This window comes from Rhodopseudomonas palustris (assembly GCF_013415845.1).
Lineage (GTDB): Bacteria > Pseudomonadota > Alphaproteobacteria > Rhizobiales > Xanthobacteraceae > Rhodopseudomonas > Rhodopseudomonas palustris_F.
The window spans coordinates 5,112,501-5,170,171 of the sequence record NZ_CP058907.1; the positions used below are offsets into that span (position 1 = coordinate 5,112,501).

Consider the following 57,671-nt stretch of genomic DNA (forward strand, 5'->3'; position numbering starts at 1 on the left):
TGGCATGCTGATCCACGATTACTAGCGATTCCAACTTCATGGGCTCGAGTTGCAGAGCCCAATCCGAACTGAGACGGCTTTTTGAGATTTGCGAAGGGTCGCCCCTTAGCTTCCCATTGTCACCGCCATTGTAGCACGTGTGTAGCCCAGCCCGTAAGGGCCATGAGGACTTGACGTCATCCCCACCTTCCTCGCGGCTTATCACCGGCAGTCTCCTTAGAGTGCTCAACTAAATGGTAGCAACTAAGGACGGGGGTTGCGCTCGTTGCGGGACTTAACCCAACATCTCACGACACGAGCTGACGACAGCCATGCAGCACCTGTGCTCCAGGCTCCGAAGAGAAGGTCGCGTCTCTGCGACCGGTCCTGGACATGTCAAGGGCTGGTAAGGTTCTGCGCGTTGCGTCGAATTAAACCACATGCTCCACCGCTTGTGCGGGCCCCCGTCAATTCCTTTGAGTTTTAATCTTGCGACCGTACTCCCCAGGCGGAATGCTTAAAGCGTTAGCTGCGCCACTAGTGAGTAAACCCACTAACGGCTGGCATTCATCGTTTACGGCGTGGACTACCAGGGTATCTAATCCTGTTTGCTCCCCACGCTTTCGTGCCTCAGCGTCAGTAATGGCCCAGTGAGCCGCCTTCGCCACTGGTGTTCTTGCGAATATCTACGAATTTCACCTCTACACTCGCAGTTCCACTCACCTCTGCCATACTCAAGACTTCCAGTATCAAAGGCAGTTCTGGAGTTGAGCTCCAGGCTTTCACCTCTGACTTAGAAACCCGCCTACGCACCCTTTACGCCCAGTGATTCCGAGCAACGCTAGCCCCCTTCGTATTACCGCGGCTGCTGGCACGAAGTTAGCCGGGGCTTATTCTTGCGGTACCGTCATTATCTTCCCGCACAAAAGAGCTTTACAACCCTAGGGCCTTCATCACTCACGCGGCATGGCTGGATCAGGGTTTCCCCCATTGTCCAATATTCCCCACTGCTGCCTCCCGTAGGAGTTTGGGCCGTGTCTCAGTCCCAATGTGGCTGATCATCCTCTCAGACCAGCTACTGATCGTCGCCTTGGTGAGCCATTACCTCACCAACTAGCTAATCAGACGCGGGCCGATCTTTCGGCGATAAATCTTTCCCCGTAAGGGCTTATCCGGTATTAGCACAAGTTTCCCTGTGTTGTTCCGAACCAAAAGGTACGTTCCCACGCGTTACTCACCCGTCTGCCACTGACGTATTGCTACGCCCGTTCGACTTGCATGTGTTAAGCCTGCCGCCAGCGTTCGCTCTGAGCCAGGATCAAACTCTCAAGTTGGACTTGAACTTTGAACCGGCTGATCACAACGTTTGACGAGGTCCCACCATCACCAACAATCCGAAGATCGCCGGTTCGTCGCAGCGCTTCACAGCGCTCGCGAACATGGTGTTTCCTTGAAAACGTGTACCGCCGAAGTCTTTCGTCCGATCTCAACGCTCGAAAGCCGAAGCCTTCTTACAATCGAGACCCGCAAGGACTTCGCCGTCCACGTTTCTCTTTCTTCATCTTCACTTGTCAAACAGCCCGAGATCCGAAGATCTCAACGAAGCCCGAGGTCACGGAGACCATCAAAACTTCAACTCCTACACTTAAGAGGAGCCTGGAAACCCGGCCCGACGGCGATTGGCAACCGACAACTATCGGCTGCTGATGCACTCATCGAACTCGATGGATGTTCCAGAGGCACGAAAGCTCGCTGGGGCCCGAAGGGCTCAGCGGCGCCGCGCTCAGTGGCCGTCTTATAGGCCGGGCCTTCCGGGACCGCAAGCGAAAAATGAAGGTTTCACGAATTTCGGATTCCGCAGCGCAGAAGGCTCTGAAAATCCAGGAATTTTTAGGATGTTCCGCAAAGCAGGAATTCGGAACTCAGGTCCATTCGCCGGCTTGGTCGGCAAAAAAATGAGGGACGGCCCCCGACATTTCCCCTGTCGCAAGGAGACGCCCTCGCCTCTCGAAGGTTCCTGGGCCGAAGTTAGGGGCGAGAACTTTTCGATACGCGGCACTTGAGCGGGAGCTCTGGCCGCCGACATCCAGCCGCGCAAAGCGGTGACCGTCCATGCGGACGCATCGAGCGCGCCCGGGACAGACCGTCATCAGAACAGTGATGGGGGTGAAAAACGGCACTTGGGCCGAAATGGCGGAGAGAGAGGGATTCGAACCCTCGATACAGTTTCCCGTATACACGCGTTCCAGGCGTGCGCCTTCAACCACTCGGCCACCTCTCCGGGTGCCTTCTCATGACCGCGCCGCGCGGATTTGGCAAGCGATTGCGCCATGCCCCTAGCGGATTTCACGTCAAATATTGCCGGAAACGGCTTGGACGGGGTGGAGCGGCGGCCGCAGGGAGCGGCACAGCGAGTTGGACGCCGGAGGGCGGCGCAGCGCGAGATTGCCGGCCACGCCGGCAAATCCGACAGCCAAACGCCCCCCCTTGCCCGCCTATTGCAGCACTGCGCCACCAGCAGCGCGCGGCGCGAGCCGCGACCGCCCCCCCGCCATCATGATCGAGGGCGGCGGCGCCAGCGGGATCGGGCCGACACTGCGATTGGCGGTGTGGGCTTGGTCCAGTGCGGCGAGGAAGTCCGCGAACCAGCGGCGGATGCTGTTGTCGCGCAGCTTGGCCATCATCGCCTCCCAGCGCAGCCGCCGCTCGGTCAGCGGCATCGCCAGCGCGGTGGCGATCACCCGCGACATTCCCTCGATGTCGTGCGGATTGACCTGCAGAGCGGTGTCGAGCTCATTGGCGGCCCCGGCGAATTTCGACAGCACCAGGACGCCGGGATCGAGCGGGTTCTGCGCCGCAACGTATTCCTTGGCCACCAGGTTCATCCCATCCTGCAGCGGTGTGACCAACCCGACATGAGCCGAGCGGTACAGGCCCGCGAGCACACTCTGGCGATACCCCTTGTTGAGATAGCGGATCGGGGTCCAGTCGACCTCGCCGAGCCGGCCGTTGACGTCGCTGACCAGCTTGGCGAGATCGCCCTGCAGATTGCCGTAAGCCTCGATCGTGCCGCGGGACGGGGTCGCGATTTGTAGCAGCGACACCACCCGCTGCAAGGCTGGCCGGTCGGTCAACATCTTGTCGAACGCCTTGACGCGGTTGATCAGCCCCTTCGAGTAATCGAGACGATCGACGCCAATTACGAGCTTTTCGCCGTTCAGACTCTTGCGGAGGCGGGAGACTTCGGGGTGAGTCATCGCCTTCTGTGCTTGTTGGGCGAATGCGTCGGCGTCGATGCTGATTGCGAACACCTCGCAGCGCGCGGTGCCGTGCGTGGTCGAGACCTCGCTGCCGTCGATCTTCAGGCCGAGTTCCGATTCGACGTAACCGAGGAAATTGCGGCGATCCTCTTCGGTCTGGAACCCGATCAGATCATAGGTCAGCATCGCTTCGATCAGTTCGCGGTGATGGGGCACGCATCCAATCGTCGCCCGCGACGGCCAGGGCGTATGCAGGAAGAACCCGATCGGATGCTGGACGCCGAGCTGGCGCAGTTCCGCGCCCAAAGCGAGGAAGTGATAATCCTGAATCCAGAACGCGGTATCCGGCTTGCGGAACCGCAGCAGCGCCCGCGCCATGAAGGCGTTGACTTCGCGATAGGAGCGATAATCGTCGTGCGACACCCGGATCAGATCCGGGCGGGAATGCAGCGCAGGCCATAGCGCCGAATTGGCGAAGCCCTCGTAGTAACCGCCGTAATGTGCGGCGGGCAGATCCAGCATGGCGAGAGCGCCAGCGCCGAGCGGTTCGATTTCAGCGAACGGCTCGCGGTGAACGCCATCACGGACGCGACCGCTCGAGCCGACCCATATCGCCCCGGATTTTTCCACCACTGGCAGCAACGCGGCTGCCAGCCCTCCCGTCATCGGTTCGTTCCCCGACGCTCGGGCAACTCGGTTCGAAACCACGACCAGGTTCACGTTTCCCTCCGACTCCCCAACTGTCTGGTGCGCCTATGCGACGCTGCGGAGATTAACATCCATTCATCGTGATCGTTCCATGGCAATGCTGGAACTTTTCTGAGAACTAAGCGTTTTGCGTTGTTTTTTTGTCCGGAACCGTACTCAACGCGCGTACTAATTGGCTGGTTCGAGTAAACGTGCGAGCCAGTTGCGCACATCGCGCGGTTCGTCGAAGTGTCCGGAGGTCAGTTCGCTATAGCGCCCAACCGAGAATGCGAGGCCTCGAAGTTCCGGCATGATGGCGAACACCGTTTCGTCAGTAACGTCGTCGCCGATGAAGATCGGACGCCGGCCTTTGAACGGTGCGCGAGTCATCAGTTCCCGCACGCCTGTCGCCTTGGTGAAACCCGAATGCTTGATCTCGCAGACAGACTTCCCGGGCAGGACTTCCAGCGGCGCTTCCGGATTCTCCGCGCGGATCGCCGCAACCGCTTCGTAGATCGCTTTCTCAGTGTGCGGCGCCAGACGATAGTGCAGTGCCAATGAGTAGCCTTTGTCCTCCAACAAAATACCAGGGCTGATGCGAGCGATTGCGGCGAGCCGGCTCTTCAGCTCGGAATCGAGCGGCGGCGCGTGCGTCGCGATCGCTTCGCCCTCGCCCGACAGCCGCATCTCGGCGCCATGACCACCGACGGCGGGCAATCGCATCGGCGCGAAAATCAGATCGATGTCGTTGATCGAACGCCCGCTGACGAGCGCCAGCGCACCGGACGTCCTGACCAGAAGATTGGTCAGCGTTTGTTCCAGCTCCGGCGGCACCCAGACTTCGCGCGGGGTCGGCGCCAGGTCCAACAACGTACCATCGATGTCCAGCAGCAGCGCACACTGATCGAGATGCGGCACCAGCGCGCCGGGGACCGGAACCTGATTTGAGGTCGCCTGATCAGATGGTCGAACGAGTTTGGTCGTCATCGAATATCCTCTGTTGCGGCCAGCGGCCGCGCGACGTGTTCGAGTGAGCGGCGCTCGGCCGCGATACCATAGCGCCAGCCGATGACCGCGGCTGCCATCATCAACACCGAGCCGAACAAATAGCCGGCGAACACGCTGCCGCGTGAGCCCGTGTCGATCAGTGCGCCGAACAGCGCCGGACCGGCGACACCGCCGATGCCCGTGCCGATCGCGTAGAAGATTGCGATCGCCAGCGCACGAACTTCGAGCGGAAAGGTTTCGCTGACGGTGAGATAGGCCGCGCTCGCCGCCGGCGAAGCGAAGAAGAAGATCACCATCCAGGCGATGGTCTGGCTTTGTGCGCTGAGCGCCCCGATCGAGAACAAATAGCCCGACAGCGCCAGCAGAAGTCCCGAGACGCCATAGGTGAAGCCGATCATGGTGCGGCGGCCGAGCGTATCGAACAGCCGACCGAGCAGCAGCGGACCGAGGAAGTTTCCGGCCGCGAACGGCAGTATGTACCAGCCGACGTGATTGGCGGAGATGCCGAAGAAGTCGGTCAGGATCAACGCATAGGTGAAGAAGATCGCGTTGTAGAAGAACGCCTGCGCGGTCATCAGGACCAGCCCGACCAGCGAGCGCTGACGATAGGTCCCAAACAGGGTCTTCGCGACGTCGAGCAGCGGCGTGTGGGTGCGCATTCGCAGCTTGATCTTTGGCAACACGCGCGGGCGATCGGGCGCATGACGCGCGCTTTGTTCGATGTCGGCGACGATCGCTTCCGCGCGCTCGGGCTGGCCGTGGATCATCAACCAGCGCGGACTCTCCGGAATCCACCAGCGCATCGCGAACACCACAAGGCCGATGGCAGCGCCGGTCAGATAAGCCAGCCGCCAGCCATGATCGGGATCGATCACGGCGGGATCGAGCAGCACGATGGCGCACACCGCACCGATCGCCGCACCGATCCAGAAGCTGCCGTTGATCACCAGATCGGTCCAGCCGCGATAGCGTGCCGGCACCAGTTCCTGAATCGTGGAGTTGATCGCGGTGTACTCACCGCCGATGCCTGCGCCGGTGAGAAACCGGAACAGCGCGTAGCTGGTGACGCTCCACGACAGCGCCGTCGCCGCAGTGGCCGTGAGATACAGCGCAAGGGTGATGAAGAACAGTTTCTTCCGGCCGATCCGGTCGGTCAGCCAACCGAACCCGAGCGCGCCGATCACCGCACCAGCCAGATAGGCGCTGTTGGCCAGGCCGACATCGAGATTACTGAATCGCAGACTTGGGCTGTCCTTCAGGGCGCCTGCGAGGGCTCCGGCCAGCGTGACTTCGAGACCGTCCAGAATCCAGGTGATCCCGAGCGCGGCCACCACACGGGTGTGAAAACGGCTCCACAACAGACCGTCGAGCCGTGCCGGAATATCGGTGTCGATGACCCGCCCGGTGGCCGCAGATGGAACCTGCGGCGGCTCGGTGATCGCGGCACTGACGCTGTCGGCCATACACTCCCACTCCGGCTGCGGTGTGCCACGCCGCCAGCGCCGAACGTGGCGATCCATCGGCAAGCGATGGACCGTTTTGCGGAAGATCAACGGGAGAGCGTCTGATCGGTTCCAACGCACGCGCCAAACCTGCGGCTGGGCGCCGCAGGTCGTCTAATTGCGCGGGGTATCCGGCCTGTCAGGCGGCGCGGATATTGGCCATGAAACGATCGAGCTCGGTACGCAGCCGCGCACTCTCGGCCGACAGGCTGCGGGCCGACTGCAGCACCTGAGCCGATGCGGCGCCGGTCTCGGCGGCCCCGCGGTTGACCTCGGCGATGTTGCCGGCGACCCGCTGAGTTCCCTGGGCGACGCCCTGCACACTGCTGGCGATCTCACGCGTCGCGGAGTCCTGCTGCGTGACAGCGCTGGCGATCGAGGCGGAGATCGTCGAGATCTCCGCAATGGTGCTGCCGATCCGCTGAATCGACGTCACCGAGTCCCGGGTCGCTTCCTGCATCTCGGCGACCTGCGAGGAGATTTCGTCGGTCGCCTTCGCAGTCTGGGTCGCCAGCGATTTCACCTCGGCGGCGACCACCGCGAAGCCTCGCCCGGCCTCGCCGGCCCGCGCCGCCTCGATGGTGGCATTGAGCGCCAACAGGTTGGTCTGTTCGGCGATCGTGGTGATCAGCTGCATCACCTCGCCGATCTGCTGCGCCGCCTGGGTCAGCTTGCCGATCCGGTCGTCGGTCTCGTGTGCCTGCTCCACCGCGGCTTCGGCGATGGCGCTGGACTGGTCGACCCGGCGGCCGATTTCGCCGACCGAGGCCGAAAGCTGCTCGGTGGCGGAGGCGACCGCCTGCATGCCGGACGACGCCTGCTGGGAGTCGCCGGCGACCTGCCCCGACAGCGCCTGCGTGGTCTCGGCGGTGCGGGTCAGCGTCGAGGCGGCACTTTCGAGCTGCGACGCGGCGTCGGAGACGTGCGCCACGATCGCGCCGACTGCGCTTTCGAATTCGCTGGCAAAGCCGATCAACTCGGCGCGCCGGGCCTCGCGGCCGGCCTCCGCCTCGCGCTCGCGGGCGATCGCGTCCTGCTCGGCCTTGCGGGCCGCCTGGACTTTGAACTCCTCGACCGCGGCGGCCATCTCGCCGATCTCGTCGCGGCGGCCGAGCCCCGGCAGCACCACGTTGAAATCGCCGCCGGCCAGCCGGCGCATCGCCGCGCACATCGACTGCATCGGGCGTGAAATCCCCCGACCGAGCAGCACTGCGAGCACTGCGCCGAGCAGGAAGCCGCCGATCCCGAGCATCGCCACCATCCGTTCGGTGGATGTGACCGTGGCATCGGATTCGCGCTCGAGCCGCTGCTGATCGGCAAGCAGATCCGCCTTGATCGCTTCGGAGTCGCGGATGATCGCGGCGGCGGAGGCCATCATGGTGGCGACCTTGGCGTCGATCGCCTTGACGTTGTCACTGAGCTTGACCAGCGCCTGCCGGTACTCGCCCAGCATGGTGAAGATCTCGTTCACCGCCGCAGCGATCTCGCCGTCCGCCTTGACGATGTTCAGCGAATTCTCGACGAATTTCAGCCGCGCCAAAGCGTTGTCGGCGACCGGAACGCTGGAGTTGATCGCGAACGTGTTCGCCAGCGTCATCGCGCCGGCATATTGTTCCGCCGCCCGCTTGGCGCCGAGTTCTGCGCTCGAATCTTCGCGGTCGCTGGCCGCGCTCACCAGATCGTCGAACTTGTAACGAAGGTTGAGGCCGCCGCGCGTCAGCCCGTTCTGAACGACGAGCGCGCTATCGGTCTTCAGCGCCACGATGTCGGCGAACAGCTTGGCGAAGGTGGAGAACTCGCCCGACAGCCGGGTCAGCGCCTCACGCTGCGCCGGTCTGGTGGCGCCCTGTAGCGACTCGGCGATCGCGTCCTTGAGCCTGGCTTCGGCCGCGAGCGCTGCCTTGGCGTCCTCGTCCTTGCCGGTGAGTACGTAATAACGCGCCCGCGCCTCGTAGCCGACCATCTCGCGATCGATATTGCGGGCGAGGTCGGACTGCCGGACGCCGTCGCGATACGCGACCACCCCGTCCGAAACTCGTTCGAACCCGAGGTACGCCAGCCCCATACTGATCGCCGTGATGCCGAGCACCACCGCAAAGCCGAGCGTGACCTTGCCACGAAAACGCAGAGCCGGTAGCGCCGCGGACTTATCCCGCGCTCCGGCGGCTGTCGTTACACTCACTTGATATACCCCGTCCAAGCGCCATATCCCGGAACTGAACCGGGTGCTCGAAAGCTACGCGGCATTGTCTAAAGCTGCGTAAACCGCGTAGTCGCAGGATCGTGGCCTCGACTTTAGTTCAGGGCAGGAAGTACTGACTTGGTGATTTTCCGAGGACGCGCCGGAACATCGCCGAAAACGCGCTTGGACTGTCATACCCGCAAGCCAGGGCAACGTTCAGGATCGATTGCCCTTCAGCCAGCAGCGACAAGGCGTGCAAAAGGCGCGCTTGCTGTCGCCAGCGCAAGAAGCTCATTCCCGTTTCATGCTGAAACAGCCGCATGAAGCTCGCCCGGCTCATGTGCAAGGCACGCGCGGCCTGCTCGAGCGAGACGGAAGCGGCGGGTTCGCCGCGGATCCGGTCGCAAAACCGAGCGAGCTGCGGATGCCGAGGCGTCGGCAGACTGAGCGGCTCAACTGGTAAACTTGCGAGTTCCATCAGCAGGAGCTGCGTGACCACGCGGCTGAGTTCCACGCGGCCTGGCGCGTCCGCAATCGCGACAAGGCGCAGGATCAGTTCGCGCAGCAACGGTGTCACCTCCATCGCCATGCAAACGACGGGCAGTCCCATCACCTCGACTGCGTCGATCAGCAGTGAGCGGAACTGCACGGCTGAATGGCTTTTGGTGTCATGCTCGACACCCGCCGGCACCCAGACCGCACGGCTCGGCGGCACGACCCAGGTGCCGTCAGCCGTGGTGACGGAGACCACGCCCGTGATGGCGTAGATGAGCTGCGCCTGCGCATGAGAATGGCGGCGGCTTGCGAAGCGGTGCGCATCCTGGCTGACAACGGCAACATGATCGGTGACAGCCTGCGCCCGCATTGCCCAAGATGATCCTTTCGCGACGATGATTGATCTTTCCGCGCGAGATTATCACAGGCGGCTCGTTCTAGGTAAGGAGACAGTCCCACATAGGTCCGTGGATACCCCCGTGCTCTCGATCGCCCATATCGTCTCCAGCCATGCCCGACCGCTTTGCGCGGTCTCGGCGGCTGTCGAGACGTGCGGTCTGAACGCGCCCGCCCTGCCGGCTCCCCACGACCGACTTCTGTCCGTTGCGCTTCGACTTACTGGCGGTCGCCGGGACTGACGGCAGCCTGGCGGCCGTATCCAGCCCTGCCCGCTTTGACCTTTCCTCCGCGCGCAACGGACATCGATCATGTTGAAGAATCCCGAAACCAAATACCGTCCCTTTGTCACGCCGGTCGACCTGCCGGACCGGCAATGGCCATCCCGTCGTTTGACGTCGGCCCCGCGCTGGCTCTCCACCGACCTGCGCGATGGCAATCAGTCGCTCGCCAATCCCATGGGGGTCGAACGCAAGCAGCGCTTCTACGACATGCTGATCGCGATCGGCTTCAAGGAAATCGAGGTCGCATTTCCGTCGGCTTCGCAGACCGAATTCGATTTCGTTCGCAGCCTGATCACCGACGACCGGATTCCCGACGACGTAACGGTCCAGGTTCTCACGCAATCCAGAACCGAGCTGATCGCCCGTACTTTCGAGTCGTTGGAGGGCGCGCAGCGCGCGATCGTGCATCTCTACAATGCGACGGCGCCGCTATTCCGGCGCGTGGTGTTCGGCATGGAGCGGCGCGACGTCGTCGATCTGGCGATCACGGGCGTCACCGCGATGCTCGACGAGAGCCTGAAGCGCCCCGGCACCGACTGGACCTTCGAATATTCGCCCGAGACCTTCTGCTTCACCGAGCCCGACTTCGCGTTGGAGATCTGCGAGCGCGTGCTCGACGTGTGGCAGCCGACACCCGAGCGCCCCGCGATCTTGAACCTGCCGGCGACGGTCGAAGTCGCGATGCCGAACGTCTATGCCGATCAGATCGAGTGGTTCTGCCGCAACATTTCGCGGCGGGATTCCGTCGTCATCAGCCTGCACCCTCACAACGACCGGGGCACCGGTGTTGCGGCCGCCGAATTGGGCCTGCTCGCCGGTGCGGATCGGGTCGAGGGCTGCCTGTTCGGCAACGGCGAGCGGACCGGCAACGTCGATCTCGTGACCTTGGCGCTGAATCTCTACACCCAAGGGATCGATCCGGGGCTTTCCTTCCCGGCGATGCGCGAGGTGGTGAACACGGTCGAGCACTGCACCGAACTGCCGGTTCATCCGCGGCATCCCTACGCCGGCGAGCTGGTGCATACGGCCTTCTCCGGCTCGCACCAGGACGCCATCCGCAAGGGCTTCGCCGCGCATGCGCAGCGCAACGATAGCCTTTGGGAGATGCCGTATCTGCCGATCGACCCGGCGGACATCGGCGAAACCTACGAAGCCGTCATCCGCGTCAATTCGCAGTCCGGCAAGGGTGGCGTCGCCTGGGTGCTGGAACAGGACAAGGGACTGAAGCTGCCCAAGCGGATGCAGGCCGATTTCAGCACGCACGTCCAGAAACTGGCCGACGATCTCGGCCGCGAGCTCAATACCTCCGACATCTGGCAGTGCTTTGCAGGCTGCTATTTGCAGCGGCCGACCGACCGGTTCGTGCTGGAGGACTACAAGGAGACCGGACCGGTGGGGCAACGGACGTTCATTGGCCGGATCGCGATCGACGGCGAAGTCCGTTCGCTCTCGGGCCGCGGCAACGGCCTGATCTCCGGGGTGGTGGCAGCGCTGCAAGATGCCGGCGGTCCGGCGCTCGATGTTGCGGACTATCAGGAGCACGCGATCGGCTTCGGCGCGACCGCGCAGGCTGCGGCCTATGTCGAATGCCGCACCTCCGACGGCCGCACGGTGTTTGGGACCGGGATCGATCCGGACGTCGCCACAGCTTCGGTCCGTGCGCTTTTGCACGCGGCTAACAACGCCTGATCGATTGCTACCCAAAAAGCAGGGATGCACCGGCTGACGTCGCAGCCGGTGCATCGCACAGTTCCTTTTCGCTGCACCGCAACGTAAGCCCGTGCGGATTTGAAGTTCCTGTTCCAGCTAACAGCGAACTGCGCCGCCGGGATGATCCAGCCTCGCTGGCTGACCGGTTAGTTTGTCGCAGTCACTAAACCGTCATCGAAACTTGACGCTCGTGGCCCTCCGAGCCGCGAAAAATCCCAGTTGCAAAGTCCGACGGCGGCGCTTCTAATTGGAACAATTAAAAATTCATCGGGAGGACTGACGCGTGTCCAAAGTCTCAATGACCGTCAACGGCAAGCTGGTGACGGCGGATGTCGAGGATCGAACGCTCCTCGTCCATCTGCTGCGTGATCACCTCGGCCTGACCGGCACCCATGTCGGCTGCGATACCAGCCAATGCGGCTGCTGCGTGGTGCATATCGACGGCCGTGCGGTGAAGTCGTGCACGACGCTGGTCGGCCAGGTCGACGGCGCCAACATCACCACCATCGAAGGCATCTCCAAGGGCGACGAACTGCACCCGATGCAGGCGGCGTTCCGCGACAATCACGGTTTGCAGTGCGGCTACTGCACGCCCGGAATGATTATGTCGGCGATCGACATCGTGCACCGCTACGGTGGCAACCTCGACGAAGAGACCGTGCGCCACGAGCTCGAAGGCAACATCTGCCGGTGCACCGGCTATCATAACATCGTCAAGTCGGTGCTCGACGCCGCCTCCCGCATGAATGTGGCGCAGGCCGCCGAATAGGCCGCCTGCACGCCTGCCGTTTCGTCGCCGACCACACGTTCGAATGATGGCTGCGACCCGCGACGTTCCGAATCCGCGCGGCTGAAGCAGTCGAAGGGAGAGAATTGCACATGGGCATCGAGGGTATCGGCGCGCGCGTCGCGCGCAAGGAAGACCGCCGCTTCATCACCGGCCGCGGCCGCTATGTCGACGACATCAAGCTGCAGGGCATGACGTATGCGCATTTCGTGCGCAGCCCGCACGCGCACGCCAAGATCACCGGCATCGAGCTCGACGCCGCCAAGGCGATGCCGGGGGTGGTCGACGTGCTCACCGGTCAGCAGATCGTCGACGACAAGGTCGGCAATCTGATCTGCGGCTGGGCGATCCACTCCAAGGACGGTTCGGCGATGAAGATGGGCGCGTGGCCGGCGATGGCGCCGGAGACGGTGCGCTTCGTCGGCCAGGCCGTCGCGGTGGTGATCGCCGAGAGCAAGAACCTCGCCCGCGACGCCGCCGAAGCCGTGGTGGTGCATTACGAGGAACTGCCGGCAGTCGCCAACATCAAGGCGGCGATTGCCGATGGTGCAGCGCAGCTTCACCCCGAAGCGCCCGGCAATATCGTGTACGACTGGGAGATCGGCGACCAGAAGGCGACCGACGAGGCGTTCAGCAAGGCCGCCAACGTCGTCTCGATCGAACTCACCAACAACCGGCTGGTGCCGAACGCGATGGAGCCGCGGGCGGCGCTCGCCGAATACAATCCGGCCGAAGAGCACTTCACGCTCTACACCACCTCGCAGAACCCGCATGTCGCCCGCCTGGTGCTGTCGGCATTCTACAACATCGCCCCCGAGCACAAGCTGCGGGTGGTGGCGCCCGATGTCGGCGGCGGCTTCGGCTCCAAGATCTTCATCTATCCGGAAGAGATGGTCGCGCTGTGGGCCTCGAAGAAAACCGGCCGCCCGGTGAAGTGGACCGGTGACCGCAACGAGGCCTTCGTCACCGACGCGCACGGCCGTGATCACCTGTCGAAAGCCGAGATGGCGTTCGATGCCGACAACAAGATGCTCGGCCTGCGGGTCAAGACCTACGCCAATTTCGGCGCCTACATGTCGCTGTTCTCGTCGTCGGTGCCGACCTATCTGTACGCCACGCTGCTGAGCGGCCAGTACAACATCCCGGCGATCTATACCGAAGTGGTGGGCGTCTATACCAACACCACGCCGGTCGACGCCTATCGCGGCGCCGGCCGCCCCGAGGCCTGCTACCTGCTGGAGCGACTGGTCGAGACCGCGGCGCGGCAGCTCAAGGTCGATCCGGCCGAACTGCGGCGGAAGAACTTCATCACCCAGTTCCCGCATCAGACCCCGGTGATCATGGCGTACGACACCGGCGACTTCAACGCGTCGCTCGACGCCGCCTTGAAGGCGATCGACTACGCCGGCTTCCCGGCCCGCAAGGCCAAGGCCAAGAGCGAGGGCAAGCTGCGCGGCCTCGGCCTGTCCTGCTACATCGAAGCCTGCGGTATCGCGCCGTCGAAGGCGGTCGGCTCGCTCGGCGCCGGCGTCGGCCTGTGGGAGTCCGCGGAAGTCCGCGTCAACCCGGTCGGCACGATCGAGATCCTGACCGGCTCGCACAGCCACGGCCAGGGCCACGAGACGACCTTCGCGCAATTGGTCGCGGACCGGCTCGGCATTCCGATCAACCAGGTCTCGATCGTCCACGGCGACACCGACAAGGTGCAGTTCGGCATGGGCACTTACGGCTCGCGCTCCGCGGCAGTCGGCATGTCGGCGATCTTCAAGGCGATGGAGAAGGTCGAAGCCAAGGCCAAGAAGATCGCGGCGCATCAACTCGAAGCGAGCGAGAACGACATCGTCATCGAGAACGGCGAGTTCAAAGTCACCGGCACCGACAAGGCGATCGCGCTGCCGATGGTTGCGCTCGCCGCCTACACGGCGCACAACCTGCCGGACGGCATGGAGCCCGGCCTGAAGGAGAGCGCGTTCTACGACCCGACCAACTTCACCTTCCCGGCCGGCTCCTACATCTGCGAAGTCGAGGTCGATCCGGGCACCGGCAAGACCTCGTTCGTCAACTTCGTCGCGGTCGACGATTTCGGCCGACTGATCAATCCGATGATCGTCGAAGGCCAGGTCCACGGCGGCCTGGTGCAGGGTATCGGCCAGGCGATCCTGGAACACGCGATCTACGACGCGGACGGCCAGCTCGTCACCGCATCGTTCATGGACTACGCCATGCCACGCGCCGACGACGTGCCGTCGTTCAACATCTCGCACACCACGACGCTATGTCCGGGCAATCCGCTCGGCGTCAAAGGCTGCGGCGAGGCCGGCGCGATCGGCGCTTCGGCGGCGGTCATCAACGCCATCACCGACGCGATCGGGAACAACCGGCTGGAAATGCCGGCAACGCCCGACCGGGTGTGGCACGCGATGCAACTGCAGCAGGCGGCGGAGTAACACGGATCGTCATTGCGAGCGCAGCGAAGCCATCCAGAGCTTCGCTCCTCGCAATGACGGAGATCTTCCCGAACAAACCTGCATCCGATCTCTGAACTGGAGATGACCATGTATTCGACGAATTACCACCGCGCCTCTTCGGTCGACGAAGCCGTGGCGCTGATCGCCAAGGGCAGCGACGCCAAATTGCTCGCCGGCGGCCATACGCTGCTGCCGGTGATGAAGCAGCGGCTCGCAGCTCCGGGCGATCTCGTCGACATCGCCAAGATCCCGGCGCTGATCGGGATCGAGGCCAGCGGCGACACGCTGACCATCAAGGCGGCGACCACCTACTACGACATCATGCACAATGCCGACGTGAAGCGCCTGATCCCGGCGATCGCGCATCTCACCTCGGTGCTGGGCGATCCGGCAGTGCGCTATCGCGGCACCATCGGCGGTTCGGTCGCCACCAACGATCCCGCGGCGGACTATCCGGCCGCGATCCTGGCCCTCAACGCCACGGTGAAGACCAACAAGCGCGAGATCCCCGCGGATCAGTTCTTCAAGGGGCTGTTCATGACCGCGCTGGAGGACAACGAGATCATCACCGCGATCTCGTTCCCGGTGCCGGAGAAGGCCGGCTACGCCAAAATGCGCAATCCGGCGTCGCGCTTCGCGCTGACCGGCGTGTTCGTCGCCAAGCTGAAGAGCGGCGAGATCCGCGCCGCCGCCACCGGCGCCTCGCAGGACGGCGTGATGCGGGTGGCGGTGATCGAACAGGCGCTGCAGGCGAACTGGTCGGCCTCCGCCCTCGACGGCGTGAAGGTATCGGACGAAGGCCTGATCGAGGATATCCACGGCACCTCCGACTACCGCGCCAACCTGATCAAGGTGATGGCGCAGCGCGCGGTCCAAGCCGCAGGCTGAAGAATTCCACTTCACGGCAAGCGGCGCGCGGTTCGCGCGCCGCTTTGTTGTGTGCGGTGCCGCAGCATGGCGGCATGCGGCGCTGGGACGAAAAGTCACTTGCCCGGAGCACACCGGGCATGATGATTGATCCTGACAACAACCGCTCCGCGCCGCGCGCGGACAACAACAATGGACACCCAAGGTGCAAGACACAGCGACCGCCTCCCCCAAGCCGACCACGAAAGCCAACGCCAGCGGACCGCTCGCCGGCACGCGCATCGTCGAATTCGCCGGCATCGGGCCCGGCCCGTTCGGCTCGATGCTGCTCGCCGACATGGGCGCCGAGGTGATCACGCTGGTGCGCGCCGGCCAGAAGCCGCAGGGCGCCGCCGCGCGCGGCCGCACCGTCGTCACCGTCGATCTGAAGGACAAGGCCTCGGTCGCCGAAGTGCTGAACCTGCTCGACGGCGCCGACGCGCTGGTCGAAGGCTATCGCCCCGGCGTGATGGAGCGCCTCGGCCTCGGCCCCGACGTGGTGATGGCGCGCAATCCGAAGCTGGTCTACGCGCGGATGACCGGCTGGGGCCAGACCGGCCCGCTGGCGCAGGCCGCCGGCCACGATATCAACTACATCTCGATCACCGGCGCGCTCGCGGCGATCGGCCCGAAGGAGCGGCCGGTGCCGCCGCTCAACCTGGTCGGCGATTTCGGCGGCGGCTCGCTGTATCTCGTCGTCGGTATTCTCGCGGCGCTGCTCGAAGCCTCGAAGTCCGGCAAGGGCCAGGTGGTTGATGCCGCGATGTGCGACGGCGCCGCCTCGCTGATCACGATGTTCTTCGACATGACCGCGGCCGGCCGCTGGAAGGAAGGCCGCGAGAGCAACATGCTCGACGGCGGCGCGCATTTCTACGGCACTTACGAGTGCGCCGGCGGCCAGTTCGTCTCGATCGGCTCGATCGAACCGCAATTCTACGCGCTGCTGCGCCAGATCGCCGGTCTCACCGACGCCGACTACGACGCCCAGATGGACATCAAGCAGTGGCCGGCGCTGAAGCAGAAGCTCGCCGCGGTGTTCAAGACCAAGACCCGCGACGAATGGTGCAAGCTGATGGAAGGCACCGACGTCTGCTTCGCCCCGGTGCTGACGATGTCGGAAGCCGCCAAGCATCCGCACATGGTGGCACGCGAGGCGTTCATCACCCACGAGGGCCACACCCAACCGGCCCCCGCCCCGCGCTTCTCCCGCACTCCCTCGGCCGCCCGTCCGCCGGTGCATTCGCAGATCGGCGACGTGGTGAAGGCCTGGGGCGGGAAGTAACCGCGCCCACTCGTCATTCCGGGGCGCTCACGAAAGTGAGCGAACTCGGAATCTAGAAATTGCTATCACCTCGGGATTCCGGGTTCGCGCCTGACGGCGCGCCCCGGAATGACCGCACAGGCGGTCACTTCGCCGCCAGCACCGTCCCCTCGACTTCGCCGAAGCCAACGCGGTAGCCGTCGCCCTGGCACCAGCCGCGCATCACCAGGCTGTCGCCGTCTTCGAGGAAGCCGCGGCTCTCGCCACCCGGCAGCTGCACCGGCTCTGTGCCGTTCCAGCTCAATTCCAGCAGACTGCCGAGTTGATCTCTCTCCGGGCCCGACACCGTGCCGGAGCCGAGCAGGTCGCCGACGCTCATCGCGCAGCCGCTGGAGGCATGGTGGACGAGCTGCTGCACCGACGACCAGTACATGTATTTGAAATTGGTCGCGCTGATCCGCGCCGGCTGCTGCATCGCCGGCGTGCGCAAAGCGACTTCAAGCGCCATGTCGTAATTGTTGGCGCCCTTCTGCTGCAAGTACGGCAGCGGCGCCGGATCCTGCACGGGGCCGTGAACGCGAAACGGCTCCAGCGCCTCGCGGGTGACGATCCACGGGCTGATCGAAGTCGCGAACGCCTTGGCCTGGAACGGCCCGAGCGGCACGTACTCCCACTGCTGGATGTCGCGCGCGCTCCAATCGTTGAGCAGCGTGAAGCCGAAGATCATCTCCTCGGCCTGCTGTTCGGTCAGCATCGTGCCCATCGCCGACGACTGCCCGACCACGACGCCGATCTCGAGTTCGAAATCCAGCCGCTTGCACGGTCCGAAACTCGGCAGCTCCGCCGACGGCGGCTTGAGCTGGCCGCGCGGGCGATGGATCTGGGTGCCGCTGACCACCACGGTCGAGGCGCGGCCGTTGTAGCCGATCGGGATGTGCAGCCAGTTCGGCAGCAGCGGATTGGTCTTGTCTCGGAACATGGTGCCGACATTGGTGGCGTGTTCCTTCGACGAATAGAAATCGGTGAAGCCCTCGACGCGGAGCGGCAAATGCAGCTTCACCTGGCGCATCGGCAGCAGCGCCTTGGCGCGCAACTCCGCATGGTCGCGCAGCTCGGGATTGTCGTGCCGCAGCAGCGCGCTGATCCGCGCCCGCGTGCTGCGCCAGACGTTCGGCCCGAGCGCCATGAAGGCATTGATCGACGATTGCGTGAACACGCCCTCCGGCAGGTCGAGCAGCTTCGCAGCTTGCAGCACGGCGAGGTCGAGCACGAAGTCGCCGATCGCGACACCGACGCGGGGAGCGGGATCGTCGGCCGTCGAGACCACGCCGTAAGGCAGGTTCTGGATCGGAAAGTCCGATTCCGGTTTCACATCGACGAAGGAGCGCAGGCGCGGATCGTTGGGGTGCATGAGGAGTCCTGGAACGTTGAACGGCTCGATTGGATCGGCGGGGCCTCTTCACCCTCCCCTTGAGGGGGAGGGTCGGCGCGCAGCCCGCGTAGCGGGGTGCGTGACGGGGTGGGGTGAGCCGCGCGCACAGCGGATGAACTCTTCGCCACCCCACCCCGCTCGCTGACGCGAGCGACCCTCCCCCTCCAGGGGAGGGTGATCCGCGCTGCGGCCACAAACGTTCATGTGCGATCGCCCCGCCGCACGCGGACAAAGGTCGAGAAGGCTCGGACGAAAGACGAGCCCATCATATTCACTCCGCATCCGGCTGCCGGCCCGGCTCTGCGGCGACGAAGGCGTCGAGTTTCATCGCTTCGGCTTCGATCTGGCGGATGCGTTCGAACGGGGCGAGGTCGGCGTCGAAGCGGCGGGCGTTGAAGATTTGCGGCACGATGCAGATGTCGGCCAGCGTCGGCCGGTCGCCATAGGCGAACGGCCCCGGCGTCTGCGCCAATCGCGCCTCGATCGCCGCAAAGCCCTGCTCGACCCACTCCTTCGACCAGCGGGCGCGATCGACCTCGTCGACGCCGAGTTCGGTCAGCCGCTTCAGGATTCGCAAATTGCCGATCGGATGAATGTCGCAAGCGACCGCATAGGCGATCTCGCGGACGATGGCGCGGGCCTTCGGATCTTTCGGCAGCAACGGCGGCTCGGGATGAGTCTCGTCCAGATATTCGATGATCGCCAGCGACTGGCCGAGATTGAACTCACCCTCGCTCCAATACGGCACCATTCCGGCGGGATTGATCCAGCGGAACGCCTCGAGGTTCTGCTCGCCGTTGCGCAAATGCACGTAGCGCTGCGCCACGATGATATTCTTCAGGTTGAGCGCGATTCTGACCCGATACGACGCGGACGAGCGAAAATAGCCGTACAGCACCGCGGCGTCGTGATCCTGAGCTTTGGTCATGGCCGGTTCGGATCGAAGCGCTTTTCGAGGCCGTTCCAGCAGTCCGCGTAATCGTCCTGCAACAGGCCGGAGCTTGCCGCATATTCGGTGACGCGCTGCGGGTAGCGGGTCTCGAACATGAATGCCATCGTGCCGGTCAGCTTCACCGGCTTGAGCTCACCGTTGCTGGCATGATCGAATGCTTCGCGGTCCGGGCCGTGCGGCAGCATCATGTTGTGCAGCGAGGCGCCGCCCGGCACGAAGCCCTGCGGCTTGGCGTCGTACACGCCGTAGATCAGCCCCATGAACTCCGACATGATGTTCATGTGATACCACGGCGGCCGGAACGTGTTGTCCGCCACCATCCAGCGCTCGGGGAAGATTACGAAGTCGATATTGGCGGTGCCAGGCGTCTCCGACGGCGAGGTCAGGACGGTGAAGATCGACGGATCGGGATGATCGAAGCCGATCGCGCCGACCGGCGAATAGGTGCGCAGGTCGTATTTGTACGGCGCGTAGTTGCCGTGCCATGCGACGACGTCGATCGGCGAATGCGGCAACTTGGTCACGTACAGCGAGCCGCCCCACTTCACATAAAGCTCAGTCGGTGTGTCCTTGTCCTCATAGGCGGCGACCGGGGTGAGGAAGTCGCGCGAATTGGCGAGGCAGTTGGCGCCGATCGGGCCGCGCTCCGGCAGCGTGAAGGCGCCGCCGTAGTTTTCGCACAGATAACCGCGCGCCGGGCCATCGACCAATTCGACCCGGAACTTGACGCCGCGAGGGATCACCGCGATCTCGGCCGGCTCGATGGTGATGATTCCGAACTCGGTGACGAGGCGCAGGCTGCCCTGCTGCGGCACGAACATCATCTCGCCGTCGGCATTGTAGAAGTGCTGATCGACCATCGACTGGGTGATGAGATAGAGATGCGTCGCCATCCCGGCCTGGGTGTTGACGTCGCCGGCCGTCGTCATCGTCCGCACGCCCTGCAGGAAGGTCAGCTTCTCCTGCGGCATCGGCGGCGGATCCCAGCGCAGCTGCGCGATCGGCAGGTCGTGCTCGAAGCACGGCGCCGAGCGCCACAGCCCCATGTCGGTCTTGGCGAAGCGGCCGGAGTGCTTCACCGAGGGACGAATGCGATACAGCCAGCTCCGCTCGTTGGCGCCGCGCGGCGCGGTGAACGGCGAGCCGGACAATTGCTCGGCATAGAGGCCGTAGGCGCAGCGCTGCGGCGAGTTGCGCCCAACCGGCAGTGCGCCGGGCAGCGCTTCAGTCTCGAACGAATTGCCGAAGCCGGACATGTAGCCGGGCGTAATGCCTTGCGATGAGCTGCCGAGGATCTGCGGAGCGGCATTGATGTTCATGGTCGTCCTCCGATCGGTTGGCGAGGGCGCGGCCGAAGCCGCGCTCGCGGTTCGGACTAGCCGCCCTGCAGGGCGGCCCACATTTCGCGGTCGCGCTCGGCGGTCCAGATCACCGGATCGTCGATGCCGGAGGCTTCGTCGAACGCGCGCGACACGTTGAACGGCAGGCAGTGCTCGTAGATCGCGAAGGACGAGAACTTCGGGTCCATCACCTCGCGGGTGGCATCCCAGGTCTCCTTCAGGCTACGGCCCTTGGCAACCGAGAGCTCGGCGGCGCCATACAGCGTGCCGACGAAGTCGCGGGTCATCGCGATCGCTTCGCGCGTGGTCTCCAGCCCTTGCAGCGCGTCGCCGCGGCCGGGTGCGATCGCCTTCGGATTGAACTCGCGGATTTCGTTCAGCGTCGCCGGCCATTCGCGCAAATACGCGTCGCCGCAATAGCAGGCCGAGTGATACTCGACGAGGTCGCCGGTGAACATCACCTGCGCATCCGGCACCCAGGCGACGATATCGCCGGAGGTGTGGCCGGCGCCGAGCTGCATCAGCCGCACCTCACGCTTGCCCAGGAACACCGACATCTCGCCGTCGAATGCCAGCGTCGGCCAAGTCAGCCCCGGAATGCTCTCGGCATCCTGAAACAGCCGCGGGAACCGGCCGTATTCCGAATCCCAATCCTGCTGACCGCGCTCCTCGATCAGCCGGTAGGTCTCCTGCGACGCGATGATGCCTTGCGCCTGATAGGCCGATGCTCCCAGTACGCGCACCGCATGATAGTGCGACAGCACGACGTATTTGATCGGCTTGTCGGTGACGCTGCGGACGCGCTCGATCACCTTATTGGCCATTGCCGGCGTCGCCTGGGCGTCGAACACCAAGCAGCCGTCGTCGCCGACGATCACCGCCGAATTCGGATCGCCCTCCGCCGTGAACGCATAGAGATCGGGGCCGATCTCGGAAAACGTCACCTTCTTCTCGGCGAGGTCGGTCGTGGAGGCGAAGCCTTTGGCCATGTGGCGTCCTTACTAGTTGTCGACTCGTTCACGCGCTTGCGCGCTGATCATTCCAGGTCGTCATTCCGGGGCGCTCGCGCAGCGAGCGAACCCGGAATCCCGAGCTGTTCTGCGACCGCCGCTTCGCCCGGTCACTTCGAGATTCCGGGTTTGCGCCTGAAGGCGCGCCCCGGAATGACGAACCTTGGGGCGACGCGCCTGCGCCGCACGGTTTCATTGACGTCAGTCACTCCCGTTGCCCTTCACTCACCACTCCCCGCTTCGCCAACGCGGTCGCCTCGCGCAGCAGGTCGAGATCGCCGATGTGGTTGGCGAGGATCAGCACCAGCGCGGCATCGAGCGCCGCGCTCTGTTCGTCGCTGAGCCCGCGATGCGCCTCAACGATCAGCCGATAAGCGGCGTCGGGATCGGCGAAATTGCTGGAGGTGGAGAGAGTGGCGGTCATTGGATGCCCCTCCCCTTCGAACGCCCTCGTCTGCACATCGACGTCTCCCCAGCCGCGGCGAGCCCCCTCGCCCCGCTCTTGCGGGGAGAGGGTTGGGGTGAGGGGCGACGCGAGCAAGGCGTCTCGGCCTCGTCGAGACGCCCCCTCACCCGGTCCGCATCTCGCGATCCTGACCGACCTCTCCCCGCACGCGGGGAGAGGTTAGGTCGTGCCTGCGGTGAGAGGCTCCGCACCATGCACTGCGATGCTCGTTCAACACTCGGAGTCACGACAGATATCATCACCGCCCTCATCGTCCGCAGGCCCGCGCCAACGCCGCGTCGACGGCGGCCTGCGTCGGGCGCCGGAACCGCGCGGCCACATAGCCATCGGGACGGAGCAGATAGGCAGCGCCGGGCGTGGCGTCATAGCGGGCGGCGAATACGCCGTCTTCGTCGCGCAGCGGCGCGTCACCGCCGATCCGAAGACTGCGAACGCCTTGCGGCACCGGCGCCGCCGCACCATTGGCACGCTCCAGCAGCACGAAGCCGCCTCCGGCCTGCATGAAGGCTTCGGTCAGATAGACCGGCGTGCCATCGGCCGCCTTCAGCGGCGCGTCGCGCATCGCAGCGCCAGGCCCGGGGCCCGAACTCCATACGTCGACATCATCCGTCGACAGCGAGGATTGGTAAACCGAAGGGGTCGACAGTCGGCCGGCATTGACCATCCGCTTGGCGAATTCGACATCGTGCGCCAGCGCCAGCACCGCGTCGCGCAGCCGGCGTTCCTGCTTGGAATGCGGCGCGATGAAATCGGTCGAGCGCGTGGAGTGGCGGATGTTGTCGTCGGCCGCCTGGCTGCGCTCGATGTCGTAGCTGTCGAGCAGGCTGGCCGGGGCCTGCCCGCGTAACACCAGATCGAGTTTCCAGGCGAGGTTCTCGCCGTCCTCCAGACCCGAGTTCGCGCCGCGCGCGCCGAACGGCGACACCTGATGCGCCGAGTCACCGGCGAAAATCACCCGCTCGTGCAGAAAGCGCTGCATCCGCCGGCATTGGAACTTGTAGATCGAGATCCACTCGAAGCTGAAATCGCCGTGGCCGAGCATCCGCTCGATCCGCGGCCTCACCCGCTCCGGCTGGCGCTCGACCGCGGCATCAGCCTCGGGTCCGATCTGCAGATCGATCCGCCAGACATCGTCGGGCTGGCGATGCAGCAATGCCGACTGGCCGCTATGGAACGGCGGATCGAACCAAAACCAGCGCTCAGTCGGAAACTCCGCCGTCATCTTCACGTCGGCGATCAGGAACTGATCTTCGAACACTTCGCCGGCGAACTCAGCGCCGACCATGCCGCGCAGGCTTGAGCGGGCGCCGTCGCAGGCAATCACATAGTCGGCCGCGAGACGATACGGCCCGTCCGGCGTTTCGATCGTCAGTTCGGCGTGATCGTTATGCTGAGCAAGCGCCGTCACCTTGTTGCGCCAGCGCAGATCGATCTGCGGCAGTTGCTGCACACGGCCGACCAGAAACGCCTCGGCGTAGTATTGCTGCAGATTGATGAAGGCCGGCATCTTATGGCCGGTCTCCGGCAGCAGGTCGAAGCGGTACACCATCTCGTCGCGACGAAAGATCTTGCCGACCTGCCAGACCACGCCCTTTTCGACCATCTGCGCACCGACGCCGAGCCGGTCCCAGACTTCGAGCGCGCGCTTGGAAAAACAGATCGCCCGCGAGCCCTCGCCGATCCTGTCGGCGTCGTCGAGCAGCACAACCTTCTGCCCGCGCTGCGCCAGATCGATCGCAAGCGACAATCCGACCGGACCGGCACCGACCACTACCACCGGATGGCGCGCCGGATCCTGTCGATCCTGATCCGGGTGCCGGCGATAGCCGAACTGGAAATGCTCCTGATGGGCCATCGGCCTCAGCCCTGCCGACCCGTCCGCCCTTGCAAAGCGCTGGTCAAGGCGTCCTCCTGCGTGATAGTTTCATTTGCAACTATCTAAGCCGCAGTCGTCGCGCCGCGCAACCCGGCCTCGGAGTTTTTTTTGACGAAGCTCGATTTGTTCTCGTTCGTGCCGTTCCAGCTCAACCGGCTGGCCGCGGAAGTCAGCGCCGCGCTCTCGGAGGAGTATCAGCAGCGCTACGGGCTGGATATTCCCGGATGGCGCATTCTCGCCACGCTCGGTTTCCGCAACGACGCCTGCACGGCGCAGTTCATTGCGCAGTGCACACGCACGCACAAATCGACCATCAGTCGTGCGGTGACTGGCCTGTTGGAGCGCGAACTGATCGAACGCGTCGAAAACGAGGACGATCGCCGCGAGTTTCGGCTGCGTCTGACCAAGAAAGGCCGCTGCCTGTATCACGAGCTGGTGCCGCGGCTGAAACGGAAGGAACAGGAGATCCTGTCCTGCCTGTCGTCGCGGGAGCGTGACCAACTGGCGACTGCTCTCGGCAAGATCGAGCGGCATCTGAACCTGATCCAGGCCAGCCACGACCACTCCGAGACGGCGCCGACAAAGGTGGCGGCTTCGGTTGGATAGCCCTCCCCGGGTCCACGGGTCGCGATCCGTAAATACCGGACTGCTACAACGATCGGAGGCGACACCGGGGATGATTGACAGGCGCGACGACGGCGGGGTGAGATGCGGTGCACAAAGACTGAGTTGATCGCCTCGCCCACGCAGCCCCAGCTCTGCAGGCCCCGCATCGCATGAAGATCCATCTCGGTTTGGTCGTGCTTCTACTCGCCGCGATGATCGCAGCGCCTCGCTCCCATGCGGCAGATAGTTCGGCGCCGCGGGTCGCGCTGGTGATCGGCAACAGTAAATATCCGGATGCCGACAAGCCGCTGAGTCAGTCGGTCAGTGATGCCCGCGAGCTCGCCGATGACCTGAAGCGCGCCGGCTTCGATGCAGAACTCGGCGAGGACCTGAGCGGCGATGCGATGCGGCGCGCGTTCGACCGACTGTATCAGCGGACCAAGCCCGGCGCAGCCGCACTGGTGTTCTTCAGCGGCTTCGGCATCCAGTCGGGCCGGCAGAGCTATCTGATCCCGGTCGATGCGCAGATCTGGACAGAGCCTGACGTACGGCGCGACGGCATCGCGCTCGAGACTGTTCTCAATGAGCTGAATAGTCGCGGCGCATCGGTCAAGATCGCGCTGATCGACGCCTCCCGGCGCAATCCTTTCGAGCGACGCTTCCGCAGTTTCTCCGCCGGCCTCGCCCCGGTGATCGCGCCGAGCGGCTCGCTGGTGATGTATGCCGCCGCGCTGAGCGCTGTCGTCACCGACAATGACAGCGCCCGTAGCCCGTTCGTCACGGCGTTGCGCGAGGAAATCCGCGCGGCCGGACGATCCGCCGAGGAGGCGTTCAATCGCACCCGGACCGCCGTCACCCGCGCCTCGCGCGGCGAGCAGGTGCCGTGGATCTCGTCATCGCTCGCCGAGGACTTTGTGTTCACCCCCGGTGCCAAGGCAGACAAGCCTGCCGTCGCCGAGCCTGCGAAACAGCCCGCAGCCCCCGCCCCGGCGGAGAGCGCAAAACCACCGACGGCGCCGCCCGAAACCAAGCCGCCACAGGCCGCGGAAGCGAAGCCTTCCACCAGCCGTGACGACGACAAACTGGTGCTGGCGCTCGCGAGCGATCCAACGGTGAAATCGCTGACCGCTCAGATTGCGGACAAACCGTCCGACGGCAATGCGTATTACCGGCGCGGTCAGGTCTATGCCAGCAAGGGCGCGTACCGGTCGGCGATCAAGGACTTCAACGAGGCGATCCGGCTGAACGGCAAGGATGTCGAAGCCTACAACAACCGCTGCTGGGTCCGGACCGTGATCGGCGAACTCGAGCCCGCACTGGCCGACTGCGATCAGGCGCTGCAGCTCCGGCCGAACTTCGTCGATGCGCTGGATAGCCGCGGGCTGTTGCATCTGAAGAGCGGCCGCGACAAGGCCGCGATCGCCGATTTCGACGCCGCGCTCAAGGTCAATCCACGACTGACCTCGTCGCTGTACGGCCGCGGGCTGGCGCGCAAACGGATCGGGCTCGCCTCCGAAGGCGAAATCGACCTGACCACCGCCAAAAAGCTCGATCCCAACATCGGCAAGGAGTTCTCCGGCTACGGCGTGCAGTAGGGCTTTGAACCTGCTGCCGCGATGGCGCGACGATCAGGGACCAGAATGATGCGAGGCAGATCCTTCACCAGCGAAGCGACCGCCGGATCGCAGGAGGACAAATCATGACCTGGAGGTCCGCAGCCCTACACCGCGCCAAGGTCGGCGCACTCATCCTGGCACTCGGCGCGGCATCCCCGTTCGGTGCCGCAACGGCCGGCGAGGTGACGTCGGACCAGATCGTGCGGGCGCTGACGCCGAACAAGCCGCTCACCCGCAGCCTGTCGGCCGCGCAGCCGGCCGCCGCGACGGGCGATCCGACCCAGGCCAAGTTCGTCGACAGCCTGCGCAACCGTCCAACCCGGTCCCTGTCCTCCGGCGAGCGGACCCAGATCGCCGAGATCACCAAGGACAAGCCGAACATCGATCTCGAAATCACCTTCGAGTACAACTCCGCCAATATCAGCCGGCAGGCGGCAGCGGCCGTCGAAGCGCTTGGCAAGGCGCTGTCCAATCCCGATCTGAAAGGCGGGACCTTCGTGGTCGCCGGCCATACCGACAGCGTCGGCAGCGACAGCTTCAATCAGGACCTGTCGGAACGCCGCGCCGACACCATCAAGCGCGTGCTGGTCGAGAAGTACGGCATTGCGGGCGACGACCTCGTCACTGTCGGTTATGGCGAGAGCCGGCTGAAAGATCCGGCGCATCCCGATAGCGGCATCAATCGCCGGGTGCAGGTGGTCAACATGTCCGACCAGAGCGCCGCGGCCAAATGAGCAGCGCTCCAACCGATCCCTACCTTGCTTCAAGGCGTTCCGTTCCCCGGGGCGCCTTCGCTGTTTTGTCACTATTGGTCGGTGTATAGAGGGGCCCGGCGCGCCCGCGCGTGAAACCGGACTAACGCCAGGCCTATCGAAAGTTCGCCGAGTACCAAGATGATCAATGCGTGGATCCGCCCGAACCTGTCGCCGGCACGCGCTGCGATCGCCGCAAGCCTGCTTTGTGGCCTGGTCACGATGGCCCGCGCGGATCAGCCCGCCGGCAATGCCGGCGTGCAGGTCGTCGTCGCCAAAGCCACCAGCGCCTGCTTCTCCGACAAGGTTCGGGTTACCGGCTTCGTGGTGCCGCGCAAGGAAGCGGTGGTGATCGCCGACAGTGACGGCCGTGTCACCGACGTACTGGTGCGCGAGGGCGATGTCGTCACCGATAATCAGGATCTCGTTCGAGTAACCGGTCCCGGCGGCAACAGGACGCTGAAAGCACCGGCCGCGGGCCTGATCACCGAAGTGCGGACTATCGCCGGTGCACCGGCTTCGCCGCTCGCCGGACCGATGCTGCGGATCGCGGTCGGCAACGAACTCGAAGTCGATGCCGAAGTGCCAAGCATTCACGCCCTCAAGGTCGGCCCCGGTGCCTCCGCGCGGATCAGCCGCGACGACGGCACCGAACTCACCGGCACGGTGCGGCTCGCTGCACCACAGATCGACCGCAAGACTCAATTCGGCCAGGTGCGGATCGCACTCGCTGCGTCACCCGCCCTGAAAGTCGGCATGTTCGTGCGCGTCACCATCGATGCGCGGCGGAGCTGCGGCGTCGCGATCCCGCGCTCGGCAATCGATCACTCGACCGTGCAGGTGGTGAAGGACAACGTCGTCGAAACCCGCTCGGTCAAGGTCGGCCTGACCTCCGATCATGCGATCGAGGTTATCGACGGGGTCCGCGAAGGCGAGATCGTGGTCGCCGACGCCGGCACTTCGCTGCACGACGGCGACCGCATCAAGCCGATCTTCACCGACGATTCCGAGCGATCGAAAGCGCGCTGATGGGCCTCAACGTTTCCTCCTGGTCGATCCGGCACCCGCTGCCCTCGATCGTGTTCTCGATCATTCTGCTGGCGCTGGGCTGGATCAGCTTCACCAAGCTGGCGGTGACGCGACTGCCGAGCGCCGACATCCCGGTGATCTCGGTCGCGGTGTCGCAGTTCGGCGCGGCGCCGGCCGAGCTGGAAGCGCAGGTCACCAAGACCATCGAGGACGGCGTCTCCGGCGTCGAAGGCGTCCGCCACATCGCCTCGTCGATCACCGACGGCTTGTCGGTGACGACGATCCAGTTCGCGCTGGAAACCAACACCGAGCGCGCGCTCAACGACGTCAAGGATGCGGTGACGCGAGTCCGCGCCAACCTGCCGCAGAACATCAACGAACCACTGATCCAGCGTGTCGACGTGATCGGGCTGCCGATCGTCACCTATGCGGCGATCTCGCCCGGCAAGACGCCAGAACAGCTCTCCTGGTTCGTCGACGACGTCGTCAAGCGCGCGCTGCAGGGCGTGCGCGGCGTCGCCCAGGTCGAGCGGATCGGCGGTGTCGAGCGCGAGATCCTGGTATCGCTCGATCCGGACCGGCTGCGCGCTGCGGGACTGACCGCGCTCGACGTGTCGCGGCGGCTGCGCGGCACCAATGTCGATCTCGCCGGCGGCCGCGCCGAGATCGGCAACAACGATCAGGCGATCCGCACGCTCGCCGGCGCCCGGACGCTCAACGACCTTGCCGGCACCATGATCAGCCTGAATGCCGGCGGCGAGGTGCGGCTCGACGATCTCGGCACCGTCACCGACACCATCGCGGCGCGCCACACCTTCGCGCGCTTCAACGGCGAGCCGGTGGTGGCGCTCGGCATCAAGCGCTCCAAAGGCGCCAGCGACGTCGTGGTCGCCGAGGCGGTGCAGAAGCGGATCGATGCACTGAAGGCGCAGTATCCCGATGTCGAGCTGAAGCTGATCGACACCTCGGTTGACTACACCAAAGGCAATTACGAGGCGGCGATCTCGACCCTGTTCGAGGGCGCGATCCTCGCCGTGATCGTGGTGTTCCTGTTCCTGCGCGACTTCCGCGCCACCGTGATCGCCGCGATCTCGCTGCCGCTGTCGATCTTCCCGGCGTTCTGGGCGATGGACATGCTGGGGTTTTCGCTGAACCTGGTCAGCTTCCTCGCAATTACCCTGTCGACCGGCATCCTGGTCGACGACGCCATCGTCGAGATCGAGAACATCGTCCGCCACATGCGGATGGGCAAATCGCCCTATCAGGCGGCGATCGAGGCCGCCGACGAGATCGGCCTCGCGGTGATCGCGATCTCGCTGACCATCATCGCGATCTTTGCACCCGCCAGCTTCATGTCGGGCATCGCCGGACAGTTCTTCAAGCAGTTCGGCATCACCGTTTCGGTGCAGGTGTTCTTCTCGCTGCTGGCGGCGCGGTTCGTGACCCCGGTGCTGGCGGCGTATTTCCTCAAAGACCATCCGCACGTCGAGAAGCCGCCGGGCCGGGTGCTGCGGACCTACACCCGCATCGTCACCTGGTCGGTGCAGCATTATTACATCACGGTGCTGATCGGGCTCGGCATCTTCGCCGCGTCGATCTGGAGCATCGTGCTGCTGCCCCAGGGCTTCCTGCCGGCGCAGGACACCGCGCGCTCGGTGCTGGCGATGCAGCTGCCGCCCGGCACCCAGATCGGCACCACCGAAAAAACCACCGAGGCGATCGTCAAGCTGCTGCGTGAGCGGCCCGAGGTGAAAAGCGTATTCGTCGATGGCGGCCGGGTGCCGCCCGGCATCCAGGAAGTGCGCCGCGCCTCGCTGATCATCAACTACACGCCGAAGCACGACCGCTCGATCACCCAGCGCGAACTCGAGCACGTGATCAGTAAGCAGCTCGATCAGGTGCCGGACATCCGCTACTGGTTCCTCGATGAGAACGGCCTGCGCGCGATCTCGCTGGTGGTGACCGGCGACGACAGCGCCGTGGTCGACAACGTCGCCCAGGAACTCGCCTCGCAGATGAAGCGGATTCCGCTGATCTCCAACGTGATTTCGGAGACCGCGCTGGATCGGCCCGAACTGCGGATTCGCCCCCGCGCCGATCTCGCCGCCCGGCTCGGCGTCTCGACCGAGAGCCTGTCCGAGACCATCCGCGTTGCGACCATCGGCGATGTCGGCCCGGCGCTCGCCAAATTCGACGCCGGCGACCGGCTGGTGCCGATCCGGGTGCAGCTCGAAGATTCGGCACGCGGCGAGCTCGCCACGCTCGAACAACTTCAGGTGCCGATCTATGGCGGCCGCGGCGCGGTGCCGCTGTCGGTCGTCGCCGACGTCAAATTCGATCAGGGCCCGACCAGCATCAATCGCTACGACCGTCTGCGCCAGGCCACCGTCGCGGCCGACCTCGTCGGCAATGCCGCGCTGGGCGATGCCACCAAGCAGATCAACGACCTGCCGGTGATGAAGTCGCTGCCGAAGGGCGTCAAAGTCAGCCCCTCGGGCGATGCGGAGAACCTCGCCGAGCTGTCGGACGGCTTCGCCACCGCGATCAGCGGCGGCCTGATGATGGTATATGCGGTGCTGGTGCTGCTGTTCGGCACCTTCCTGCAGCCGATCACCATCCTGTTCTCGCTGCCGCTGTCGATCGGCGGTGCGATCGGCGCGCTGCTGCTGACCGGCAAGCAGCTCACCACGCCGGTGTGGATCGGCATATTGATGCTGATGGGCATCGTCACCAAGAATGCCATCATGCTGATCGAATTCGCCATGGAGGCGATGCGCGAGGGCAAGAGCCGTGACGCGGCGATCATCGACGCCGGCCAGAAGCGCGCCCGTCCGATCGTGATGACGACGATCGCGATGGTGGCCGGCATGACGCCGAGCGCGCTGGCATTCGGCGCCGGCGGCGAATTCCGCTCGCCGATGGCGCTGGCGGTGATCGGCGGCCTGATCTTCTCCACGGTGCTGTCGCTGATCTTCGTGCCCGCGGTATTCATGATGATGGATGACGTCGGCCGCGGCTTCTGGGTGGTCGGCAAGCGACTGCTGAGCGGCAGTGCGCGCGCCGCGACCGAAGCCGTGACGGCGACGCCCTCGGCCAGCGCCGAGCCGGCGCCGCCTGCCAAAAAACCGTCGTTCTGGCGCGGCTAGGTCGGCGGATCAACGAGCAGCCGGATGTGTAAGGAGCCAAAATGAAGCCGATCAGGATCGCAGGCGCCATTGCGGCTCTGCTCCTCGTCGCAGCCACGCTGCTGATCGCGATCGGGATTCCGGCCGGCGCCCTGACCGGCGCGATCCAGAGCCGGATCGAGCGCGACACCGGCTATCGGGTGACGATCGCCGGGACCGGCACCGTCCGGCTGTTTCCGGCAGTCGCGCTCACCTTGCACGATGTCAGTGCGGAACTACCGGGCGGCCGCACCACCGATCCGCGCCTGAAGATCGCCACTGTCCGCGCCGAACTGCCGCTGACCAGCCTGATCTCGGCGACGCCGCGGCTCACCGAACTGACCCTGATCAGTCCTGAACTACACCTGCCGCTGCTGCGCCAGCGCGACGAAGCCGGCGCCACGCCGGCGCGCAAAGGCAGCGCGGAGCTCGCCGACATCGAACGCATCGTGGTTCAGGACGGCGTCGTAGTGATGACCAGCACGGCCGACAACATCGAACGCCGCATTGCCGGCATTCAGGCCGACATCGAACGTGAGGACGCCGACGGGCCGATCACCGCCAGCGGATCGGCCACGCTCGGCCGCTCGCCGCTGTCGTTCGAACTCACCACCACGCCGCCGGCGGATGACAAGCAGCCGATGCTGGTCGATCTCACGCTCGATGCGCCGGGGCTGCTGACGTCGCGGCTCAGCGCCAAGGCGGAAGCGCGGCTGCGCGGCACCACGTTCGCGGTCAACGGCATCAGCGGCAAGCTGGGCGACGCGCCGTTCAATGGCTGGGCCTCCGTAGATGTCACCGGCAAGCCGGTGGTCAAGCTCGACCTCGATTTCCAGCGGCTGGACCTCATCGCTATCACCCGAACCGCGCCTCCCGGCTCACCGTGGAGCGAAACGCCACTCGATCTCGCCGGCCTCAACTACGTCGACGCCGACGTGCGGCTGTCCGCCACCGAACTGCACATCGGTGCTGCTCGGATTGCACCGGCTTCGGCCGACGCCAAGCTTTCCGGCGGGGTGCTGTCGGTGCAAGCCAGCCGTCTCGCCGCCTATGGCGGGCAAGCGACCGGAAAGCTGGCGATTGACGCCTCCGGAGCCGTCCCCGCTTTCGATCTGCAGGGCGACCTCAGCGACGTTCATGCGCTGCCGCTGCTCGACGGCCTCGCCGATTTCGAGCGGCTCGATGGGCGGCTGCAGGCGAAGCTGGCACTGCGCAGCAGTGGCGGCAGCGCGCGCGCGATCGCCTCCAACCTGAACGGCAGTGCTGCGGTCGGGCTTCGCGACGGCGCGATCCACGGCATCGATGTCGTCCGGATGATCCGCAATCTGACCGCCCACACCCAGGACGGCTGGCAGATCGCTCCGACCGACGCCACAGATCTCAGCGAATTCGCAGCCTCGTTCCGGATCGCCCAGGGCAAGGCCGAGACCTCCGATCTCAAGCTTGCCGGTCCGCTGGTGCGGATGACTGGGGCCGGAGCTATCGACCTGCCGACCAAAACACTGGCGCTCAAGGTTGAGCCCAAGCTGGTGCTGACGACACAAGGACAGAGCGCGTTGGAGCGAAGTGTTGCGCCCGCCCCGGAGCCGATCGGCTTCGGCATTCCGGTCAGGATCGAGGGCCCGTGGATCGCACCTCGCATCTTCCCCGACATCGCCGGCGTGCTCGACGATCCGGATAAGGCGTATCAGCGCCTGCGCGAAGTCGGCAGCGGCCTGTTCGGCCTGCTCGGCAGCAGCCGCGACGATCGCAACAACTCAGGCGGCTCCGACCGCTCTGACGGCGACAGCGGTGCGGCGGTGAACGCGATCATCAAGCAGCTATTCGGACGGTGACGATCGATGCGAACCGGCAAGATCACGACCAGCGGGAAGCGTGTGAGCGCCGCCTGGATGGCATCGGGACGAGGATCCACCATGACCAGGCTGACCGCTGATCCTCTCCGTTTGGGGTCTGATCTTCAGCGTGCAACGCTGCTGGCGCTGGCGATCAGCTGCGCGCTGGCATCTCCGGTCCGAGCGCAGGGAAGCGAAGCGGCCGCCCAGACAGTCACAGTATTTCCCGCCGCCAAGGCCTGCTTTCCGGCGGTGGTCGAGGTCTCCGGATTCCTGATCCCCCGCGACGAGGTCTCGGTTCGCCCGGACCGACCGGGCGCCAAGATCAGCGACGTGCTGGTCGAGCCCGGTGAGACGGTCACCCAAGGCCAAGCCCTGGCGAAGCTCGACGGCGGCAGCACGGTGCAGGCGCCGGTTGCCGGCCTCGTATCCGCTTCGACAGCGTTGATCGGCGCCCCGGCGTCGCCGAAGGGCGAAGCGCTGTTCACCATCGTCACCCGCGGCGAGTTCGATCTGGTCGGACAGGTGCCGACCCGCGACATGCCGCGGCTGTCGGTCGGCCAGACCGCCACCGTGAAGGTGGTCGGCGACAAGAGCGAGATGCAAGGCAAGGTCCGCCGCGTGTCCGCCACGGTGGAGCCGAAGACCCAGCTCGGCAACGTGTTCGTCGGTATCAGCTCGGACAAACGCCTGCTCGCCAACGCCTCCGGCCGCGCCACCATCAAGACCGGCGAGAGCTGCAACATCTCGGTGCCGCTCACCGCGGTGATCTACAACCCGGTCGGCACCATCGTGCAGGTGGTGCGGCGGCAGGTGGTCGAAACCCGCCGAGTCGAGATCGGCCTGATGAACGGCGGCAACGTCGAGATTCGCGAGGGCCTGAAGGAAGGCGACATCGTGGTCGAACGCGCCGGTGCACTGCTCCGCGAAGGCGATGCGGTGCGCCCGGTGCTGGCCGCCGGCGCCTCGGCGAAATAACACCGAGACGCCTGGCTGCTTTAGCCGTGACCGATCCGCTGTAGCGAGTTACGGCGACGAGCTATCGGACCAGGGACAAGCGAGGCTGCGGCGCCCGCTCCTTGTCGGCGAACACCGCATAATACAGCGCGTAGGCCCAACCGATCCCGGTCCAGCCGAGCAACAGGTTGCCGACGTAGAGACCCCATTTGTATTCGACGTTGCGCGCAAACGCGATCAGCATCGGCAGGCAGTACAGCGCAGCAGCAATGAGATACATCGACCACACGATCGCCGGCATATTGGCGTCGTAGGGCAGTCCAGCCAGAGCAGACATTGTCTTCCTCCATGAGACCTGATGAGAAACGGCACTGTCTTTCCCTTTGGAGCTGACGAGCAAACTAACGGGGCCGTTCAAGCGGGCCCCGACGAGGGATTATCGTTGCGTCGACTGTGCGAAAGACGCACCGCAGCAAACTTTGTTTGAAATCAAAAGCACACCACCGAAGACTGCGGCACTTCAACGCGGCGACGGGTGGCGACACGACGTCGAGGCCGGCGATAGGTATCAGCAGGCCATTCGCGACTGGTATCAGGAATAACGCCGACGGAATTGCCCGTCGCCCGAGGAAACACAGCGAACAGCCGCCCCCGGCCCGCTCTGGTCACGCCACCTCGTCCACGCGACTGAAATCAATGGCGAGAGACGCGGCTACGTAATTCACTCAGTACAGCCACCTCATGGACAGCCGCCGATTGGTAGTCCCACGAGTAACATTAGTCGTGCACCGTGAGGTATTTAGGATCTCGTCCATTGAACCGGACGCTGCTCCGGGATTCCCAAGATCGCCCGCGGGTGAGTGATTCATACGGCTTCGACCTGAGAGGCTTAGATGCGACTTTCAATCACCCGGGCGGTTCTTCTGTTCGGCCTCATCATCGGCTCCGGCCTCACAGCGATCTTCGGCGCCAGCTTGTATGGCCTCTCTCAGCTCAAGGTCGGCGGACCGCTGTATGAGCAGATCAAGCTCGGCAACGATCTGGTGGCCGACATCCTGCCGCCGCCCGCCTATGTGATCGAAGCCTATCTGGAGGCGACGCTGGCGCTGGAAGACCCCGGCTCCTTGGCGCTTCACCGCGAGCGGCTCGGCCGCCTCAAGAAGGAGTACCAGGAACGTCACGCCTTCTGGAGCAAGGCGCCACTCGAGCCCGCCATCAAGGCCCGGCTGATCGATGATTCCGACCGCGAGGTGCAGAAATTCTGGCGCATCGTGGATGCAAGCCTGCTTCCGGCGATCGAGGCCAAGGACCCGGACACCTCGATGCAGGCCTACAAGGATCTGACCGCCGCCTACACGGCGCATCGCGCGATCATCGACGATATCGTCAAGCGCACCAACGATCTCAACGCCGCCACCGAAGCCGCAACCGCCGTCCGCGTCACGGACCTGAATTATCTGCTGTGGGGCGTGTCCGGCACGGTGTTCCTGCTGTTCGTGGCCGGGCTGACGGCGATCGTCAAAGGGGTGATCGTGCCGATCACCGGGATGACTGAGGTGATGCGGCGGCTGGCGAGCGGGGATCGGGCCGTTGCTATTCCGGCGATCGAACGCGGCGACGAGGTCGGCGCGATGGCGCGGGCCGTTCAGGTGTTCAAGGATAACGCGCTGCGGGTCGAAGCCATGGAGTCCGAGCAGGGCATCAAGGCGCGAGCCGACGCCGACCGCCGCACCGAGATGCACAAGATGGCCGACGATCTCGACCGCGCCATCGGCCGCATCGTGCAGACCGTGACCTCCACCTCCACCGAAATGGAGGCTGCCGCGCGACAGCTCGAGGGTGCGGCCGAGACGACGCAGCGGCTGGTGACCACGGTGGCTGCGGCCTCGCAACAATCCACCGCGACCGCGCAATCCGCCTCGGCCTCCTGCAACGAGGTGGCCTCGTCGGCCTCGCAGATCGGTCAACAGGTCCGACAGTCGCAGAACATCTCGCAGGCCGCCGTCCGGCAGGCGCAGGAAACCAACGCGCGGATCGCCGAGCTGTCGAAGGCGGCCGGACGCATCGGCGATGTGGTGGATCTGATCAACGCGGTCGCCTCGCAGACCAACCTGCTGGCGCTCAACGCCACCATCGAGGCGGCGCGAGCCGGCGAGGCAGGCAGGGGCTTTGCGGTCGTCGCCGCGGAGGTGAAGGCGCTGGCGGCGCAGACCGCGCGCGCCACCGACGAGATCACCGAGCAGATCTCCCAGATGAAAGCTGCGACGGAATCCTCGGTGTCGGCGATCGAAGCGATCGGCAACACCATCCTGCAGATCTCGGAGATTTCGGATTCGACCGCTTCGGCCGTCGATCACCAGGGCGCCGCGATGCGGGAGATCGCCAGCACGGTGCGGCAGTCGGCGGATGCTGCGACCGAGGTCTCAGGGACGATCGGCGCGGTCCGCGACGGCGCCCAGAACACCGGCGCGGCCTCCACCCATGTGCACGATCTCGCCGCCGCGCTGCTGGCGGAAAGCCGCCATCTCAAGACCGAGGTCGATCGGTTCTCGGCCGCGGTGCGGGCCGCCTGATCGACACGGCGCGGCGCTGTTTGGCGCCGCGCCGGGCAGCCTTACGCGCTGCGCGCCAGCGCGCCGTCGATCATCGACACCGCATTGCCGACGCCATAGACGGCGACGAACGAGCCGAACCGCGGCCCCTTCTCCTGGCCGAGCAGCACTTGGTACAGCATGTTGAACCAGTCGAGCGACACGCCCGGCTTGCCGTCCTTGGCGGTCTTCTTGTGATCGAGGAACGGCTCGCGGCGGCCGATCTCGTACACTACGTCCTGGATCGCCTCGGCGGTCGCATCCGCCGGCAGCTGTGACAGCGCATCGCGCAGATCCTGCAGCGCGGCGCGCTCGGCGTCGGTCGGATCGCGGAACACCTTGGTGGGCGCCACGAAGTCGCGGTAGTAATTGATCGCGTAACCGACCATCGCGTCGAGCTTGGGATGGCTCTGCGGCGTCACGCCCGGCCGGTAGCGACCGATGAAGCCCCACAGCGTATCGGCGTTCTCGGCATTGGACGACGACACCAGCGTCAACAGCAGCTGGAACGTCACCGGCATGTCGGCCTGCGGCGGATTGCCGGAATGGATGTGCCAGACCGGATTGGCGAGCCGCTGCTTCAGATCCTGCCGCGCGTAGCCATCGAGGAACTGCTGATACTCGTCGACATTGCGCGGGATCACGTCGAAATACAGCCGCTTCGCGGCCTTCGGTTCGCGATACATGAACAGCGACAGCGATTCCGGCGATGCGTAGCGCAGCCACTCCTCGATCGTCAGGCCGTTGCCCTTCGACTTCGAGATTTTCTGGCCCTTGTCGTCGAGGAACAGCTCGTAGTTGAAGCCTTCCGGCGGCGTGCCGCCGATCGCCTGGGCGATCTTGCCGGACAGCTTCACGGAATCGATCAGGTCCTTGCCGGCCATTTCGTAGTCGACGCCGAGCGCGGTCCAACGCATCGCCCAGTCCGGCTTCCATTGCAGCTTGCAGTGGCCGCCGGTGACCGGAACGGTGATGCGTTCATTGGTTTCCGGATCATCGTACGAAATCGTGCCGGCCTTGACGTCGTGCGCGACGATCGGCACCTGCAGCACCACGCCGGTGCGCGGGCAAATGGGGAGGAACGGCGAATAGCTGGCGGCGCGCTCCTCGCGCAAGCTCGGCAGCATGATCGCCATCACCTTCTCGAGCCGCTCCAGCACCTTCAGCAGCGTCGCGTCGAACCGGCCCGACTTGTAGTACTCGGTCGCTGAGGCGAACTCGTAGTCGAAACCGAAGGTGTCGAGGAAGGCGCGCAGCCGCGCGTTGTTGTGGGCGCCGAACGAATCATGGGTGCCGAACGGATCCGGCACGCTGGTCAGCGACTTGCCGAGATTCTTCTCCAGCAGCTCCTTGTTCGGCACGTTGTCCGGCACCTTGCGCAGGCCGTCCATATCGTCCGAGAACGCCAGCAGCTTGGTCTTGATCTTGTCGTCGGTCAGCACGCGGAAGGCATAGCGCACCATCGTGGTACGCGCGACCTCGCCGAACGTGCCGATATGCGGCAGGCCCGAGGGACCATAGCCGGTCTCGAACAGCACCTCCTCCTTCGGATGCTTTTTCAGCCGGTTCACCAGCGCGCGCGCCTGCTCGAACGGCCAGGCGTTGGATTGTTCGGCGAGGGTGCGCAGCTCGGAAGCGCTCGGAAGGTCGATCGTCGTCATTCAGGTCTCCAGCCGCCCTTGAAGGCGGGTCTTTCAAAACGGGCTGACGGAAAAATACCGGAGCCACAAGTCGGTGTACTGGCCCTTTTCCCAAACCCGGAACAGCGCCCAATTCAGCGCCTGGCGCAACGTGTCGTTGCCCTTGCGCACCGCGATGCCGACGCCCTCGCCGAAATAGCGGCTCTCCAGGAACGGGGCGCCGGAGAACGCGCAGCAATTCTCCGAGTCGGTGCCGTTGATCCAGAACGCCAGCGAGATCGCGTCGCCGAAGATGAAGTCGACTTCGCCCCGCTTCAGCGCGGCACGCAGCGCCTCGGCATTCGGATAGGAATGCAGCTCGGCGTCGGTGAACATCGCCTTCAGATAGGCCTCATGCGCCGAGCCTGCGACCGCGCCGACCTTGCGGCCTTCGAGAAACTCAGGACGCATCTCCGGCATCACCGCATCCTTGCGGGCGACGAAGCGCGCGGGCGTGCGGTAATAGGGATCGGTAAAGTCCAGCTTGGTGCGGGTCTGCGGCGTCACCGCCAGCGACGCGATGATGGCATCGCCGCGATTGCTGGCGAGCGCGTCGAGCAGGGTCTCGAACTTCCGCATCTGCACCGTGCAGGTGATCTTGATCTCGTCGCACAGCGCGCGCGCCAGATCGACGTTGAACCCCGCCGGATTGCCGTCGGCCCCGGTGAAGTTGAACGGCGGATAATCGATCTCGGTCAGGAACCGGATCATGGTCAGGCGCGACATGTCGGGCCGCTCCGGACGCCGCCGCGGATCCCAAAACCCCGGCACCGCATGCGCCGTCGCATCCGCGATCGCCTTCGCCTCGGGCGCGGTCTCCGCAGCCCGCGCGGCGACAGGCATCAGCAGCGTGGTCGCGGCGAGCGCCAGCACCGCCACGGCTGCGCGCCAGCCGGCCGGTCGGCCATTGATCAACATCGCAATCTGTGGTTGCATAATTAGGGGTTCCGCACCGGCGGTCTTATAGACCATCCGACGCGAGACGCGAGTATCGTTTGCGTAAGAGCGTGCCATGGTCCTAACCGACCGCGCCGGACTGCACGAGACGATGACCGACGGGGGCGGCGATGATGAGGCAATTGCCCCATCGCCCGGGCCGCCCCGCTTTCTCGCCGCTTGGCCTTCCCCGGTCAGCAACGACAATCATCAGGGCGATGAGTGGTGCGAGGCTCGGGACAGCCAATCCGAAGCGATCGCAGCGCCGGAGCTGGATTGCCTACGCGGCGTGCTGGCGCCGGCACTGCTGCACGCCGCCGCCGAACGGGCCAAAGACCTCGACATCGGAGCAGACCGCGTCCTGATCCAACAGGGTCTGATCGATGAGGAAGCTTATCTCCGCTATCTCACCCGCTGGCTTCGCCTCGGTTTCGAAGACTTCGGCGAGTTCTGCCGCACCGACTGTCCGCTGGAAGACGCGCAGATCCCCTCCGCCACTGCGACCGGAATCGTGCCGCTCCGGGTCGATGACGAATTGGTCTGGGTGGTGGCGCCGCGGCGCCTTGCGAGCCATCGGCTGTGCGGGCTGCTGGACGACTATCCGGACACACGCCCGCGGCTACGATTAGCCTCTGCGGCGACACTGGAGACCTTTGTGGCGCGGCAGGGCGACCGCGCGCTGGCCAACATCGCCAGCGCCGATCTGCACCAGCGCCATCCGATGCTGTCGGCGGCACCACGCAAGGCCGGACCGATATGGCGGCAACGCCTCAGGCGCGGAGCCTGCGTGGCGGCCCTGCTCGCCCTGCCGTTCTTCCCTGATCCCGACGTCACGACGACGCTGCTGGCGGCCTGGTTCATCGGCTTTGCCGGATTGCGCCTGCTGGCCTGCTTGTGGCCGCGCCCGACCTTGCCACCGTCGCCGCGAAAGCCGGACGCAAAGCTCCCGACCTATACGGTGGTGGCGGCGCTGTATCGCGAAGCCGACTCGGTGGGGCCGCTGGTCGAAGCCCTCGAAGCGCTCGACTACCCGCGCGAGAAGCTCGACCTGATCCTGGTGATCGAGCCCGACGACCTCGCCACCCGCGCGGCGCTGGCCCGGATCAAGCGGCGACCCCATCTGCGGGTGCTGATCGCACCCGCAGTCGAGCCCCGAACCAAGCCGAAGGCGCTGAACTACGCGCTCGCCTTCGCGCGCGGCAGTTTCATTGCGGTGTACGACGCCGAAGATCGGCCCGATCCCGACCAGTTGCGGGCGGCGCTGGCGGCGTTCGACGCCACCGGCCGGAAGACGGCCTGCGTGCAGGCCAGCCTGTGCATCGACAACCTCACCCATAGCTGGCTGTCACGCACGTTCCTGGCCGAATATGCCGGTCAGTTCGATCTGTTTCTGCCGGGCCTTGCGGCGCTCGGCCTGCCGCTGCCGCTTGGCGGCACCTCGAACCATTTCCGCACCGAGGTGCTGCGAGGCATCGGCGGCTGGGATCCGCACAACGTCACCGAAGACGCCGATCTCGGCTTCCGGCTCGCCCGGTTCGGCCACCGCTGCGTCACCATCCCCTCGACCACCTACGAAGAGGCGCCGATCGCCTTTCGCAATTGGCTGCCGCAGCGGGCGCGCTGGATGAAGGGCTGGATCCAGACCTGGGAGGTGCATATGCGGCACCCGATCCGGCTGTGGCGCGAGATCGGCTGGCGTGGCGTGGTCGGCCTCAACCTGGTGGTCGGCGGCAACGTGCTGTCGGCCCTCGCCTATCCGCTGCTGGTGCTGCTCGCCGTGATGTCGGCGGCAGACTGGGCGGATCTGGTGCCGGTCTGGCTCGACGGCTGGCTGGAGCCCGCGGCGCCGAGCGCGCTGCACTGGCTCACAATCGCATCCGGCGTTGCATCGACATTGGTGGTCGGCTTGCTCGGCCTCGCCCGGCGGCGGCAATTGCGGCACGCCGGGGCGTTGGCGCTGACGCCGCTCTATTGGCTGTGCCTATCGGTGGCGGCGTGGCGCGCGCTGGCGCAATTCGTCTGGTGTCCGTACCGCTGGGACAAGACTCAGCACGGCGTTGCCCGCCGTCCACATCCACTCGCGCCGAAACCGAAAGCCCGGCGGCAGCGATGGCGACTCTCGGCCTAAGCTACAGATACCGCTTCAGATCGGCCGCAGCCTCTTCGGGCTTGCGCTTGATGTTGAACGGCGAGACGAAATTGCCCGACTTGTCCATCAGATAGATCAGCGCGGTGTGATCCATGGTGTAGTCGCCGTCCTTCAGCGGAACCTTCTTGGCATAGACCCGGTAGGCCTTCTCGATCTTCTCGGTGGCCTCCGGTGTGCCGACCAGCCCCCTCAGATTCGGATCGAAGCTCGACAGATAGTCCTTCATCGACTGCGGGGTGTCGCGCTCGGGATCCACCGAAACGAAATACGCATTGATGCGGTCGGCATCGGGGCCCATCGCGCCGAGCACCTGCGACAGTTCGAACAGCGAGGTCGGGCAGACGTCCGGGCAGCGGGTGAAGCCGAAGAAGATCAGGGTCGGCTTACCCTTCATACTCTGTTCGGTGATGACCTGGCCGTTCTGGTCGGTCAGGCGGAACGCACCACCGATCGTCGCCGGTGCCGAGATCTTCTGCAGACCGCCAAGCAGCCACAGCACGACCACGAGGCCCACAATCAGGCTGCCGGCAAACGCAGCGATCACGACTAGCGGGCGGATGGATTTGGCTTGTGCAGACATCGGCAGACACCTCGCAACCTTCGGAGCGGCCGTTTTGGCGCTATTTCAGCCCGGCCGCTGCGATGTGCGGCACTCGCCGCACGGTTGCCCCCAATAGAGCCAGCGGCGGCGGCCGGCAAGCCGCGACGCCGTCGCATCGATCACGTGATCAGGAGGATGGCGTGCGGCCCCGCAATCAGCGGCCGGCCTGAGCCTGCGCATCCATGTAACAGGGCCGATACATCGACATCAGCTGCTTGCCGCGCAGGAAGATCATGTGACGGGTCAAGCCGCCGCGCTTGGCAATCCAGCGGCGAATGCTGGTCGGGTACATCGTGTACAGCATCTGCGTGGCTTCGGTATTGGTGATGACGTTGCCGTTGGAGCCGAGATCCCAGGCGGCATGGAAGCCGAGATTGGCTCGGGAAGTGACGCAGATCTTATCGTGCGGGACCGCACCGAGCACGATGGTGCAGGCCGAGGCGCACAGGCCGTCGATCATCACGGTTTCGCCGGAGCTGCGCAGCGACTGGTAGCGGTCCACATAGGTTCCGATCCGGCCGCCGCGATCGTCGGCGATTCGCACCATCGCCTGGCTCGACGCCACGCCGGCGACCAGCAGCATGGCCGCGAGCATCCCCGTGATCAGTCTCATGGCTCCCCCAACGATCCCCGCCGCGAGGTCGCAGACCGTGCGCCCTCGAAGCAGCGTCAGGGTGATTTCCGATCAAGGCTTTGTCCAGATCGACGGCCAGCCACGGACCAATTTCAAATCGAGTGTTGCCCGCAGGATGCACTGCGGCTCGCGAGGTCCCAAACTGAAACAGGACGGTTCGGCAGGCGGCGGAGAAACGTCAAATCGGTTCCATGACAGATGCCCGGCGGCATCGCACTCGATGGCCGGACACAAGCCGCGTGAGCGAGGACCGTGACCAGACGCGGCACGCGCGAGATGGGCTGACGTGCGGCACGACGGCCAATCCAGACGGGCGCAGTTTCTTTCACCTGCACAAGAAGAACGGGCCGGATCGGCCCCCCGCGCCTTTGTTAGTAATCGACGGCTTCCTGTCCGGCATCTGCATGAAGCTCTTTGACGCCGTCATCGGATTGTCGCCCCCGTTTTGCGAAAGCTTCGCGACAACTAATCATTCGATCCGGATAAGTACCAGGTTTTCTGCCCTGCGAGAGATCTTAAGGCAAACTTAGCACCGCATCGTCCAAGCTTAGTTATTACGTCACGATTCGAATCTGGAGCCTCATCGGACGAGCGGTCGAGTGCGCCGCGCAGATTGCTCAGTGTTTGTGCAGATTGCCCCGCCAACACGCACCCGCGACACCACAGGTCATCACCAAGCGAATCGAAACCTCGGGATCTACCATGTCTCTTCGTCTCGGCCTCACGTCCAAGATCAATTCCATCGCTCTGGTCGGCATCATCGGCGTTCTCGCCTTTGGCGCGCTGTACTTGATCGGGACATCTTCACAGGATGCAGCGAGGCTAATCGACGACCGTGCCCGCGCACTCGGCGACAGCAACGCCAAATTGCAGATCGCGCTACTGGAACAGCGCCGCGCCGAAAAGAACTTCATGCTGCGTAAGGACGAGCAGTATCTCGGCATGTTTCAGCAGAGCGGCCGGGTCGCAACCGAGATGCTCGCCGATTTGATCCGGCAGACCGAGGCGGCCGGTCAGACCGAACTGACCCGCAGTTTGAAGTCGGTGCAAGACGGCTTCGAGAACTACCAAAGCCAATTCGGCAGGTTCGCCGACGCCACCGTGAAGCTCGGGCTCAAGGAGGACCTTGGACTCGAAGGCAGCCTGCGAGCTTCGGTACACGGTGTCGAAAAATCGATCAGCAGCTTCGACTCGCCGGCCCTGATGGTGCAGATGCTGATGATGCGCCGGCACGAGAAGGACTTCATGCTCCGCCGTCATCCGAAATACGGCGAGGCGATGAAGAAGCAATCCGCCGAATTCGCCAAGCTGCTCGCCGCATCGGATCTGCCGCAGACGGCCAAGACCGAGATCACACAAAAGCTCGACGCCTATCAGCGCGATTTCTCAGCCTGGATGGAGAATGCGTTGGCGCTTGATCGTGCCGAGAAAGACATGGTGACGACCTATCGGGCGCTGCAGCCCGCGCTCGACGAGCTCTCCAGCACGGTGCGTCAGCAGGCGGAGCTCGCCAAGACGATGGCCGCTACCGCGCGGCAGGCCACCGAGCAGCGCATGCAGATCGCGATCATCGCCATCATCCTGACCGTGATGGTGCTCGGCATCTCGATCGCGCGGTCGATCACCAAGCCGCTCAGCGGGCTGAACGCCGGCATCCGCCGCCTCGGCGACGGCGAACTCGACCTGGTGCTCCCGGGTCTGCAACGAACCGACGAGATCGGCGACATGGCGCGCGCGGTGGAGTCCTGCAAGCTGAAGGCCGAGGAGCGCGCCGCAGCAGAAGCCGCCGCCAAGGCGGATCAGGACCGGCTGGCCGCGCAGCAGCGCAAGGGCGAGATGATCGCGCTCGCCGCCAAATTCGAAGACGCGGTCGGCGAGATCGTCGAGACCGTGTCATCGGCCTCGACCGAGCTGGAAGCGTCGGCAACCACCCTGACCTCGACCGCCGATCACGCCCAGCAGTTCACCACACTGGTCGCCGCCGCCTCCGAGGAGGCGTCCACCAATGTGCAATCGGTGGCGTCAGCCAGCGAAGAGATGGCATCCTCGGTCAACGAGATCAGCCGCCAGGTCCAGGAGTCGGCGCGGATCGCCAGCGAAGCGGTCACGCAAGCACAGGTCACCAACGAGCGCGTCAGCCACCTGTCCGAAGCCGCATCGCGGATCGGCGACGTGGTCGAGCTGATCAACACCATCGCGGCGCAAACCAACCTGCTGGCGCTCAATGCTACGATCGAGGCAGCGCGCGCCGGCGAAGCCGGCCGCGGCTTCGCCGTGGTGGCGGCGGAGGTGAAGCAGCTCGCCGAACAGACCGCCAAGGCCACCGACCAGATCAGCCAGCAGGTCGGCGGCATCCAGAGCGCCACCGACCAATCAGTGAGCGCGATCCGGCAGATCGGCGAAACCATCGCGCGGATGTCGGAGATCGCCGCGACGATCGCGTCCGCGGTGGAAGAACAGGGCGCCGCGACCCAGGAGATCTCACGCAACGTCCACCATGCCGCCGAAGGTGCGCACCAGGTCTCGGTGAACATCGTCGAGGTCCAGCGCGGCGCCTCGGCGACCGGCTCGGCTTCGGCGCAGGTGCTGTCCGCGGCGCAGTCGCTGGCGCACGACAGCACCCGGCTGAAGGACGAAGTCGTCAGCTTCCTCCGAACAGTGCGGGCAGCGTAGTCCGCGGCGGGCGGCTTATTGATGACCAAGTGGTTACCACGGCGCGCCGTTAATGATCTTCGTAAAGGTTGATTCTGCTCGATCGTTGACGGACGTCGTGATCACAACCAAACATGCGGCGATATTTCATTGGCGCTGAGGATCGTCCATGTCTCGCTTGTCCGCCGCTTTGCTCGCTTCCGCCGTCGTCGCTGGCGCGGCCGTTGCGCTGCCGACCGCAGCCTCCGCTTGTTACGGCTGCGCCCCGCCGCCGTGCTACACCTGCTATCAGCAGCAATACGTTGCTCCGGAGTACCGCACCGTCGAGGAAACGGTGATGGTCAACCCGGGCCGCGTCGTCGCCCACCGCGTTCCGCCGCAGTATCGCACCGTGATGGTGCCGAAGACCGTGATGGTCTCTCCTGGCGGCGTCGAATACGAGCGCATTCCGCCGCAATACGCCACCCGCGAACGCGTCGAGATGGTGTCGCCGGGCTACAGCTACTACGCGCCGGTTCGCCCGCGCTGCGGCGGCTGCGGCTGGTAACGGCTCGTTAACGTCGTAGGATGGGCTGAGCTCCTGCGAAGCCCATCTTGAGACGTCGAACGGTTCGATGGGTTTCGCTTGCGCTCAACCCATCCGGCCGCCCCCGCATCTTCGTCGCGCTTCGAACGGATTCGTCATGGCCGGGCTTCGTCCCGGCCATCCGCGTTTTTCGGACGGCGCGGCTGATCTCTCAGCTTCGCCGGAACGGCAGCTTCGGCCCGTCGAGCTTGCGCAAGCCCGACTCGCGGCGCTCCAACCACCAGCCATATTGCTTCGGCCAGTCGGCGAACGCCTCGTCGCCCTCGGTGAGTTCGAGCTGCGCGTGCAGCGCCCAGTTCGGATCGAACAGCGCCTCGCGGCCGATCGCGATCAGATCGGCTTGGCCCTGCTCGACGATCTTCTCGGCCTGATCCGGATGGATGATCAGCCCGACCGCGATGGTCGGGATTTCGGCCTCGGTCCGGATGGCCTCGGCGAACGGCACCTGGAAGCCGTAGCCGCGCGGAATCCGGTTGGCGGTCGCCGAGCCGAGCAGTCCGCCCGACGAGCAATCGATGATGTCGGCACCGCGGGCCTTGGCCTCGCGCGCGAACACCACCGAGTCGGAAAGCTCAATGCCGCCGTCAACGCCGTCGACCGACGATACCCGGATCGCGAGCGGCAGCGTGTCGGGCCAGGCGGCACGCACCGTCTCGATCACCTCCAGCGGAAACCGCATCCGCCCGGCGCGGTCCGCGCCGTAGGCGTCGGTGCGCTTGTTCGACAGCGGCGACAGGAACGAGTGCAGCAGGTAGCCGTGGGCGCAGTGCACTTCGAGCATCTCGAACCCGGCTTCGACCGCCCGCAGCGTCGCACTGCGCCAAGCCTCGAGCAGATGATCGAGATCGTCGTCGGTCAGTTCCTGCGGCGTCAACCAGCCTTCGTCCATCGGGATCGGGCTCGGCGCGACGATCTCCCACGGCTGGTCGCCGCGTGCGATGTCCTCCGCGGTCAGCGCCGCATTGCCATACCAAGGCCGCTGCATGCTCGCCTTGCGGCCGGCGTGGGCAAGCTGAATAGCCGGCACCGCACCGTTGTCGCGCAGGAAGGCGGCGATCCGCTCCAGCGGCCGGATCTGGTCGTCGTTCCACAACCCGAGATCGCCATGGGTGATGCGGCCATTGGCGGTCACCGCGGTCGCTTCGACCATCACTATGCCGGTGCCGCCCTGAGCGAATTTGCCGAGATGCACCAGGTGCCAGTCGTTGGCCACGCCATCGACCGCGGAATACTGGCACATCGGCGAGATCAGGATGCGGTTCTTGGTGGTGATGCCACGCAGGGTGAACGGGCGAAACAGCGGCGGCTGTGACATCGGGACTCCACAACGTTCCTCGGAAAGACTTCTTCAGTCGGGTGGAGAGCTCGGCGCAGGCGCCGGCCCCCTCCCGTTCGTTACGCACGATTCTGACGGTCCCGCCGCGTCAGGTCAATTGCAGCGGTCGCTGTGAAATCTGAATCATTTGGACTATCGTCGCGCCATGAGCTTGATCCGACGCATTGTTTTGTCTCGCCGGGCCGTCCTGACCACAGCCGCCGCAGCCTTGGCGGCGGCGAGGATTCCATCGTCCGCGCGAGCCCAGGGCCTGTACCCGACCCGGCCGGTTCGGATCGTGCTACCGTTCGCGGCCGGCGGTGTCGCCGACATTACGGCCCGCCTGATCGCGGATCAGCTCGGCACCAAGCTCGGCCAGCGCTTCTATGTCGAGAACCAGCCGGGCGCTGGCGGCATCGCCGCGGCGCGCACCGTGATCTCATCACCACCGGACGGCACGACGCTGGCACTGTTGTCGAACGGCACCGCGATCAGCGTGTCGCTGTTCAAGAAGCTGCCGTTCGATCCGGTGAAGGATTTCGCGCCGATTTCCAGCCTCGGCACCTTCGACTTCCTGTTCGCCGTCCGCGCCGAGTCCAAGTTCAAGACGCTGGAAGAGGTGATCAAGGCGGCGAAGCAGAAGCCGGGCGCGCTCAATGTCGGCACCATCAACACCGGCAGCACGCAGAACCTCGCCGCAGCGTTGTTCAAGACCGCGGCCGGCGTCGACTTCGTGATCGTTCCGTTTCGCGGAACGCCAGAGGCGCTGGTGGCGCTGCTGCAGGACAGCGTTGACCTGACGATCGACAGCTATTCGGCGCTGAAGGGCAACCTCGCCGACGGCAAGATCCGGGCGCTGGCGGCGACCGGGCCGCTGCGCTCGAAGATCACGCCCGATATTCCGACGCTACGCGAGAGCGGCATCGAGGCCAGCATCGAATCCTGGAACGGATTGTTCGCGCCGGCCGGTACGCCGCCCGCGGTGATCGGCGCGCTGAACACGGCGCTGCAGGAGATCCTCGCCGATCCGGCACTCAAGAAGAAGATGCTTGAACTCGGCATCGACGCCAAACCGTCGACACCGGATCAATTGGCGGCACGGCTGCGCGCCGACATTGAGAAATGGCGCGCCGTGATCGAGCAGTCCGGCATCGAGCGGCAATAGCGGCGGGCTCGCGATCAGGCGATGAACCTCAAGCAGCTCGAATATTTCATGCACGTCGCCGAGCTCGGCTCGTTCAGCAAGGCCGCGATGGTGCTGGATGTCGCCCAGCCGGCGCTAAGCCGGCAGGTGCGCGGGCTGGAGACTGAGCTGCGGCAGCAATTGTTCCTGCGCAACGGCCGTGGCGTGGCGCTGACCGAGGCCGGACGCCGGCTGTTCGATCACTCCGTCGCCATCATTCAGATGGTCGCACATGCCCGCGAAGACCTCGGCGCCAGCCGCGACGCGCCGGTCGGCCGCGTCACCATCGGGCTGCCGCCGTCGATCGCGCGACAACTGACACTGCCGCTGATCGACCAATTCAAGCGCACCCTGCCGTCGGCACGGCTGGCCATCGTCGAAGGCTTGTCGTCGCACATCATCGAATGGGTCACCACCGGCCGCGCCGATGTCGGCCTCGTCTACAATCCAGACGCGCAACCGGGCATCGAGATCACGCCGTTGCTGCAGGAACCGCTCGGGCTGGTCAGCTACGCGCCGCCCAGTAAGCGCCGCGGCGCAGCGGCTCCGCTGCCGTTCAAGGAACTGTCGAAATATCCGCTGATCGTTCCCGAACGGGTGCATGCGATGCGCCGGCTGCTGGAGAACGAGGCGGCGCTGGCCGGCGTCAAGCTCGACATCGCCTGGGAAGTGTCGAGCGTGCCCTCGATCATCGAATTGGTCTGCGCCGGCTACGGCCACGCGGTGCTGACGCGAAGCGGGGTCGCCGCATCGCCGCGGGCGGCCGAGCTGGTGATGCGTCCGCTGATCCAACCCGCGCCGGCGAGCGCGCTCTGCCTCGTCGTGTCCGCGACGCGGCGGCCGACGCCGCTGGCGCAGCACAGCATGCGCATGCTGACCGACCTGGTGCGGACGCTGCCGACCTGATTCCGGCTCACGGTTTCGGCACGGGCGCTTGCCATGCCGGAAGCCGATAGCTGTTATAGACCACCCGCCGTGGCGCCGGTCAGGCCGCCCGGCCAAAATAGCAATAACAATCCGGAAGGAAACGAATGCAAACCGCCATTCCCTGCCTGTTCATGCGCGGCGGGACCTCACGCGGCCCCTTCTTCAATGCAGCCGACCTGCCGAGCGACATTGCCACCCGCGACAAGGTGCTGCTCGCGGTGATGGGCTCGCCCGATCGCCGCCAGATCGACGGCCTCGGCGGTGCCCATCCGCTCACCAGCAAGGTCGGCATCGTTTCCAAAGGATCGAAGCCCGGCGTCGACCTCGATTTCCTGTTCGCACAACTCCAGCCTGACAAAGACACGGTCGATACCACGCCGAACTGCGGCAACATGCTGGCCGCTGTCGTGCCGTTCGCGCTCGAAACCGGGCTGGTCAAGCCGCAAGGCCCGACCACCACGCTGCGGGTGCTGACGCTGAACACCGACATGCAGTGCGACATCACGGTGCAGACGCCGGATGGCCATGTCGCATATGAGGGCGATGCGCGGATCGACGGCGCGCCCGGCACCTCGGCGCCGATCAAGATCAACTTCCTCGACACCGCGGGCTCGGTCGCCCCCGGCTTGCTGCCGACTGGCAACGTCCGCGACGTGATCGACGGCGTCGAGGTGACCTGCATCGACAACGGCATGCCGCTGGTGATGTTTCGAGCCGAGGCGGTCGGCCGCACCGGCTATGAGGGCGTCGCCCAGCTCAACGCCGACACCGAGCTGAAGGCGCGGCTGGAGAAGCTGCGGATCGCCTGCGGCCACGCGATGCAGCTCGGCGACGTCACCTCGAAGAACTATCCGAAGATGACGCTGATCTCGGCGCCGCGCGCCGGCGGCAACATCTCGACACGCAGCTTCATTCCGCACGTCTGCCACGACGCCATCGGTGTGCTCGCAGCCGTGACGGTGGCGACCGCTTGCGTGCTGAAAGGCAGCGTCACCGAAGGCATCGCGCAGGTGCCGGACGGCACGGTGAAGCAGATCTCCGTTGAGCACCCGACCGGCGAATTCTCGGTCGAGATCGAAGTCGATCCGCAGAACCCGCAAAACGTCACCCGCGCCGCCTTGCTACGCACCGCCCGCCTGATCATGCGCGGCGAAGCGATGGTCCCGGCTCGGTGTGGGATGGGAAGCAGACCAGCGACGCAGCGCTGCGGCGCGCGGGGTGAGGGATCGAAAAGACAAGACTAGCATCGATGCTCGCTGAGTTGGCGAGCAGGCAACCACATAACCGACGTCATGCGCGGGCTTGACCCGCGCATCCATCTTCCGAAGAGCGATGGATTGCCGGGTCAAGCCCGGCAATGACGGCAAGAAACTAATCAGAGGCATCCGACGATGATTATCGACATTCACGGCCACTACACCACCGCGCCGAAGGCGCTGGAGGATTGGCGTAACCGGCAGATCGCCGGCATCAAGGATCCGTCCGTGATGCCGAAAGTATCCGAGCTAAAGATTTCGGACGACGAGCTGCGCGCTTCGATCATCGAGAACCAGCTCAAGAAGATGCAGGAACGCGGCAGCGACCTCACGGTGTTCTCTCCGCGCGCCTCGTTCATGGCGCACCATATCGGCGACTTCAACGTGTCGTCGACCTGGGCGGCGATCTGCAACGAGCTGTGCTACCGCGTCTCGCAGCTGTTCCCCGACAATTTCATCGGCGCTGCGATGCTACCGCAGTCGCCCGGCGTAGATCCAAAGACGTGCATTCCCGAGCTGGAGAAGTGCGTCAAGGAGTACGGCTTCGTCGCCATCAACCTCAATCCCGATCCGTCGGGCGGGCACTGGACCTCGCCGCCGCTGACCGACCGGATCTGGTATCCGATCTACGAGAAGATGGTCGAGCTCCAGATCCCGGCGATGATCCACGTCTCGACCAGCTGTAACGCCTGCTTCCACACCACCGGCGCGCATTATCTCAACGCCGACACCACCGCGTTCATGCAGTGCGTCGCCGGCGATCTGTTCAAGGACTTCCCGGAGCTGAAATTCGTGATCCCGCACGGCGGCGGCGCGGTGCCGTATCACTGGGGCCGCTTCCGCGGCCTCGCTCAGGAGATGAAGAAGCCGCTGCTCGAGGACCACGTCCTCAACAACATCTTCTTCGACACCTGCGTGTATCACCAGCCGGGTATCGACCTGCTCAACACCGTGATTCCGGTCGACAACGTGCTGTTCGCCTCCGAGATGATCGGCGCGGTGCGCGGCATCGATCCGCGGACCGGTTTCTACTACGACGACACCAAGCGCTACATCGAGGCGTCGACCATCCTGACGCCGGAAGAGAAGCAGCAGATCTACGAAGGCAACGCCCGCCGCGTCTATCCGCGGCTCGATGCTGCGCTCAAGGCGAAGGGCAAGTAATCATGACCGTACGGATGAACGATCTCGGCATCGTCAAGCGCAACATCGACCGCGCCGACAAGGCGGCGGTCGAGAAGCTGTCGCGGTTCGGCGTCGCCACCGTGCACGAGGCGATGGGCCGCGTCGGCCTGATGCAGCCCTATATGCGGCCGATCTATCCGGGCGCCCATATCTGCGGCACCGCCGTCACCGTGCTGCTGCAACCGGGCGACAACTGGATGATGCATGTGGTCGCCGAGCAGATTCAGCCGGGCGATGTCGTGGTCGCGGCCTGCACCGCCGATTCCACCGACGGCTTCTTCGGCGACCTGCTGGCGACCAGCTTCCGCGCCCGCGGCGCGCTCGGCTTGATCATCGACGCCGGCGTCCGCGACGTTCGCGATCTCACCCAGATGAACTTTCCGGTGTGGTCCAAGGCGATCCACGCCAAGGGCACGGTGAAAGCGACGCTCGGCTCGGTCAACATTCCGGTGGTGGCCGCCGGCGCCCATATCACGCCCGGCGATGTGGTGATTGCCGATGACGACGGCGTCGTGGTGGTGCCGGCCGCAGTCGCACAGATGGCAGCCGATGCGGCCGAAGCCCGCGAGGCCAACGAGGCCGACAAACGCGCCAAGCTGGCGTCAGGCGTGCTCGGCCTCGACATGTACAAGATGCGCGAGCCGCTGGAAAAAGCCGGCCTGAAGTACATCGACTGATGAGCAGCGCTCCGAAACAGTGGCAGGTCGGGATCGTCGGCTACGGCGAGGTTGGCAAGATTCTCGCCGAGGATTTGCGCGCGCAGGGCGTCAAGGTCGCGGCCTATGACGTCAAGCTCGCCGACGATCGCGGCGGGCCGCAGCGCGAACACGCCAGCCGCCACGACGTTGCGCTGACGACGTCGCATGCGGAGCTTGCAGCCCGCAGCGATTTCATCATCTCGGCGGTGACGGCGAGCCAGACCGTAGCGGTGGCCGAAGCCTGCGCCGGCGCCATCAACCAAGGCACTTGGTTTCTCGACTTCAACTCAGCCTCGCCCGGCGCCAAGCAGCGCGCAGCCTCCCTGATCGACGGCGCTCAAGGTCGCTATGTCGAAGGCGCGGTGATGACCTCGGTGCCGCCGTATCGGATCAAGGTGCCGCTGCTGCTCGGCGGGGCCTACGCGGCAGAGCTGGCGCCGCTGATCAATACACTCGGCTTCGCCGCCAAGCCCGCGAGCGACCAGCTCGGCGTCGCGTCCGCCACCAAGATGTGCCGCAGCATCATGATCAAGGGGCTGGAGGCGATGGTGATCGAGAGCTTCACCACCGCGCGTGCCTACGGCGTCGAGGACGCGGTGATCGCATCGCTGCAGGAGACGTTTCCGTCGATCGATTGGGAGAAGCAGGGGGCCTACTTCTTCCAGCGCGTGATCGAACACGGCCGCCGCCGCGCCGAGGAAGTGCGCGAAGTCGCCGAGACGGTGCGCGAGGCCGGCCTGACGCCATGGTCGGCGCAGGGCACCGCGGAGCGGCAAGCCTGGGTGGCAGACCTCGCCGACGAAGGCCTGTTCGGCACCCGCGGCGCAACCGGCTTCGCGCGGAGTCCGGACTGGCGGACGGAAGCGGATCGGATTTTGGCGAAGGTAAAGGACGAGACGAAGACGTGATGCCGAAGTTATTGACGGCGGAGTGGCTGACGTAATTGGCCGAAGCGCTCATGGCACCCCTCCCCCCTTGCGGGGAGGGTCGGCCGAGCGAAGCGGAGGCCGGGGTGGGGGTCCACGAGTCGCGGCGCCTGGGGACCCCCACCCCCGACCCCTCCCCGCAAGGGGGAGGGGAGACGAGAGGCCGAGGCTGAACATGATGACTTCAACGAGCGCACAGTTGAATCGCGCTGACTTGGACGAGTAATTGAATGACCTTCGAAAAGACCCCCGGCTGGCTGGACTGGTACCAAGGCCCATCGAAGCCGCGCTTCAAAGTGCCGGCGGGCGCGGTCGATGCGCATTGCCATGTGTTCGGGCCGGGCGACGAGTTTCCGTTCGCACCGGAGCGCAAGTACACGCCGTGTGATGCGTCCAATGAACAGCTCTACGCACTGCGCGACCATCTCGGCTTTTCCCGCAACGTCGTCGTCCAGGCGACCTGCCACGGTGCCGACAACCGGGCGATGGTTGATGCGCTGGTGCATTCCAACGGCAAGGCGCGCGGCGTCGCCACGGTGAAGCGCAGCGTCACCGATGCCGAACTGCAGGCGATGCACGACGCCGGCGTCCGCGGCGTGCGCTTCAACTTCGTCAAGCGGCTGGTCGACTTCACCCCGAAGGACGAGCTGGTCGAGATCGCCGGGCGCATCAAAGAGCTCGGCTGGCATGTGGTGATCTATTTCGAGGCGGTCGACCTGCCCGAGCTGTGGGACTTCTTCACCGCGCTGCCGACCACCGTGGTGGTCGACCACATGGGCCGGCCGGACGTCACCAAGCCGGTCGACGGCCCGGAGTTCGAGCTGTTCGTCAAATTCATGCGCGAGCATGCCAATGTCTGGTCGAAGGTGAGTTGCCCGGAGCGGCTCTCGGTGTCCGGCCCGCCGGCGCTGAACGGCGAGCAAAACGCCTATCGCGACGTGATCCCGTTCGCCCGCCGCATCGTCGAGACCTTCCCAGACCGCGTGCTGTGGGGAACCGACTGGCCGCATCCGAACCTGAAGGACCATATGCCGGACGACGGCCTGCTCGTCGACTTCATTCCCCACATCGCGCCGACGCCGGAACTTCAACGCAAGCTGCTGGTCGACAACCCAATGCGGCTGTACTGGCCGGAGGAGAAATGATCCGATCGCCCGCGCGGCGTGCGCGGACCTCACCTCTCCCCGCCGCGGGGAGAGGGAGCGGCCGCCGCCCGTTTCGTAACTAACAAGTCTTAGAGGAGACCCCGCCATGCCCCTCGACAAACCCTACAAGGACGTGCCCGGCACCACGATCTTCGACGCCGACATGTCGCGCCAGGGCTATCATCTCAACCAGTTCTGCATGTCGCTGATGAAGCCCGAGAACCGCGCCCGCTTCAAGGCGGACGAGCGCGCTTATCTCGACGAGTGGCCGATGACCGAGGAGCAGAAGCAGGCGGTGCTCGATCGCGATCTCAATCGCTGCATCGCGCTCGGCGGCAACATCTACTTCCTGGCCAAGATCGGCGCCACCGACGGCAAGAGCTTCCAGCAGATGGCGGGCTCGATGACCGGGATGACCGAAGAGGAATATCGCAACATGATGGTCGGCGGCGGCCGCCCGATCGAGGGTAATCGCTACGTCGGGGAGAAGAAGTAATGGCCCGTATCACCGCCAGCGTTTACACCTCGCACGTTCCGGCGATCGGCGCCGCGATCGACATGCAGAAGACCGGCGAAGACTATTGGAAGCCGGTGTTCAAGGGCTACGAGTTCTCCAAGCAATGGCTGAAGGACCAGAAGCCCGACGTGATCTTTTTGGTGTTCAACGATCACGCCACCGCCTTCAGTCTCGACCTGATTCCGACCTTCGCGATCGGCACCGCGGCCGAGTATCAGCCGGCCGACGAAGGCTGGGGCCCGCGCCCGGTGCCGAAAGTGGTCGGCCATCCGCGGCTCGCCGCCCATATCGCCCAGTCGGTGATCCAGGACGATTTCGACCTCACCATCGTCAACAAGATGGATGTCGATCACGGGCTCACCGTGCCGCTCAGCCTGATGTGCGGCGAGCCGCAGGCCTGGCCCTGCCCGGTGATCCCGTTCGCCGTCAACGTCGTGCAGTATCCGGTGCCGTCGGGCCGGCGCTGCTACATGCTCGGGCAGGCGATCGGCCGCGCCATCCGGTCCTATGACGAGGATCTCAACGTACAGATCTGGGGCACCGGCGGCATGAGCCATCAGCTCCAGGGGCCGCGCGCCGGTCTGATCAACCGCGAATGGGACAACGCCTTCCTCGACCAGATCATCAATGATCCCGATGGGCTGTCGCAGAAGCCGCATATCGACTACGTCCGCGAGGCGGGCTCCGAGGGCATCGAGCTGGTGATGTGGCTGATCGCGCGCGGCGCGATGAGCGATGTCGCCGGCGGCCCCAAGCCCAAGGTCGCCCACCGTTTCTACCACGTCCCGGCCAGCAACACTGCGGTCGGCCACCTCATTCTGGAGAACGCCTGACATGGCAAAGACGATCAAGGTCGCCCTCGCGGGAGCGGGTGCGTTCGGCATCAAGCATCTCGACGGCATCAAGAACATCGACGGCGTCGAAGTGGTGTCGCTGATCGGGCGCCGGCTGGAGCCGACCCAGGACGTCGCCAAGAAGTACGGCATCGCGCACGTCTCGACCGAACTGTCCGACGCGCTGGCGCTGAAGGAAGTCGATGCGGTCATCCTCTGCACGCCCACCCAGATGCACGCGCAACAGGGCATCGACTGTTTGCGCGCCGGCAAGCACGTCCAGGTCGAAATCCCGCTGGCCGACTCGCTGAAGGATGCGCAGGCGGTGGTCGATCTGCAGAAGGAGACCGGCCTGGTGGCGATGTGCGGCCACACCCGCCGCTTCAATCCAAGCCATCAGTACATCCATAAGAAGATCAAGGCCGGGGAGCTGAACGTCCAGCAGATGGATGTGCAGACCTACTTCTTCCGCCGCACCAACATGAACGCGCTCGGCCAGCCGCGGAGCTGGACCGATCACCTGCTGTGGCACCACGCCGCCCACACAGTCGATCTGTTCGCCTATCAGGCGGGTTCGCCGATCGTGAAGGCTAACGCGGTGCAGGGCCCGATCCATCCCGACCTCGGCATCGCGATGGACATGTCGATCCAGCTCAAGGCCGCCAACGGTGCGATCTGCACGCTGTCGCTGTCGTTCAACAATGACGGCCCGCTCGGCACCTTCTTCCGCTACATCTGCGACAACGGCACCTACATCGCCCGCTACGACGATCTGGTGAACGGCAAGGAAGAGAAGATCGACGTCTCCAAGGTCGATGTCTCGATGAACGGCATCGAGCTGCAGGACCGCGAGTTCTTCGCTGCGATCCGCGAAGGCCGCGAGCCGAATTCGTCCGTCGCCCAGGTGCTGCCCTGCTACCAGGTGCTGCACGACCTCGATCAGCAGCTCGCCGAGGGCTGATGTCGCAGCCAAACTACTGATCGCATTGGTTCAAATGGCCGGGCACCGTCCCGGCCATTTTCTTGATCGAGCTGCGAACCAGCTGTCCCGCCGTCGCATCGTCCCTTGTGTTTCCGTTATGGAACCTTAGGTCCATGACTGGGGTTGTCTTGGCAGATCACCCAGACACGCCCCGTCAGGCGGAGGATCCAGATGCAGAAGCGCAAATCCTTGTGGTCGTCGGGCGGCCGGACCGTCGCGCTCGTGACCGCTCTGGCGCTGGCCGTACCAGCGCTCGAACCCGCTGCGGCATTCGCCGCACCGTCCAACAAGATACAGACCGCAGCTCCGGCGACCGAAGCGGCTCCGCTGACCGACGTCAGCGCGCGCAAGCGCCGCTACGCCCGGCGTGGCGGCAATGGCAATGCGGCAGCTGCGGCGGCCTTCGTCGGGATCGTCGGCACGATCGGAGCGATCGCCGCCGCCCAGGCGCAGCGTGACGCTTACGAGAGCCGGTACCGCTACTACTATGGGCCGGGCCCGGGTTATTACGGGGGGCCGCGCTATTATGGCGCACCTTATGGCCGGCAACCGTACTACTACGGCTACTGACCGCTGGAATTCAGCCCCCAGGCGCGATTGTTCTGCCTCTAAGGTCGGAGATCGCGCCTGAGTTGCGTTTACACGACTGACATCGAAATCAGCTAAGCTATTGGAATGGCTGATTCGCTCGACCGCCTTTATCAGGCCGTGCTGGCGGCACGGGATCTCGATCCGGCGACGTCGCGCACCGCTCGGCTGTTTCAGCGCGGCTCCGGCAAGATGGCCAAGAAGCTCGCCGAAGAGGCGATCGAAGTGGTGATCGACGCGGTCAACGGTAATCGCGAGGCGGTGATCCGCGAAAGCGCCGACCTTCTCTACAATCTGACGGTGCTGTGGGCTTCGGCGGGCGTCCGCC

The 57,671-nt window shown here is 65.0% G+C and carries 44 protein-coding genes, 1 tRNA gene, 1 rRNA gene and 1 pseudogene (2 of these 47 cut by a window edge); 28 read left to right on the forward strand and 19 right to left on the reverse strand.

All coding sequences use genetic code 11. The features are described from left to right. From HZF03_RS23450 to HZF03_RS23480, 7 genes are all read right to left on the reverse strand, one after another. A 16S ribosomal RNA gene (locus HZF03_RS23450) occupies positions 1-1,313 on the reverse strand (it extends 176 nt beyond the left edge of the window). Between the two features lie 857 nt (positions 1,314-2,170). Then, positions 2,171-2,260, reverse strand: a tRNA-Ser gene (locus HZF03_RS23455). Positions 2,261-2,474: 214 nt separating this feature from the next. Further along, positions 2,475-3,959 (reverse strand): alpha,alpha-trehalose-phosphate synthase (UDP-forming), encoded by a 1,485-nt coding sequence (gene otsA, locus HZF03_RS23460; RefSeq protein ID WP_012497790.1) that lies wholly within the window; start codon positions 3,957-3,959, stop codon positions 2,475-2,477. 156 nt (positions 3,960-4,115) lie between these two features. Then, the gene (gene otsB, locus HZF03_RS23465; RefSeq protein ID WP_119019627.1) at positions 4,116-4,913 is read right to left on the reverse strand and encodes a trehalose-phosphatase; all 798 of its coding nucleotides are present in this window, start codon (positions 4,911-4,913) and stop codon (positions 4,116-4,118) included. Next, positions 4,910-6,397, reverse strand: a complete 1,488-nt coding sequence (locus HZF03_RS23470; protein ID WP_119019626.1) for an MFS transporter — start codon at positions 6,395-6,397, stop codon at positions 4,910-4,912. Before HZF03_RS23470 ends, otsB begins: the two co-directional genes overlap by 4 nt. A 178-nt stretch (positions 6,398-6,575) precedes the next feature. After that, a complete protein-coding gene (locus tag HZF03_RS23475; RefSeq protein ID WP_119019628.1) occupies positions 6,576-8,618 on the reverse strand; it encodes a methyl-accepting chemotaxis protein in 2,043 nt (680 codons plus the stop codon). A gap of 118 nt (positions 8,619-8,736) precedes the next feature. Beyond that, positions 8,737-9,483, reverse strand: a complete 747-nt coding sequence (locus tag HZF03_RS23480; RefSeq protein WP_119019625.1) for an AraC family transcriptional regulator — start codon at positions 9,481-9,483, stop codon at positions 8,737-8,739. Positions 9,484-9,820: 337 nt separating this feature from the next. Here HZF03_RS23480 and leuA point away from each other — a divergent pair, with 337 nt between their 5' ends. The 5 genes from leuA (at position 9,821) to HZF03_RS23505 (ending at position 16,946) form a co-directional block, all read left to right on the forward strand. Continuing rightward, positions 9,821-11,482, forward strand: a complete 1,662-nt coding sequence (leuA, locus tag HZF03_RS23485; protein WP_119019624.1) for a 2-isopropylmalate synthase — start codon at positions 9,821-9,823, stop codon at positions 11,480-11,482. Between the two features lie 304 nt (positions 11,483-11,786). Next, positions 11,787-12,272, forward strand: a complete 486-nt coding sequence (locus HZF03_RS23490; protein ID WP_012497796.1) for a (2Fe-2S)-binding protein — start codon at positions 11,787-11,789, stop codon at positions 12,270-12,272. 110 nt (positions 12,273-12,382) lie between these two features. Continuing rightward, positions 12,383-14,737, forward strand: a complete 2,355-nt coding sequence (locus tag HZF03_RS23495) for a xanthine dehydrogenase family protein molybdopterin-binding subunit (protein WP_012497797.1) — start codon at positions 12,383-12,385, stop codon at positions 14,735-14,737. Between the two features lie 108 nt (positions 14,738-14,845). Beyond that, positions 14,846-15,646, forward strand: coding sequence for an FAD binding domain-containing protein (locus tag HZF03_RS23500; protein WP_012497798.1), 801 nt, complete (start codon positions 14,846-14,848; stop codon positions 15,644-15,646). A 184-nt stretch (positions 15,647-15,830) separates the two neighbouring features. Beyond that, positions 15,831-16,946: a CaiB/BaiF CoA transferase family protein gene (locus HZF03_RS23505; RefSeq protein WP_119019623.1), complete on the forward strand. Its 1,116-nt coding sequence runs from the start codon at positions 15,831-15,833 to the stop codon at positions 16,944-16,946. Between the two features lie 124 nt (positions 16,947-17,070). On the opposite strand, the gene fahA is transcribed toward HZF03_RS23505, so the two are convergent. The 6 genes from fahA to HZF03_RS23535 form a co-directional block, all read right to left on the reverse strand. Next, the gene (fahA, locus tag HZF03_RS23510; protein WP_119019622.1) at positions 17,071-18,336 is read right to left on the reverse strand and encodes a fumarylacetoacetase; all 1,266 of its coding nucleotides are present in this window, start codon (positions 18,334-18,336) and stop codon (positions 17,071-17,073) included. 292 nt (positions 18,337-18,628) lie between these two features. Next, positions 18,629-19,285 (reverse strand): maleylacetoacetate isomerase, encoded by a 657-nt coding sequence (gene maiA, locus HZF03_RS23515; protein WP_011160203.1) that lies wholly within the window; start codon positions 19,283-19,285, stop codon positions 18,629-18,631. Further along, positions 19,282-20,628, reverse strand: coding sequence for a homogentisate 1,2-dioxygenase (gene hmgA, locus HZF03_RS23520; protein ID WP_119020021.1), 1,347 nt, complete (start codon positions 20,626-20,628; stop codon positions 19,282-19,284). The genes maiA and hmgA overlap by 4 nt, the downstream gene beginning before the upstream one ends. A gap of 56 nt (positions 20,629-20,684) precedes the next feature. Continuing rightward, the gene (locus HZF03_RS23525; RefSeq protein ID WP_011160205.1) at positions 20,685-21,638 is read right to left on the reverse strand and encodes an MBL fold metallo-hydrolase; all 954 of its coding nucleotides are present in this window, start codon (positions 21,636-21,638) and stop codon (positions 20,685-20,687) included. A 226-nt stretch (positions 21,639-21,864) separates the two neighbouring features. Further along, the gene (locus tag HZF03_RS23530; RefSeq protein WP_012497803.1) at positions 21,865-22,083 is read right to left on the reverse strand and encodes a DUF2783 domain-containing protein; all 219 of its coding nucleotides are present in this window, start codon (positions 22,081-22,083) and stop codon (positions 21,865-21,867) included. A 289-nt stretch (positions 22,084-22,372) separates the two neighbouring features. Beyond that, on the reverse strand, positions 22,373-23,980 hold the full coding sequence (locus tag HZF03_RS23535; protein ID WP_119020022.1) for an FAD-dependent oxidoreductase: 1,608 nt from the start codon (positions 23,978-23,980) through the stop codon (positions 22,373-22,375). Between the two features lie 129 nt (positions 23,981-24,109). Between HZF03_RS23535 and HZF03_RS23540 the strand changes: the two genes are divergently transcribed. From HZF03_RS23540 to HZF03_RS23570, 7 genes are all read left to right on the forward strand, one after another. Then, on the forward strand, positions 24,110-24,607 hold the full coding sequence (locus HZF03_RS23540; protein WP_012497805.1) for a MarR family winged helix-turn-helix transcriptional regulator: 498 nt from the start codon (positions 24,110-24,112) through the stop codon (positions 24,605-24,607). A 170-nt stretch (positions 24,608-24,777) separates the two neighbouring features. Continuing rightward, entirely contained in the window at positions 24,778-26,202 is a 1,425-nt protein-coding gene (locus HZF03_RS23545; protein WP_119020023.1) for a caspase family protein, read from the forward strand. A gap of 104 nt (positions 26,203-26,306) precedes the next feature. Then, positions 26,307-26,957: an OmpA family protein gene (locus HZF03_RS23550; protein ID WP_119020024.1), complete on the forward strand. Its 651-nt coding sequence runs from the start codon at positions 26,307-26,309 to the stop codon at positions 26,955-26,957. Between the two features lie 159 nt (positions 26,958-27,116). Continuing rightward, the gene (locus tag HZF03_RS23555; RefSeq protein ID WP_011160211.1) at positions 27,117-28,004 is read left to right on the forward strand and encodes an efflux RND transporter periplasmic adaptor subunit; all 888 of its coding nucleotides are present in this window, start codon (positions 27,117-27,119) and stop codon (positions 28,002-28,004) included. Next, positions 28,004-31,150, forward strand: coding sequence for an efflux RND transporter permease subunit (locus HZF03_RS23560; RefSeq protein ID WP_119020025.1), 3,147 nt, complete (start codon positions 28,004-28,006; stop codon positions 31,148-31,150). Before HZF03_RS23555 ends, HZF03_RS23560 begins: the two co-directional genes overlap by 1 nt. Before the next feature lie 41 nt (positions 31,151-31,191). Beyond that, positions 31,192-33,003 carry an AsmA family protein gene (locus HZF03_RS23565; RefSeq protein WP_119020026.1) on the forward strand — a complete coding sequence of 604 codons (1,812 nt, stop codon included), beginning with the start codon at positions 31,192-31,194 and terminating at the stop codon, positions 33,001-33,003. 81 nt (positions 33,004-33,084) lie between these two features. Beyond that, positions 33,085-33,981 carry an efflux RND transporter periplasmic adaptor subunit gene (locus HZF03_RS23570; protein WP_119020027.1) on the forward strand — a complete coding sequence of 299 codons (897 nt, stop codon included), beginning with the start codon at positions 33,085-33,087 and terminating at the stop codon, positions 33,979-33,981. A gap of 61 nt (positions 33,982-34,042) precedes the next feature. On the opposite strand, the gene HZF03_RS23575 is transcribed toward HZF03_RS23570, so the two are convergent. Further along, positions 34,043-34,297, reverse strand: a complete 255-nt coding sequence (locus HZF03_RS23575) for a superinfection immunity protein (RefSeq protein WP_011160215.1) — start codon at positions 34,295-34,297, stop codon at positions 34,043-34,045. Between the two features lie 556 nt (positions 34,298-34,853). Here HZF03_RS23575 and HZF03_RS23580 point away from each other — a divergent pair. Further along, the gene (locus HZF03_RS23580; protein ID WP_011160216.1) at positions 34,854-36,533 is read left to right on the forward strand and encodes a methyl-accepting chemotaxis protein; all 1,680 of its coding nucleotides are present in this window, start codon (positions 34,854-34,856) and stop codon (positions 36,531-36,533) included. Between the two features lie 41 nt (positions 36,534-36,574). Here HZF03_RS23580 and HZF03_RS23585 read toward each other — a convergent pair whose 3' ends face one another. Both HZF03_RS23585 and HZF03_RS23590 read right to left on the reverse strand, forming a co-directional pair. Next, on the reverse strand, positions 36,575-38,212 hold the full coding sequence (locus tag HZF03_RS23585) for a lysine--tRNA ligase (protein ID WP_119020028.1): 1,638 nt from the start codon (positions 38,210-38,212) through the stop codon (positions 36,575-36,577). A 33-nt stretch (positions 38,213-38,245) separates the two neighbouring features. Then, positions 38,246-39,166, reverse strand: a complete 921-nt coding sequence (locus HZF03_RS23590) for a transporter substrate-binding domain-containing protein (RefSeq protein ID WP_234832339.1) — start codon at positions 39,164-39,166, stop codon at positions 38,246-38,248. Between the two features lie 76 nt (positions 39,167-39,242). Between HZF03_RS23590 and HZF03_RS23595 the strand changes: the two genes are divergently transcribed. Beyond that, entirely contained in the window at positions 39,243-41,294 is a 2,052-nt protein-coding gene (locus tag HZF03_RS23595) for a glycosyltransferase family 2 protein (protein ID WP_119020030.1), read from the forward strand. A gap of 1 nt (position 41,295) precedes the next feature. Here HZF03_RS23595 and HZF03_RS23600 read toward each other — a convergent pair whose 3' ends face one another. Both HZF03_RS23600 and HZF03_RS23605 read right to left on the reverse strand, forming a co-directional pair. Further along, positions 41,296-41,895: an SCO family protein gene (locus HZF03_RS23600; protein WP_119020031.1), complete on the reverse strand. Its 600-nt coding sequence runs from the start codon at positions 41,893-41,895 to the stop codon at positions 41,296-41,298. Positions 41,896-42,070: 175 nt separating this feature from the next. Beyond that, positions 42,071-42,529 carry a hypothetical protein gene (locus tag HZF03_RS23605; protein WP_011160221.1) on the reverse strand — a complete coding sequence of 153 codons (459 nt, stop codon included), beginning with the start codon at positions 42,527-42,529 and terminating at the stop codon, positions 42,071-42,073. Between the two features lie 723 nt (positions 42,530-43,252). Here HZF03_RS23605 and HZF03_RS23610 point away from each other — a divergent pair. Continuing rightward, positions 43,253-45,223 (forward strand): methyl-accepting chemotaxis protein, encoded by a 1,971-nt coding sequence (locus HZF03_RS23610; protein ID WP_119020032.1) that lies wholly within the window; start codon positions 43,253-43,255, stop codon positions 45,221-45,223. A 148-nt stretch (positions 45,224-45,371) separates the two neighbouring features. Next, entirely contained in the window at positions 45,372-45,749 is a 378-nt protein-coding gene (locus tag HZF03_RS23615) for a hypothetical protein (RefSeq protein ID WP_107346226.1), read from the forward strand. A 190-nt stretch (positions 45,750-45,939) separates the two neighbouring features. Here the strand turns inward: HZF03_RS23615 and HZF03_RS23620 are convergent, their stop codons facing one another. Beyond that, positions 45,940-47,103, reverse strand: coding sequence for an NADH:flavin oxidoreductase/NADH oxidase (locus HZF03_RS23620; RefSeq protein ID WP_119020033.1), 1,164 nt, complete (start codon positions 47,101-47,103; stop codon positions 45,940-45,942). Positions 47,104-47,401: 298 nt separating this feature from the next. On the opposite strand from HZF03_RS23620, the gene HZF03_RS23625 reads away from it, so the two are divergent. The 12 genes and pseudogenes from HZF03_RS23625 to hisE form a co-directional block, all read left to right on the forward strand. After that, positions 47,402-48,268 carry a tripartite tricarboxylate transporter substrate binding protein gene (locus HZF03_RS23625; RefSeq protein WP_234832340.1) on the forward strand — a complete coding sequence of 289 codons (867 nt, stop codon included), beginning with the start codon at positions 47,402-47,404 and terminating at the stop codon, positions 48,266-48,268. 21 nt (positions 48,269-48,289) lie between these two features. Then, entirely contained in the window at positions 48,290-49,192 is a 903-nt protein-coding gene (locus tag HZF03_RS23630) for a LysR family transcriptional regulator (RefSeq protein WP_119020035.1), read from the forward strand. A 125-nt stretch (positions 49,193-49,317) separates the two neighbouring features. Next, positions 49,318-50,435: pseudogene (locus HZF03_RS23635) on the forward strand (4-oxalomesaconate tautomerase). A 169-nt stretch (positions 50,436-50,604) separates the two neighbouring features. Next, the gene (locus HZF03_RS23640; protein WP_119020037.1) at positions 50,605-51,633 is read left to right on the forward strand and encodes an amidohydrolase family protein; all 1,029 of its coding nucleotides are present in this window, start codon (positions 50,605-50,607) and stop codon (positions 51,631-51,633) included. A gap of 2 nt (positions 51,634-51,635) precedes the next feature. Then, on the forward strand, positions 51,636-52,331 hold the full coding sequence (gene ligK, locus HZF03_RS23645; RefSeq protein WP_119020038.1) for a 4-carboxy-4-hydroxy-2-oxoadipate aldolase/oxaloacetate decarboxylase: 696 nt from the start codon (positions 51,636-51,638) through the stop codon (positions 52,329-52,331). Beyond that, complete coding sequence (locus tag HZF03_RS23650; protein WP_119020039.1) at positions 52,331-53,260, forward strand: DUF1932 domain-containing protein; 930 nt, start codon at positions 52,331-52,333, stop codon at positions 53,258-53,260. Before ligK ends, HZF03_RS23650 begins: the two co-directional genes overlap by 1 nt. A 248-nt stretch (positions 53,261-53,508) precedes the next feature. Continuing rightward, on the forward strand, positions 53,509-54,423 hold the full coding sequence (locus tag HZF03_RS23655) for an amidohydrolase family protein (RefSeq protein ID WP_119019854.1): 915 nt from the start codon (positions 53,509-53,511) through the stop codon (positions 54,421-54,423). Between the two features lie 106 nt (positions 54,424-54,529). Beyond that, complete coding sequence (gene ligA, locus HZF03_RS23660) at positions 54,530-54,919, forward strand: protocatechuate 4,5-dioxygenase subunit alpha (RefSeq protein ID WP_119019855.1); 390 nt, start codon at positions 54,530-54,532, stop codon at positions 54,917-54,919. Next, on the forward strand, positions 54,919-55,773 hold the full coding sequence (locus HZF03_RS23665; protein ID WP_119019856.1) for a class III extradiol dioxygenase subunit beta: 855 nt from the start codon (positions 54,919-54,921) through the stop codon (positions 55,771-55,773). Before ligA ends, HZF03_RS23665 begins: the two co-directional genes overlap by 1 nt. 1 nt (position 55,774) lies before the next feature. Next, positions 55,775-56,734, forward strand: coding sequence for a Gfo/Idh/MocA family oxidoreductase (locus tag HZF03_RS23670; RefSeq protein WP_119019857.1), 960 nt, complete (start codon positions 55,775-55,777; stop codon positions 56,732-56,734). Positions 56,735-56,926: 192 nt separating this feature from the next. Next, positions 56,927-57,325: a hypothetical protein gene (locus HZF03_RS23675; RefSeq protein ID WP_119019858.1), complete on the forward strand. Its 399-nt coding sequence runs from the start codon at positions 56,927-56,929 to the stop codon at positions 57,323-57,325. A gap of 105 nt (positions 57,326-57,430) precedes the next feature. Then, positions 57,431-57,671, forward strand: partial view of a phosphoribosyl-ATP diphosphatase gene (hisE, locus tag HZF03_RS23680; protein WP_119019859.1) — the 5' portion only. The gene runs 155 nt beyond the window's last position; 241 of the gene's 396 nt are visible here — the first part of the coding sequence; the start codon lies at positions 57,431-57,433; its stop codon lies off the right edge, out of view.

Excerpts from the sequence above, each read along its gene's own strand:
- hmgA (WP_119020021.1), bottom strand. The coding sequence starts at position 20,628 with ATGAACATCAATGCCGCTCCGCAGATCCTCGGCAGCTCATCGCAAGGC.
- leuA (WP_119019624.1), top strand. The coding sequence starts at position 9,821 with ATGTTGAAGAATCCCGAAACCAAATACCGTCCCTTTGTCACGCCGGTC.
- HZF03_RS23675 (WP_119019858.1), top strand. The coding sequence starts at position 56,927 with ATGCAGAAGCGCAAATCCTTGTGGTCGTCGGGCGGCCGGACCGTCGCG.
- HZF03_RS23585 (WP_119020028.1), bottom strand. The coding sequence starts at position 38,212 with ATGACGACGATCGACCTTCCGAGCGCTTCCGAGCTGCGCACCCTCGCC.
- HZF03_RS23595 (WP_119020030.1), top strand. The coding sequence starts at position 39,243 with ATGGTCCTAACCGACCGCGCCGGACTGCACGAGACGATGACCGACGGG.
- HZF03_RS23495 (WP_012497797.1), top strand. The coding sequence starts at position 12,383 with ATGGGCATCGAGGGTATCGGCGCGCGCGTCGCGCGCAAGGAAGACCGC.
- HZF03_RS23560 (WP_119020025.1), top strand. The coding sequence starts at position 28,004 with ATGGGCCTCAACGTTTCCTCCTGGTCGATCCGGCACCCGCTGCCCTCG.
- HZF03_RS23500 (WP_012497798.1), top strand. The coding sequence starts at position 14,846 with ATGTATTCGACGAATTACCACCGCGCCTCTTCGGTCGACGAAGCCGTG.
- HZF03_RS23575 (WP_011160215.1), bottom strand. The coding sequence starts at position 34,297 with ATGTCTGCTCTGGCTGGACTGCCCTACGACGCCAATATGCCGGCGATC.
- HZF03_RS23480 (WP_119019625.1), bottom strand. The coding sequence starts at position 9,483 with ATGCGGGCGCAGGCTGTCACCGATCATGTTGCCGTTGTCAGCCAGGAT.
- HZF03_RS23530 (WP_012497803.1), bottom strand. The coding sequence starts at position 22,083 with ATGACCGCCACTCTCTCCACCTCCAGCAATTTCGCCGATCCCGACGCC.
- HZF03_RS23605 (WP_011160221.1), bottom strand. The coding sequence starts at position 42,529 with ATGAGACTGATCACGGGGATGCTCGCGGCCATGCTGCTGGTCGCCGGC.
- HZF03_RS23590 (WP_234832339.1), bottom strand. The coding sequence starts at position 39,166 with ATGCAACCACAGATTGCGATGTTGATCAATGGCCGACCGGCCGGCTGG.
- HZF03_RS23565 (WP_119020026.1), top strand. The coding sequence starts at position 31,192 with ATGAAGCCGATCAGGATCGCAGGCGCCATTGCGGCTCTGCTCCTCGTC.
- HZF03_RS23630 (WP_119020035.1), top strand. The coding sequence starts at position 48,290 with ATGAACCTCAAGCAGCTCGAATATTTCATGCACGTCGCCGAGCTCGGC.
- HZF03_RS23670 (WP_119019857.1), top strand. The coding sequence starts at position 55,775 with ATGGCAAAGACGATCAAGGTCGCCCTCGCGGGAGCGGGTGCGTTCGGC.
- HZF03_RS23545 (WP_119020023.1), top strand. The coding sequence starts at position 24,778 with ATGAAGATCCATCTCGGTTTGGTCGTGCTTCTACTCGCCGCGATGATC.
- HZF03_RS23535 (WP_119020022.1), bottom strand. The coding sequence starts at position 23,980 with ATGGCCCATCAGGAGCATTTCCAGTTCGGCTATCGCCGGCACCCGGAT.
- otsB (WP_119019627.1), bottom strand. The coding sequence starts at position 4,913 with ATGACGACCAAACTCGTTCGACCATCTGATCAGGCGACCTCAAATCAG.
- HZF03_RS23650 (WP_119020039.1), top strand. The coding sequence starts at position 52,331 with ATGAGCAGCGCTCCGAAACAGTGGCAGGTCGGGATCGTCGGCTACGGC.
- HZF03_RS23525 (WP_011160205.1), bottom strand. The coding sequence starts at position 21,638 with ATGGCCAAAGGCTTCGCCTCCACGACCGACCTCGCCGAGAAGAAGGTG.
- HZF03_RS23570 (WP_119020027.1), top strand. The coding sequence starts at position 33,085 with ATGACCAGGCTGACCGCTGATCCTCTCCGTTTGGGGTCTGATCTTCAG.
- ligA (WP_119019855.1), top strand. The coding sequence starts at position 54,530 with ATGCCCCTCGACAAACCCTACAAGGACGTGCCCGGCACCACGATCTTC.
- ligK (WP_119020038.1), top strand. The coding sequence starts at position 51,636 with ATGACCGTACGGATGAACGATCTCGGCATCGTCAAGCGCAACATCGAC.
- maiA (WP_011160203.1), bottom strand. The coding sequence starts at position 19,285 with ATGACCAAAGCTCAGGATCACGACGCCGCGGTGCTGTACGGCTATTTT.
- fahA (WP_119019622.1), bottom strand. The coding sequence starts at position 18,336 with ATGCACCCCAACGATCCGCGCCTGCGCTCCTTCGTCGATGTGAAACCG.
- HZF03_RS23620 (WP_119020033.1), bottom strand. The coding sequence starts at position 47,103 with ATGTCACAGCCGCCGCTGTTTCGCCCGTTCACCCTGCGTGGCATCACC.
- HZF03_RS23555 (WP_011160211.1), top strand. The coding sequence starts at position 27,117 with ATGATCAATGCGTGGATCCGCCCGAACCTGTCGCCGGCACGCGCTGCG.
- HZF03_RS23470 (WP_119019626.1), bottom strand. The coding sequence starts at position 6,397 with ATGGCCGACAGCGTCAGTGCCGCGATCACCGAGCCGCCGCAGGTTCCA.
- HZF03_RS23600 (WP_119020031.1), bottom strand. The coding sequence starts at position 41,895 with ATGTCTGCACAAGCCAAATCCATCCGCCCGCTAGTCGTGATCGCTGCG.
- HZF03_RS23640 (WP_119020037.1), top strand. The coding sequence starts at position 50,605 with ATGATTATCGACATTCACGGCCACTACACCACCGCGCCGAAGGCGCTG.
- HZF03_RS23655 (WP_119019854.1), top strand. The coding sequence starts at position 53,509 with ATGACCTTCGAAAAGACCCCCGGCTGGCTGGACTGGTACCAAGGCCCA.
- HZF03_RS23615 (WP_107346226.1), top strand. The coding sequence starts at position 45,372 with ATGTCTCGCTTGTCCGCCGCTTTGCTCGCTTCCGCCGTCGTCGCTGGC.
- HZF03_RS23610 (WP_119020032.1), top strand. The coding sequence starts at position 43,253 with ATGTCTCTTCGTCTCGGCCTCACGTCCAAGATCAATTCCATCGCTCTG.
- HZF03_RS23665 (WP_119019856.1), top strand. The coding sequence starts at position 54,919 with ATGGCCCGTATCACCGCCAGCGTTTACACCTCGCACGTTCCGGCGATC.
- HZF03_RS23580 (WP_011160216.1), top strand. The coding sequence starts at position 34,854 with ATGCGACTTTCAATCACCCGGGCGGTTCTTCTGTTCGGCCTCATCATC.
- HZF03_RS23550 (WP_119020024.1), top strand. The coding sequence starts at position 26,307 with ATGACCTGGAGGTCCGCAGCCCTACACCGCGCCAAGGTCGGCGCACTC.